This window comes from Bradyrhizobium sp. STM 3843 (genome assembly GCF_000239815.1).
Classification (GTDB): Bacteria; Pseudomonadota; Alphaproteobacteria; order Rhizobiales; family Xanthobacteraceae; genus Bradyrhizobium.
Genome location: NZ_CAFK01000050.1, coordinates 1 through 41,116 on the forward strand (window position 1 = coordinate 1; position 41,116 = coordinate 41,116).

Genomic DNA, 41,116 nt, shown 5'->3' on the forward strand with positions numbered 1-41,116 from the left:
GCGACGAGGGGAGAGGTGGACCGCCTGTGCGGATCGAATGTTGTTCGAGCCCACCATGTTGCTCAGCTCCGGATGTCCATCGCGCTGCGCAGGCCGTCGCTCAAGAGATTGAAGCAAATCGAGACCGCGAAGATCATCACACCGGGCAAAGCCGCAACCCACGGATTGACGTAGATCGCGGTGCGCAGCGTATTCAGCATCAGCCCCCATTCCGGCTCCGGCGGCTTGGTGCCGAGTCCGAGGAAAGAGAGACCGGCGGCGAGGATCATCGAGACCGAGATCAAGCCGGTGGCGTAGACGAAGATTGGTCCCAGCACATTGCCCAGCATGTGTGCGCGCATGATGGTGAAGGCGCCCGCGCCCGAGGCGCGCGCCGCCTCGACGAAATCGCGGTTGCGCACGCCGGTGGTGACGCTCTCGGCGACGCGCGTGATCTGCGGCACGAACACGATGGTCAGCGAGACGATCGAGTTGAGGATACCGGCGCCGAGCGCACCGGAGATCGCGATCGCGAGCAGCACCGAGGGAAAGGCGTAGAATACGTCGATGGTGCGCATGATCGCGGTGTTGACCCAGCCGCCGACATAGCCGGCGACGAGGCCGAGCATAGTGCCGATGCCAAAGGCGAAGATGACGGGCGAGATGCCGATCACCAGCGACAGCCGGCCGCCATAGATCAGTCGCGCCAGCATGTCGCGGCCCAGCTCGTCGGTGCCGAGCAGATAGCCCGGCGTGCCGATATGACGGAGCCGCCGGATCATCGAGCCCTGATAGGGGTCGGCGAGCCCGAGCCATGGCGCAAGCAGCGCCGAGACGAAGATCGCAAGCAGGATCGCGACGCAGACCATGCTGACCTTGTCTCGGGCGATGCGGCGGCCGACGGTCGCCCAATAACCGCGCGCCTTGGCGGCGGGGGCGGCCTGCAACGCGGCATCCTGCACAGCGCCGGAAGAGCTGATGCCCATCGCTAGCCCCGCTTGATGCGCGGATCGATCGCGGCCTGCGCGATGTCGACCAGGAGGTTGAGGATCACGAAGAACATCGCCAGCACCAGGATCGTGCCCTGCAGCAGCGGCAGGTCGCGCTGGAAGATCGCGGAGTTGAGCAATAGCCCCGAGCCGGGCCAGGAGAACACGGTCTCGATCAGGATCGAGCCGCCGAGCATGTAGCCGAGTTGCAGGCCCATGACTGCCAGCGCAGTCGGCGCGGCGTTCTTCAGCACGTGACGAAATACCTGGCGCTCACGCAGGCCCTTGGCGCGCAGTGCCTCGACGAAATCCTGGCTGAGAATATCGCCAGTGAGCGCGCGCACCGTGCGCGTGATGATGCCCATCGGGATCACCGAGGTCGTGATCGCCGGCAGCACCAGGAAGCGCAGATGCGCCCAGTCCCACGACCACGCCCCGGAGCCCGACGGTCCGGCGCCGACGGCGGGCAGCCAGTTCAGCTCGACCGAGAAGATGATGACCAGCACCATGCCGAGCCAGTAATGCGGCAGCGACACGCCCGCGATCGCGATTCCGGTCGCGACCTTGTCGACCCAGGTATCGCGGAAATAGCCGGCGATCAGGCCGAAGAACAGGCCGAGGGCGAAGCCGATGATTGCGGCTGCAATCGCAAGCGTCACGGTGTTGCTGACCGCGCGCATCACCTCGGCGAGCACCGGGCGACCGGTGGCGATGGAATTGCCGAGATCGCCATTGACCGCGCGCCACAGCCAGAGCCCGAACTGCACCGGCAGCGGACGGTCAAAGCCGTAGGCCGCGCGCAATTGCTGCGCGAGCTCCTGCGACGCATCGGCCGGCAGCACGGCCACCAGCGGATCGCCGGGCGTGATGTGGACGAGCATGAAACAGACCAGCGCGACCCCGAGAATAATCGGGATCGCATAGACGGTCCGCCTGGCAACGTAAGAGAGCACGTATCACCTGGTTTCTTCTCTTCTCCCTTTCGTCGGAGAAGGTGCTGATCTCCCCTCCCCCGCAAGGGGGGAGGGAGCGCAGCGGAGCAAGCAGCTAATCTCGGAGCCTTACGGCTCCACCGAGATCGGCGAGAAGTCGATGAACCAGCTCTTGGGCTGGATCACGCCCTTCACCTTCGGACTCATCGCGCGCGGGCCGACGTCGTGCGCCACGTAGAGGAAGGCGGCGTCATCGACCGAGGCCGCGTGCAGCTCGGCCAGCGCCTTGTCGCGCTCGGCCGGATCGAAGGTCTGCCGCGCCTTCTTCACCAGCTCATCGAACTTGGGATTGTTGATGTAGCCCCAATTGTTCGAGACCGGCGGCGCCATCGACGACTGCAGGAAGCGCACCAGCGCAAAGAACGGATCCATCGCCGCGTAGGTCACGTTGGTGGCGTTGGCGCCGTTGGCCGAGGGATCCTTGGCACCGCGCCGCCAATTGGTGAACAGCGTATTCCACTCGATGACGTCGAGCTTGACGTCGAAATAGCACTCGGCCAGCGCCTGCTGCAGATACTCGTTCATCGGCAGCGGCTGCATCTGGCCGGAGCCCGATGCCGAGGTCTGCACCTTCACCTCGAGATGCTTGTTCGGGCCGTAGCCGGCCTCCTGCATCAGCTTTTGCGCCGCTGCCTTGTCGTATTTGATCTCGAAGGTCACATTGCCGCGCCAAGGATGGCCGGGCTCGAAGGTGCCGGTCGCCGGCACCATCAGGCCGGCGAGCAGTCCGTCTTTCAGGCCTTCGCGGTCGACGCAGAGATTAGCGGCCTTGCGCACGCGAATGTCGTTCCAGGGCGAACCTTCGACGCGCGAGAACTGCCAGGGCCAGACGTGCGGCTGCTCATTGGCGTAGAGCTTGAAGCCGCGCTGCTTGATCTCAGGCAGCGCATCCGGCGCTGGGGCTTCGACCCAATCGACCTGCCCTGACAGCAGCGCCGCGGTGCGCGCGTTCGCCTCCGGCATCGGCAGCAGCACGAGCTTGTCAGTTTTCGGCACGCGCGCCTTGTCCCAGTAGTTGTCGTTCTTCGCGAGCTCCAGCCGTTCGCGTGGCGTGAACTTGACCATCTTCCACGGGCCGGTGCCCGAGGCGTCCTTCGAAAACGCATCCCAAGCAGCCTGCGACTTCGCCTTGGCGTCGGCGCCGCTTGCAGCGTCATAGAACTTCTGCCACTTGGCGGGGCTTGCCATGAACAGGTTGGTGAGATTGATCGGCAGGAAGCTGTCCGGCTCCTTGGTGATCAGCTCCACGGTCATGTCATCGATCTTGCGCGCCGACATCAAGGTCGGCATGCGCGAGGCGGTGACGCCGACCTGGCTCGGATCAAACTGCGGCGCGTCCTGCTTCAGCACCTTCTCGACGTTCCAGACCACCGCATCGGCATTGAACGGCGAACCGTCATGGAAGGTGACGCCGGGGCGCAGCTTGAAGATCCATTTGGTCTTGTCGTCGTCATTGACCTTCCATTCGGTGGCAAGGCCCGGAATCACCGCGCTCGGCTTCTCCGCCGACGACAGGTCCCACATCGTCAGACCGTCATACATGGTGACGCCGGTGAAGCGATTGCCTTCGAATCCCTGGTCCGGCTGGCCGAGCGTGCGCGGAATGTCGGCCGCGGTCATGCCGATGCGCAGCACGGATTCCGCACCCGCACGCGCCGGCAACATGACGACGGAGACCGTCGCCAACATCGCGGCCGCAAAGGCCGCTTGCCCATTCCAGGAATTCGCACAACGCAACAGCACGATCGCAGTCTCCAACTTGGCTGGCTAATTGTTGAGCAGCGGTATGCAACGGCTATGCCAAGGAGGACATTTTCGGGGCAGCTGCGGCGATTGATCACAACTGTTTGTATTCAAACGATCTTCACTCGGCCTTGGCATCCCGCTTGCAGCTTTGGACACGTCAAATTCGAGCGAATTTTCCGCGTCGCCTTCATCCGGATCGGAGCTTCCCGCATGCATCACCGTCTCTCGCTGCTTGCCGCCGCAGTGGCGGTCAGCCTGTCCGCGCTGTCAGCGCACGCCGAAACCGTGGTGCGCTACGGCATGTCGATGGCCGATATTCCCCTGACCACGGGCCAGCCCGACCGCGGCGCCGGCGCCTATCAGTTCACCGGCTATACGATCTACGATCCGCTGGTGGCCTGGGACATGAGCACGGCCGACAAGCCCGGCAAGCTGATCCCGGGGCTTGCGACCGAGTGGAAGGTCAATGATGCTGACAAGACCAAATGGCGCTTCACTTTGCGCAAGGGCGTCAAGTTCCACGACGGCAGCGACTTCAATGCCGACGCCGTAATCTGGAATCTGGACAAGGTGCTCAATGATAAGGCACCGCAGTTCGATAAGCGGCAGAGCGCCCAGGTGAAGACCCGCCTGCCTTCGGTCGCCAGTTACGCCAAGATCGACGACAATACGATCGAGATCACGACCAAGACCGTTGACTCCTTCTTCCCCTACCAGATGCTCTGGTTCCTGATTTCGAGCCCGGCCCAATATGAGAAGCTCGGCAAGGACTGGGACAAGTTCGCCAGCCAGCCGTCCGGTACCGGGCCCTTCAAGCTGACCAAGCTGGTGCCGCGCGAGCTCGCCGAACTCAGCAGGAACACCGACTACTGGAACAAGGATCGCATTCCGAAGGTCGACAAGCTGATACTGGTGCCGATGCCGGAGGCGCTGACCCGCACCAACGCGCTGCTGGCGGGCCAGGTCGATTTGATCGAGACGCCGGCGCCCGATGCCGTGCCGCAGCTCAAAGCCGCCGGCATGAAAATCGTCGACAACATCACGCCGCATGTCTGGAACTATCATCTGAGCGTGCTGCCCGGCTCGCCCTGGACCGACATCCGCTTGCGCAAGGCGCTCAATCTCGCGATCGATCGCGACGCGGTGGTCGGGCTGATGAACGGCCTCGCCAAGCCTGCGAAGGGCCAGGTCGATCCGTCGAGCCCGTGGTTCGGCAAGCCGACGTTCGACCTGAAATATGATCTGGCGGCCGCGAAGAAGCTGGTCGAGGAAGCCGGCTATTCGAAGGACAAGCCGCTGAAGACCACCTTCATCATCGCGCAAGGCGGCACCGGCCAGATGCTGTCGCTGCCGATGAACGAATTCCTGCAGCAGAGCTTCAAGGAGATCGGCATCGACATCGACTTCAAGGTCGTCGAGCTGGAAACGCTCTATACGCATTGGCGCAAGGGCGCAGCCGACGAAATGAACGCCGGCATCACCGCCAACAACATCGCCTATGTCACCTCCGATCCGCTCTATGCGATCGTGCGCTTCTTCGCTTCCGACCAGATCGCGCCTGTCGGCGTCAACTGGGGCGGCTACAAGAACCCCAAGGTCGACGCGCTGATCAACGAGGCCAAGCAGACCTTCGACCCCGCCAAGCAGGACGAGCTCATCGCACAGGCGCATGCGCTGGTCGTCGATGATGCCGCGTTGGTGTGGGTGGTGCATGACACCAACCCGCATGCGCTGTCGCCGAAGATCAAAAAGTTCGTGCAGGCGCAGCACTGGTTCCAGGACCTGACCACGATCGGGGTTGAGTGAGGCGACACCGTACCAAGGCTTCCCAAGGGCGCACCTTGTGCTACTGTCAAGCTGTCATCACCCGCGCAGGCGGGTGATCCAGTATCCGACGAAGCCGGGGAGCGAGGCTCTGCCAACAACATAAAGCAGCGATTACTGGATCCCCCGCCTTCGCGGGGTATGACGACGAGTGATGCAAGTGGGCCGCCCTTGCGCATCGGTAGATGCTGCAATCTCGTCGGGCCAACGAGACAAGCTATTTCGTCAGCAGCGCATAGGCGCCGTTCCAATCCTCGGGCGGCGGATTGGTCTGGTAGTTGCGGATGCGTGCTTCGTAGAGGTCGTAAAGCTTGGCGAGCTCCTGCCCCTGATCCGTCTTGCGCCCGCGCGCGATCGCGGCGAGCGCCTCCTCCCAGTCGCGACCGCGATAGGCCGCCAGCATCTCGATGGTGAGATTGCGCAGCCGCTGGAAGCGCTCGGAATACATCACGTCCTCGCGGCCGGCGATGGCATAGATCACCTCCGGCTCCTTCTTGCCCTTGACCATGATGAAGTCGAGCTCGAGGATCGCGAGCTGGTCCTTGACCGCGAGCGCGGTTGCTGAGCCGACGATGATTGGAAAGCCGTATTCCTTCGATTGCCCCTCGAGGCGCGACGCCAGATTGACGCTGTCGCCGAGCACCGAATAGTCGAAGCGCAGGTCCGAGCCGAGATTGCCGACCACGCAGATGCCGGTATTCAGGCCGACGCCGACCTTAAGCGGGATGTAGACGTGGCCGCCATGCTCCGCCTCGCTTTCGCGCTCCTTGTTCAGCGCATCGACTCGCTCCAGCATGTCGAGTGCGGCTTCGCAGGCGTTCAGCTGATGCGCGGCATCGTCGAGCGGGGCGTTCCAGAACGCCATGATGGCGTCGCCCATATATTTGTCGATGGTGCCCTTGCGTGCGATGATCGCGTTGGTGAGCGGCGTCAGAAAGCGGTTCATCAGCCGCGTCAATCCCTGCGGGTCCTGCTTGTAGCTCTCCGAGATCGTGGTGAAGCCGCGCACGTCGGAGAACATGATGGTCATTTCGCGCTCCTCGCCGCCGAGCACCAGCTTCTCCGGCGAATGCGCAAGCTGCTCCACCAGGGTCGGCGAGAGATACTGCCTGAACGCGGAGCGGATCTGGCGGCGCTGGCTCTGCTCGCGCACGAAGCTTGCGAAGATCAGGGTCAGATAGATCGCCGTGGTCGACAGCATTGGATAGGTGAAATCGACCAGCAGCCGGTACTGCATATAGCAATACCAGGAGATGCCGATCAGCACGGTTGCGAACACGCCGCCGACCACGACCAGCGTGACGGCCCCGAGCTGCGGCGCGAACGCGATCACGACCAGTCCCAACAGCATTGCGGCGGCCAGCTCCGTCGCCAGCCCCCAGTTCGGCTGCGACAGCACGGCGCCGGTCAGCGCCGTCTCGAGCACCTGGGCATGCACCTCGACGCCCGGCATCGCGGGCGAAACCGGCGTCGTCTTGATATCGTTGAGGCCGACGGCCGACGTTCCGACCAGCACCAGCTTGCCGGACACCTTGTCGAGCGGCACCTTGCCATCGAGCACGTCGGAAGCGGAGATGTAGATCGAGGGATCCTGCGCGGCGAAATGAACCCACAACTGACTGTTGGCGTCGGTCGGGATTTCCAGCCCCCGCAGGCGGATACTCTTGATGCCGGCCTCGTCCGCCTTCATCAGGATGGTGGGCGTTCCGGACACCACTCGCAGCATTTCGAGGCTGAGCGAGGGCATCATGACGCCCTGGGCGCGCAACACCATCGGCACGCGCCGAACGATGCCGTCACGCTCGGTCCGAATCGTAAACAGGCCGCGCCCGGCAGCCGTGGCTTCCAGGACCGGGACATTGCGAAGCAGGCCGGGAAACTCGAACAGGAACGGCTCCGCCTCGCCGCCGAGCGTCGCAAATCCGGTCACAGGCAGCGTCTTGTCCAGCTCCGTGGTGACGGTCGCCAATCCCGTCTCCCCCAGCACCACGTGCGCGCGGCGGATCGCATCCGCCAGGATCTGATCATTGCTCGGCAGCTCGCTCAATTTGCTGCGCGTCACCTCGTCCAGATAGCGCATCGTCTTGGCGACGAGCGCCGGATTGAGCCGGTCCGGCTCCGCAAACACGGCATCGAAGGCAATCACGGCCGCGCCGAGATTGGTCAAATTGATGATCATGTCGGCGATCTGGGTTCGCGACCACGGCCATTGACCGAGCTTCGCCAGGCTCTTCTCGTCGATGTCGACGATCACGACCGGCCGGATCGTCTTCACCCGCGGCTGAAGCAGCTGGAAATGGTCGAACGTCCGCAGGCGCAGCTCCTGCATCGGACCTGGATCCGCCAGACGCAAGGCGGCAAAGCCGATCAGCAGCACCAAGCAGAGCAGCCGCGCATAGCCGAACCTGCGCGCGAACCAGCGGGGCACTGCTTTCAATCGCCTCATGGGACCCCGCCGTCACGCCGCAAGGCGGCCGTCTGCTGATCAGCCTGACCTGTTATCCCCGAGCGCATCGCAGTTCGCAACGCCGGGCCGGCAATCCCGACGGGCCTGCCAGCCAGCACATTGTAGCGGATGTCAGACACACCACACTAGACGATGTGAAAATCGTTCTGATGCGCCTGCAGCTGCGCCAGGGTGACGCCCTTCAGCGTGATCGTCTCATTGGCTGCATCGGTGATGACCGTATCATGGCCCAGATTGGCGGCCTGGGCGCTGTTCAGGACAGCCTGGACGGAGTTGAACAGCGCGTGGTCGATCTGGATCGTATCCTTCTGGACATCGAAGTCGGCGATGGTCGCACTGTTGAAATGCGAATTGAACACGAAAGTATCGTTGCCGCCGTTGCCGAAGACCGTCACGCCGCCACCGACATTGTCGAAGCTGTCGTTCTGGGCCGTTCCGGCAACGACAGACGACCCGTTTCCGGTCACCGTCACGGTCAACGGCTGCTCGTCGAACGAGCCATGTCCGTCGCTGATCCTCGCCAGATAGGTTATCGTCAGCGTATCGCCGGGCTCGAGAAAATCGAGATCGGCGTTCGCCGGATGATAGCTCCAGTGCAGCACGTCGGCGCCGCCATCCGAGACGACACTGTCGAACGTCACGGCATCCGCCTTGACCAGGGAGTCGATGTTGGCCGTGGCCGGAAGATCGAACGACCCGTTATATTCGACGAAGCCCTTCCCGACCACCGAGGCTGACAACGTATCGCCGACATCACGGTCCAGCACCGTCAGGGTACCGGTCATGTTGCTCGCGAGCTTGACATGGGAGTCGTCGACCCAGCCGGCCGAGACGTTGTCGAGTTCGAACGCGTCGTGGGTGCTCGTCAGCACGACTTTGTTGAACGGCGCCAGATCCGAGAATTCGACATAGCCATTCGACGCGAATGAGCCTTGACCGCCATTGGCGAGCAGCGGCGCGACGGCGTCGCCGGAATACGACGCGACCAGCTTGGTGCCGTCGTAGAACGAGACGCTGTTGTAGCTATCGACCGAGCCCCAATACAGCCCGAAGCTGTTCATCGCGCTGTCGAAGCTGATCGTCTCCTGGGCGTGGCCGCCGATGCTGAGATAGTTCGTGTGGTCCTGGCCGTCACCCACAAAGGGCGCCGCCGAATCCGACGAGGAACCATGCACCACGCCGGCGTCGCCGGAGGCCGAGAACGAGGCATGCAACGCGTCGCTGTAGAAATTGCCGTGACCATGACCATTGTTCGAGGCCGATCCGGCAGAGACCTCGTCGAAGGTCTCGGTCGCCATGCCCTGGGCGCTCGTCACTCCGGCAGCGAGCACGGTCGGCGCTTTCGCGAGGATCACGGTCTGCACAGGCGGATTCGTTTCACCGACGATGACCGGCGTGTCCTCAGCCCCGGAGATGGTGACCGTCACCGGCACGTCGACCACGCCGCCATGCCGGTCGTCGATTTCGACCGTATAGGTGAGCTGCACCGAATGATCGATGCCGAGATAGTCGAAGATCTTGTCACTGGCCGTAAATGACCAGCCCTGCGAGCCCGTCGCGCCGTTCTGCGAATCTGTGAGGGGCCGGAGGAACAGCCAGCTTTTTACAACGTCAATGTCCGGCAGCCCGCTGCCGTCGCCGGAAACGGAGACGCCGGTCACTTTCACGAGATGCGTGTCGGTGACATCAGCATCGGTAAAGGTGATGGTGCCTCCGGCGGTATCCAACTGATTTGAGCCGGAGGTACCGGCGCGCTCGGGGATGGCACCGAGCTGGGCCTCGCTTGTGACAACAGGCGTGTCGTTGCTGCCGTTGATCGTGACGGTGACGGTCGTGGCAGCTTGACCGCCCTTGCCGTCGTCGACCGTGACTTTCGATGTCACGGTGAGGGTCTGGCCGGCGCCGAGGAAATCCAGCGCGCCGTCGGCGATCGAATAGGTCCAGTCGACGGCACCGTTGTTCGTGTTGCCGGGCTCGGCCGCGAGCGCCAGCGCATGCTTCAATGCGTCGATTTCGCCTGATGTCAGCGATGCGGAGATGTCGCAGCCATCTGCGGCAGTCCAGGTAACGGTTTGCTCGGCAATGCTCGCACTCGGCCGGTCGGTCAGGTCGATATCGGTGAAGTGAATCGTGCCACTCGCACTGTCGGCCACGGACGATCCGGTGGTGGAATGCTGTTCCGTCAGTTCGCCGTTCTGCGCGGCATCGGCAATAACAGGCGCATCGTCGGTCGCCTTCAGCGTGATCAACGTGCCACCGCTGCCGTCATTGGAGGCCGCGAATGCGGCGTTGCTGTAGTCAGCCCCGCTCAGCGTCAGGCTCACCGAGTGGCCGTCGCTGTCGCTGACCGTCAAGACGCCTGTGGCGGCATCATAGGACGCTGTGGGGTTATCGTTGAACTTGATGGCCGACAGGTCGAGCTTGTCTGAGACGTCGAGGCCCTCGATCTTGCCGTTGAAGCTTGCGGCGTCGAGCACGAACTCGCCGCCCTGACCGGCGAAATCGATCGTCTGCGCATATGAGCTGTTCAGCTCCAACCGGGCCCCGGCATCAACGATGATCGTGCCGCTGCCGGACATCGATCCGGTCAAGTCGAGCGTACCGCTCGTGATCTCAATGATCCCATCGTTGATAATGCTGCTGCTGACGATGCTGAAGCCGCTCGCTTCGATCGTGCCCCACACATGGAACGTTCCGTCGCCGGTCACATCGGTGCCGACGAGGTCCAGTATGGCTCCGTGGTCGACCGTGAAGACGCCGGAATTTTCAACGTGAACACCCGACAGGATTGCGCCAAGCCCTGCGACTTCGAGCGTCCCCACGACACCGATGGTCAGCAGACCGCCCGTGATGGTGGTCTGGCCATCGAGGGTCAGATGCGACGGCACCGGGGCCTCGCCCTCATCATCGACGACGATGACACCGGTGGCGCCATTATCCACGTTGACGTTGTCGAATGCCGTTTCGGCATTGGTTTCGACGTGGATCGTGCCCGCGTTGGCGAGAGCTCCGCCGGAAATGGTGCTGTTCTCCAACACCAATAGCGCGCCCTGACCGACTGTGACGGCTCCCCCATTGTCAACGGAGACACCGGACAAGGTTGCGCCATCAGCGGTTGCGATCGCGATCGAGTCGGTTTGGCCGATGGTGAGATGCGCGTCCGCAATGGATGCGCCGTCCTGGATGGTCAAAACAACCGGCAAAGAGCTTTCGCCGCCGCCATCTTGAGGCGCGGTCAGTTCGCCAACGCTCAAGTAACCGCCAGCCACCGCGCTGCCGTCGATGGTGCTGTTACCGACGACGTCGATGACGCCGGCATTGTGCACGGCGCCGCCGGCAATGCTGGTCTCCGACAGCGCCAGAACACCGGCAAGCGCGATGGTGAGGGTTGCCCCCACGGTATTGGTGATGATCTCGTTTTCGAGCGTGTTGCCAGCGCCCGAGACCGTAACAGTGCCGGAGTTAACCAGCGAACCACCGATCAGGGCGGCGTAGCCCGTGAGCGCGACCGTTCCATCATTCGTCAGCGTGCCGCCGGCGATCCCGGCATGATCCAGCGTGAGATCAGCCGATCCCGCGACGGCGATCGTCCCGTCGTAGTTCTCCCACGCCGTGCCCTGGTCGAGCGTCAGCTTGCCACCGGTCAGGATGTCTAGCGTGCCGCTGCTCATGACGGCTTCGCGATGCAAGGCATTGCCGTTGCCGGAGACAATGATCGCGCCGGAGCTGTCCAGGGTGCCGTCCGACAGCGCCGCACCGCCCTGCAGCGCGAGCACCCCGTCAGCTGGCTGATTCGAGGACGTGACCTCGAGGTTGCGAACGGGCTCGCCCCCTTCGACGATGACGGTGCCGCCGGCAATGCTGCCGCCATCGAGCGCAAGCGTCGCGCCGAGATCGACCTGGATCGCTCCCGCGGCATCATCATTCGCGTTCACGAGATCGCCGAGAATATTCAGCGTGCCGGAGACCAGCTCAATCGTGCCGGTGTTGGTGACGCTCGCGTATGCACCGAATTCGCCGCCCGCGTGGAGCAGCAGAGTGCCGGAATTGTCCAGTTCGCTGTGGTCGAGGAATTCGGCCTGGCCGCCGACGCTGATCGTGGCTCCCAGCGAATTGTACACGCGCGCATCGGCCTTGACGGTCAGCGCCCCGCCGATCGTGAGCGTGCTCAGATTGTCGAGCTCCGGAGTCTTGCCCCCGCCGAAATCGTTCATGGTCACCGACTTGGCGAACGCCGCCTTGTCGATGGTCACCGGGAAAGCCGGATTGAGGCCGCGCAACTGATCGGTGACGATCCAAACGTCGTCGTTCGCGGTGGGTGCGTTGCCGGTCTCCCAATTCGCACCATCGCGCCAGAGCAGAGGCGGAGCGTCCGTACTCTCCCCATCGGTCCCGCTCGTCGTTGCGATCCAGACCACGGCGGGCGCATCGGTGCCGGTGATCGTCACCGTCACGGTCTGTTGCGTGGCCGCGCCCTGCGAGTCCGTGACCGTGACCGTGTAGGTCAGCGTCACCGCCTGCCCGGCTGGAATGAAATCGGCGGCATAGGCTGGCAGATCGGCCAGCGTCCATTTGACCGTACCAGTTCCGGTCCCGGTGCTATCCGTCGCAATCGACGCGGTGAGCGCCTTGTTGAACAGCTCCCACAATGTCTGCGGAATATTGCTCTGTTGCGGCGACGTAAGGGCGACGGAAACGGTGTGGGTGTCGGTGAGATCGACGTCCGCAAAGCTGAGCGTCCCCGAGGTGTGGTCGGTCGATGTCAGCGCTCCGCCGACCACGCTGGTGCCGCCGGAAAAGGTGATGGTCTGCGCACTGGTGGTAATAACGGGTTTGTCGTTGGTACCGATCACCGTGATGGTGATGGGGATCTCGGTAAATTCGTTGCTGGGCGCGAAGTTATTGTCGACGCGAACGATGTAGGTGAGCGTCAGCGTCTCGCCGGCGGCGAGAAAATCGAACGCATTGTCAGCAATGCTGTAGGTCCAGGTCGCGGTCCCGAAGTTCTTGTGGTTGGGATCCTGCACGACCGTGATGCCGATCTCGCTGGCCGTGATGTCCTGAAGCTGCAGCGCATTCAGTGAAAGATTGGCATGCTGTGCGTTCTGGTAGCTGAAGGACTTGAAGCTGACCGATGCGGAGGGCTGGTCGCCGGGGTTGGCATCGGCGTAGTTGACCGCGCCCTTGACGGTGTCGAGATCGGCGGTGTCGGCCGTCTTCCCAACGCGCTCGGTCAGCGCAAAGGCCGTGGACGGCTTGCCCGTATCGTCGAGCACCACAGCATTCGGCTTGCCGGGCATGTGGCCCGACGGATTGAAAGAGATATCCGTGGTCGACGTGCTGGTGGAATTGGTGACAACAAAGGTCGGGATCGCCGTTGTCCCGTCCGCCAGCTTGATCGGGTTAAACGTATCCGGGACGCCGATATCGGTGAAGTGCGTGCTCGACTTCGGATTCGAGTTGTCGGTGAATTTCAGCGAGAAGACGTCGGTGATGAGCTTCTGGATATCCGGTGGCAACGCGGAATCGGTCTGCGTGACGATGCCGTTGCTGATGTTGATCTGGTGTCCGGCCTGATTGACGACGGCGATGGGCTGCAGCGTGACCTTGTCGAACAGCACGTAGGATCCGGTGGTGCCATCCGGCTCGACCAGCACCTGGAACTTGGCGTCGGGCGTCGCGCCCTGGCCGGGAACGGTGAAGTCGATCTGGACCAGAACGGCTGTGCCGCGAATGCCCATGGTCGCGACCGGCGTATCGACCTTCATGTCGCCGTGCTTCGCCGTGGCGCCCGCAACGAAGGAGATGGTTCCTGCGACCAGGCTGATCAGCGAGGAATTGTTCGACCCGTTGGGGTCGTAGACCATCTCGTTGAGCACCATCCGCGCGTTCGAGGCGAGGCCGAACACGGTGCCGTCGATGAAGGTGATGCCGAGCGTGGAATCGGAACCTGACTGGACGATGTCGCCTTTTTCGACGTTGTCGCCCTGATGCAGGATGATGGAGACGCCGTTGCGGATGGCTGTCGCTGTGCCCTGCAATTTGGTGACGTGGCCGATCACTTGGCCTGCAGCGGGCGCCCCGCCGGCCTGGCTCACCTGAACTGCCCCCGTCAGGGTGCTGACGAGATCACCGCTGAGATGCGCGCCGTCCGGCGACGCCAAGGCAGCCCGCTTTTCGCCCCTGAAATAATCGTGCAGGACGAGTTCCCGTCCATCGCCGGACAGGATCAGGTCGGCCCCGGAGCGCTTGAACTCTGCATTGAACAGGAAATGAGCGTCAGGAACGACGATGGCGTCGGACGGGGCATGCGCCGGCGGTGCTGAGAAGCGCGCGATCCCTCGGGCATGCGCACCCGAGCCATCGGGAAAAAGCGTGGCGTCAAAACTGCCAGCGGTCACGGGCTCACCAAAAAATGGTTAACAATTACGTTACAATTAGGGATCAAAGCTGCATATCATCCGCCTCTACGCGGCGGAACCACCTTCAGCTTGTGTCGCGCCGGCCCGACAACGCGATCCTTTGCAGTCTTTGCTTCTAGCGATGTAACTTTGCCCACTATTCCCGCCCCCGCTGCAGCTCGCGCCTAGTATTTATAAGTAGAGATCGACGAATATTCTTATATCGCCAGCATTGGCGAGACTCAGAATACTTGCGGCGATGCGCACCTGCCCAAATCGGCGTTCCTATGCACTATTTTCTGCAGAAAGACTGTGAGGTGGCTAACAGAATTAACAAATTGTATCGAATTAGCCATATCGGAAGAAGGCAGCGTCGGCGCAACCTCCAGGAGAATTGTGCACAGCGCGCGCCGGATGAGGCGCCGATCGGACTTCTCCTCCGTCAACTTGTCTGCCTGGTCGCAACGGTAAATTTAGCCTGATCGCAGCTTCCGTCCTGCAACGGCAGGCCTTTAAGCAGACCCAAAGTCGTCGCCATCATCATCGCCCCCTGAAATGGGTCGGTCGGGTCGCGCGCAGCCGAGTGCGCGCCAAGGCCGAACAGGGGTGTCGGATGACTATTCTAGGTCGCGCCCGCGCGCCGGTGGCAGCGTTCGTAACCATGTTGGTATGGGCCTTTGGGACGGCGAACCTGTTTGCCGGCCCGATTGGACAACCGGTCGGACTCGCGGAAGCTGCCGATTTCGGTTTCGAGCCTTTCGGCCTCGGAAAGGCGGACATCTCCGCCGGCCCGCTGCAGGACAAATGGCTGAAGCTCGTGCACCAGCTTGCGGACGACCAGGTGCAACTCGCGCTGTGCGATGGCGACCGCGAGCACTGCGTCTCACCTGCCGCGCTACGCTTCCTTGCGATTGTCGATCAGGGCCGGACCCGCGATGGACGCGCCCGCCTCGGCGAGATCAACCGGGCCATCAATCTCGCCATCAAGCCGGTGAGCGACCTGGCTGAATATGGCGAAGAGGACGTCTGGAATTCCCCGATCGAGACGTTCGCTCGGGGTGCAGGCGATTGCGAGGACTATGCGATCGCCAAATATGTCGCCTTACGCCTGGCAGGGATCGATTCGGATGACCTGCGGATCGTGATCATGCGGGACACGCTCAGGGGCGAAGATCATGCGGTCGCCGCCGCACGACTGGATGGCCATTGGCTGATGCTCGACAACCAGCGCATGGCGATGGTCGAGGACACGGATGCCAGGAATGTCCGCCCGCTGTTCGTGATCGACGAGGGCGGCATCGCGAAATACACTGACGTGCCGATGCTCGCGCAGGCCCAATTGCCCGATACCGCCGCGCCGGCATTGCTGCCCGATACTCTGGCCGCATGGGACTAGCCGGCATGTTCCCGCGCGAGCTGGAATGCCGGCCTTCTCGCCGCCTGAGTTCGACGCGAGAATGCAACTGAACGGGATCGCCTTGCCATCATGATACCGGAAGCTGCTGCCCTCGCCGTGCGAGGATTGACCAAACGTTTTGACCGCCCGGCGGTGGACGGGCTCGATCTCGTGATACGAGCCGGCGAGTTCTATGCGCTCGTTGGTCCCAACGGGGCCGGCAAGACCACCACGTTGCGCATGGTCGCCGGCCTGTTGCGTCCCGATGCCGGCGCGGTCGAGATCTTCGGCATCGACGCGCTTCGTGATCCCATCGCGGCCAAGCAGATCATGGCGTGGGTCTCGGACGAGCCGATGATCTACGACAAGCTCACGCCGCTCGAATATCTCGAATTCGTCGCCGGACTCTGGGGCATCGATCCCGCGAGCTCGGGGCGGACGGCGCACGAGCTGTTAGTCTCGCTCGGCCTGGAGCGCCACCTGCACGAACGCTGCGAAGGCTTCTCCAAGGGCATGCGCCAGAAGGTGGCGTTGGCCGGGGCGCTGGTCCATGATCCGCGCCTGATCATCCTCGACGAGCCGCTCACCGGACTTGACGCGGTATCCGCGCGCCATGTGAAGGGGCTGTTGGCCGAGCGTGTCCGCCAGGGCGGCACCGTGATCATGACCACGCATATTCTCGAAGTCGCCGAACGGATGGCCGACCGAATCGGCGTGATCGCGGCCGGGCGCCTGGTTGCCGAAGGCACGCTCACCGAGTTGCGCCAGCAGAACGGCCATACAGATACCAGTCTCGAGGAGCTGTTCATCGCGCTGGTCGATGTCGAGGCCGCCGCATGACGCGGGCGGCGACGCTCGCCTGGTTCGCCCGCCATGAGCTGCGGCTGGCCTGGCGCGAATGGCTCGCCATGATCACGGCCGGTCGCAGCCGGCGCACGCGCGCGGCCATCATCGCGCTCCTGATCTTCGGTGTCATCCTGCACGTACCGGCCTGGGCCGTGATCGGCCGCTACGCCGATCTGCGGCCACCGCTGGACAAGACCGCGCTGATCGTGATCACGGCCACGCTCCTGCTCTCCTGGGCCTTGATGCTGTCGCAGGCGATCGAGTCCGTCACCCGCGTGTTCTATGCGCGCGCGGATCTCGATCTCATCATGTCCTCGCCAATTCGCCTGCCCGAGATCTTTTCGGTGCGGATCGCTGCGATCGCGCTGTCCGTGACCGGGATGGCGCTGCTGCTGGCGACCCCATTCGTCGATGTGCTGCTGATCGAGGGCGGCGTGCGCTGGCTTTCGGCCTTCGTCGTCGTGGCGGCCGTCGGCCTCTCGGCCGCTGCCCTTGCGATTGCGATCACGATCCTGCTGTTCCGATTGATCGGGCCGGCGCGCACCCGGCTGGTGGCGCAGATCCTGGCCGCCGTGATAGGCGCGGGCTTCGTGATCCTGCTGCAGATCGCCGCAATCATCTCTTACGGCACCCTGTCCCGCTTTGCGATCCTCACCTCCAATACTGCAGCCGCGATCGCGCCGGATCCCGCCAGCATCGTCTGGCTGCCGGCCCGCGCCGTCGTCGGCGATGGCGAGGCGCTGCTCGCGCTGCTCGCCGCGAGCCTGCTGCTGCTCGGCATCGTGATGGCGATCTTCTCGCCGCGTTTTGCCGACACCGCCATCAGTGCCGCCGCCCAGGGCGTCTCCAGCCGGGCCGGCGCACGGGTCAAGGCGTTTCGTGGCGGCTCGCGCCAGCAGGCGCTGCGCCGCAAGGAGTTCATGCTGCTCAAGCGCGATCCCTGGCTGGTCTCGCAGACGCTGATGCAGCTGCTCTATCTGGTGCCGCCGGCGTTGTTGCTATGGCGCAGCTATTCCGATAGCTCGACCGCGATCGTTCTGATCACGCCTGTCATCGTGATGGCTGCCGGCCAACTTGCTGGCGGCCTCGCCTGGCTGACCATCTCGGGCGAGGACGCGCCGGAACTGGTGGCGACCGCGCCGTTGTCCGGGACGCGCGTCGTCCGGGCCAAGATCGAGGTGGTGCTGATTTCGATCGGCGTCATCTTTGCGCCGCTGCTTGCAGCGCTCGCCTGGATCGCGCCCTGGCAGGCCAGCGTCACGGCGTGCGGCGTCTTCATCGGGACCATCTCTTCGACCGCGATCCAGTTCTGGTTCCGAGTCCAGGCGCGCCGCAGCCAGTTCCGGCGCCGTCAGACCTCGTCGCGCCTGGCCACCTTCGCCGAGGCGTTCTCCTCAATCGGCTGGGCCGCGACTGCTGCGCTGACGCTCATCGTTCCTACAGCCGCGCTGATCTGCGGCGCGCTCACCGCAGGGTTGCTGGCGGCAACATGGAAGCTCAGCCCGAAGCGGGAGTGAGCTATGATCCTCTGACCAGTTCAAGCACGGCCGCGGCGAACACTTCAGGCTCTTCCTGCGGCAGGTTGTGGCCGGCGCGCGGAATCACGCGATGGGCGCGGCGATCTGCAAAGCGCGCGGCCTGCGCAGTCCCGTCAGTTGCCGGAAACACGCCGTCGGCATCACCATCCAGCGTGATCGCCGGCACGGTGATGACGGGTTGTGCCGCTAATCTGTTCTCGATTTCGGCATAGCGCGGATCGCCTTCAGCCAAGCCGTAACGATGGCGATAGCTATGGATCACGACATCCACATAATCGGGGTTGTCGAAGGCCGCCGCCGTACGCGCGAAGGTTTCGTCGTCGAACCGCCAGTTCGGCGACCACTGCGCCCACAAGGTGCGCGCGATTTCGCGCCGGCTAGCGGCGAGCCCGGCGCGGCCGCGTTCGATCTGGAAGTACCATTGATACCAATAGCCGACCTCGCGCGCGACCGGCGCGGGCCGCATCGCCTTGGCGATGTCCTGGATCAGATAGCCGTTGACCGAGACCAGGCCGGTGCAGCGCTCCGGCCACAGCGCGGCACCCACGCAGGCCGCGCGGCCGCCCCAATCGTAGCCTGCGAACACCGCGCGCGGGACCGACAACGCATCCATCAGCGCGATCAGGTCGGCGCCGATGGCGGCCTGCTCGCCTGAGCGCGGCGTGGCTGCGTCCCGGAAGCGGGTCGGGCCATAGCCGCGCAGATAGGGCACGATCACGCGGCAGCCCTGGGCGGCCAGCATCGGCGCCACATCCACATAGGAATGGATGTCGTAGGGAAAACCATGCAACAGCACCACGGCGGGGCCATAGGCGGGACCGGCCTCGTGATAGGCCACGCTGAGCACCCCGGCGTCGATCTGGCGTGTCGGTTCGAGCCGGGTTGACGATGAAGCCCTGCCGGTGACTGGCCGATCATTCATCTTGCGCTCCACACCTTGTTCCCGCGCACATCCTGACGCGCTCTTGATGTCGTCAGCATAGTGCGGCGTTCCGAGGGGCGCTACAGTGCATCCTACGCCCGAGGGGATCGCCATGCTGCGCGCATTATCCGCCCTGCTTGCAACGCTGGTCACGATGGCAGCGCCGGCGTTCGCACAGCAAGCCCAGCGCAGCAGCGAGTGCCTGGCGATGGCCGGCGGACCGCGCGCGATGCCGGTGAACCTGCGTCGCGCAGCAGCCGACACCAACGAGGTCGCCATCACCTATGCCGGCCACTCCACCTATTTCATCGACACGCCAGGCGGCGTCCGCATCGCGACCGATTATAGCGGGGCCTACCAGGTCGGGCGGCTACCCGACGTCATCACGATGAACCGCGCACATTCGACCCATTACACGCTGGCGCCCGATCCGCGCATCCCGCATGTGCTGCGCGGCTGGGGTGACGACGGCAAGAAGGCGGAGATCAGCGAGCATATCGGCGACGTCTACATCCGCAACGTCACCACCGACATCCGCCGCTATTTCGGCGACTCCATCGGCATCGACATGATCAAGGACGGCAATTCGATCTTCATCTTCGAAGTCGCCGGCCTCTGCATCGGCCACCTCGGGCATCTGCACGTCAAGCTCGACGACAGCCATTTCGCCGCGATCGGGCGCCTCGACATTGTGATGGTGCCGATCGACGGCACCTATACGATGTCGCTCGACGGCATCTCTGAAATCACCAAGCGGCTGCGCGCCTCGGTCGTGCTGCCGATGCATCGCTTTGCGACGCCACTCGACGAATTCATGCGCAGAATCGGCCAACAGTTCGAGATCGACCGCCGCAGCGAGCGAACGCTTCAAATCTCGCGCGAAACGCTGCCGGCCACGCCGACCGTGATCATCCTCGACGGCGTGTGAGCCTGCGCCGGACGCGAAGCCTTATGCTTCGGCGAGGCTCGGAGCGCGACGGCCGTCGGGCGTGATGAACATCCGCTTCAGCTTGTTGATCACGCGCGCCGCAAGGCCGAGAATATAGGGCTGGGTCTTCAGGCAATAGGCCAGCTTCTTGACATGGCCTTCGACATGCCATTTGGCATGCGCGCCGTCCCTGAAGAAGATCACGTCGCCCGCGCCATAGCGCTTCGGGGGCATTCCCTCGCTCTCCAGCACGATCGAGCCTTCCAGGATCAGGATGGTCTCGTCGAAATCATAGTACCAGTTGAACTTGCCCTCGGTGCAGTGCCAGACGATGGTGCAGCCGAGACCATCGGAACTGCGCGACACCGTGCATGAGGTCGCCTGCGGATCGCCCTCGATGATCCAGGACGGCTCGATCGGCGCCGGCGCCAATTCGACGTTCAGATTGGCGGTTTCAATCAAGGCGCGCGACATCGATGACCTCAAAGGGCAACGGGCTGAAATGACCTGCCGGCGCGAGCCGCCAGCGCTGTAACAACTAGACACACGCACTTAACCCGGACTTTCCCCGCTCATTAAAATCCGAAGCATTGGGCGCGACTGTCCGCCGCATCACGGAATCTCAAATTCGACAAAGTCATCCGGCCGCCGCAATTTGTCCGCGGCTTCGCCGCCGAGCTGTCCTACTCGATGTTGCGGCGCGGCGATGGTCCGGAAGGATCATGGCGGCGTCACGGATCTCGCCTAGAAATGCTTTCCATTTGCCAACGAAGGACTCGCGCAATGCGACGAACGACACTCGCGCTCGCCATGATGCTGTCGACGGCCACGCTCGCCGTTGCCGGTGAGACGCCCGCGCCCGAGGGTGCCAAGGCATACTTCATCAATCTGAAGGACGGCGACACGGTGACTTCGCCGGTCCTGATCCGGTTCGGCCTGTCGGGCATGGGCATTGCGCCCGCCGGCACTGAGGCGCCGAACACCGGCCACCATCATCTGCTGATCGACGCGCCGGCGCTCGAGGGTGATGCGCTCAATGAGGCCATTCCGGTCGACGAGCACCATGTTCATTTCGGCAAGGGCCAGACCGAGGCCTCGGTCAAGCTGTCGCCGGGCAAGCACACCCTACAGCTCGTGCTCGGCGACTGGAGCCACATCGCGCACAAGACGCCTGTGATGTCCGATCGGATCACGGTCACCGTCGAAGGCAGCGAAGCTGCCGGCGAGAAGCCAAGCGAAGCCGCGAGCGCCAAGCAGTAATCTTAGCCTGCGCGATCCCGTCGATGCGGGACCGCTGGATCTGAAGTACGGCCGGCCGGATCGAGCTTCAATCCGGCCCTTATCTCATCAGGCCCACTCGCCCTTGCGGAACACCGGCACGCGGCTGCCGTCAGCGCAGATACCGTCGATGTCGGTGTCTGCGGCGCCGATCATCCAGTCGATATGGATCAGGCTCCGGTTGCCGCCTTGCGCGGCGATCTGCTCCTGGCTGAGCTTGGTGCCGTCGACGAAGCATTTCGCGTAGCACTGGCCGAGCGCGATATGCGAGGCCGCATTCTCGTCGAACAGGGTGTTGTAGAACAGGAGCCCGCTCTTGGAGATCGGCGAGGAATGCGGCACCAGCGCAACCTCGCCGAGCCGGCGCGCGCCCTCGTCGGTGTCGAGCACCTTGTTCAGCACCTCTTCGCCGCGCGAGGCCTTGGCCTCGACGATGCGCCCGTCTTCGAACTTGACCGCGATATTGTCGATCAGCGTGCCCTGATAGGACAGCGGCTTGGAACTGACGACATAGCCCGAGACGCGGCGGCAGTGCGGCGTGGTAAACACCTCTTCGGTCGGGATGTTGGCGTTGCAGGTGATGCCGTTCTTGGCCGTCGAGGCGCCGCCTTCCCACTCATGGCCGTCGGCCAGCCCGATCGTCAGATCCATGCCGGGGCCGGTATAATGCAGCGCGCTGAAGCGTTGACCGTTGAGCCAGTCGGTCCGCTTGCGCAGCACGGCATTGTGCCGCTCCCAGGCGTCGACCGCATCCTCCTGATCGACGCGCGAGGCAGAGAAGATCGCATCCGCAAGCTTCGCCACCGCGACCTCCTCGGGCACATCCGGGAAGACGAGCTTGGCCCAGGACGGACTTGGAAACGCAATGATGTTCCAGTTGGTGTCGAAATTGGTGATCTTCTCCAGCGCCGGCTGATAGGCCTTGGAGTTGGCCTTGCTGGCGCGCGCGACCTTGGCCGGATCCTGGCCGGACAGCAGCATCGGATTGTCGCCGACGATCGCAAGCCGTGCGGTATTTTCCGAGAATGCCTTGGCCATGCCTTGATAGAGCCAATCGGCGGCACGGTCGAAGCCCGCGTCGTGACCGAAGCGATAGCGCGCCAAGGTCAGCTCCTCGTCGGAGAAGAACGAGGTGACGAGGCCGGCGCCGGCCTTGTAGGCATGTTCAGCGATCCTCCGCACCAGCGGCAGCGCGACGGAGGGCGCCGTCAGCAACAGATCCTGCCCCGGCTGCAGCCGCAGACCCACCTTCACCGCCACCTCGGCCAGACGGTCGAGTTTGACGGGATCGATGGCGGCTTCGAGGTTGCGCTGATGTGCGGTCATTGAGGGTCCAATCGGTCTCGTTCAGGATGGCAAAGAGATAGGCCAATCGCCGGTGGGGTCAATGGGCGGCGCTCGCCCGCCCGAACGGCGTTGGGATGTCGGCTTTCCGCCTTCCCGAGATGATGAAGCAGATTGAACCTGGCCAGCCGGCCCACTGTCAGAACCATCGGCCTGCACAAGCAGGCCGCAACCGAGACGGAGAGCAAAGTGATCGTAGTGACCACCGAAAATGTAACGGGGCACCGCACCGTGCGGATGCTCGGACAATGCTTCGGCGTCGTGGTGCGCAGCCGCGGGCTGGGCGGCAATCTCGTGGCGAGCCTGCGCTCCATCGTCGGCGGCGAAATCCATGAATATACCCAGATGCTGGAAGAAGCGCGGCGCCATGCGCTCGATCGGCTCGTGCACAACGCGACCGCAATGGGCGCCAACGCGATCCTGATGATGCGCTTCGACAGCGCTGAGATCGGCCAGACCATGAGCGAGATCGTGGCCTATGGCACGGCTGCGGTGATCGAGCCGGTGTGATGATGACCGGGCTTGCGATCTGGCTCACGGTGATCCTTGTGGTCGTGCTGGTCTGGGCGCTGTTCCGGCAGGGCGGCTACAAGCGCGAGCCGCTCGACAGGCCGCCCGGACCCGGCTGGGTCAAGACCGACGAGCGCTTCGTCGATCCGAATTCCGGCGAGACGCTCCAGGTCTGGTTTCATCCGGCACGCGGCGAGCGCGCCTATGTTCGGGCGCGGGATTGATAGATGCCGGCGATGCCGCTGGCGCGGCGTTACGCCCGTAACGCGTGAGCGTCTTGGCGAAATCGTCAGGTATCACGCTCCCTATACCCCTCCCCATTCGCCGCGACGGTGTCGCGGGTCACGAAACGGGGGAGTTCCTAATGTCCGAAATTTACGAAGCCGCGATCCCGCTTCTGGCGGCGCTGCTGCTGGTGTGGATCACCTGGCGTGCGTGGCGGAAGAAACATCCGCTGCTGAAATGGGCCGGCACCGTCGCAGCCGCCGTGCTGACGGCAGCGGCAACGGCAGCGAGCGCGCTCGCTCTGCTCGGATTTGCCAAGCTGGGCGCGCGGAGCGCGCCGCAGGTCTCCGTGCAGGTGGCCGGCACCACGGATCAGATCGAGCGCGGTCGCGAAATTTCGGACGGCTTCTGCAGCGGCTGCCATTCGCAGACCGGCACGCTGACGGGCGGCCGCGATCTCGGCCACGACATCCCGCTGCCGATCGGCTCGTTCGTCGCCACAAATCTCACGCCCGCGGGCGCGCTCGCGCGGTGGTCGGACGGCGACATCTTCCGCGCCATCCGCAACGGCGTCGGTGCCGACGGACGCTGGCTGATCATCATGTCCTACACCAATGCCGGCAAGCTCAGCGACTGGGACACGCTCGCGGTCATTGCCTATCTGCGCAGCCTGCCGCCGGCGGGATCGGACACCGGGAGATCGCCCGACCGCCTCAGCCTGCTCGGATTGCTGATGCTCGGCGCAGGGCAATTGCCTGCAGGCAAGCCGATCATCCGCGGCGCCGTCAGCTCGCCGCCGCGCGGACCGACCCGGGAGTTCGGGGAATACATCCTGTCCTATCAGGACTGCCGCGAATGCCACGGCCCGCGTCTCACCGGCGGCACGCCCGGCCAGCTACCTCCGCTCGGCCCCGATCTCGGCATCGTCAAGGGATGGAGCTTCGACCAATTCCAGGCCACCATGCGGTCAGGCATCGATCCCAACGGCCATCAGCTTGCCGAAACCATGCCGTGGCAGCCGATCGGACGGATGGCGGACGACGAACTCCGCGCGATCTACGCTTATCTGATCAACCTTCCCAGCGAATGACCGGCTGACAGAACCGGCCGGTCAATCCTTTCCAGACCCTTCCGGGACGCGGAGCGTGCAATCTCTCTCTGACATCGCTACATGAAGAAGCCGTGACGACCGCGGCGCGTCTCGCGAACCTCCAACCATCAGCAGCGGCTGTCGCAACGAGAACTCAGAACATTTCGAACCGCAATCAACCTCTTACACCTGCGACCGCGCAGGCGCGGCACCGATTCCGCTGCGCATGATCGTAAGCTACGGCTTTGGCGAATGCGCCTTGCGCGCGATCATGAGCTACGCCACGCGTTTTCGATCCGACCACAGTGCATCGTGAACCGGCTTGTGCGCGATAGTTCCTATCGCTGGTTTCCCACGGCACCGCCGAATTGCCGCTGGGTCGTGTCCAGCACCGAGGAGACCAAGGTCTCCGAGAAGCCGGCGATGAAGGACCACATGATGAGCAGCGAGAGCCCGCCTGACGGCAACAGCACCTGACTCGGCCATCCGTCCTTTAACGGCTTGAGATTCAGGCCGAGTTCTTCGAAATTCGGGAATACGCTTCCCTTCACCAGACCGCTCTGCAGGAAGAAGTAGATGACCAGTGCGCCAAGCGTTCCGGTGGTCGCGCGAAGAAAGATGTAGCTTCGCGTTCGCGCGTTGAACAGTTCGTCAAGCGTCATCACGTCCCACTGACGCTGCAGCGTGAGAAGCCGGCTGAAGATGGCTCCCATGAAGCCGAACATTAGCGCCGTGTAGAGCGCAAATTGCTTCTCGCCACTGTCTTGGGTGAAGAAGCCTGCCGAAAGCACATTGTCTGGGGCGAGCGAAGCGAGTTGCGCCGCTTTGGTCGGGACAGCCACGTTTGCCGAAGCAACGAACCAAGAGATCAAGACAACCAGCAGCGCCGCCAGTCCGAAGGACAGCGTCCGACGAGTTGCCTGTGACCGCAACTTTCGTGCAATATGCTTGTGTCGGCTGTGCCAGTGAATGGCTTCGAGAACATCGAGTTGAAAATCCCGCAATACGTCGTCCCACGGATCCAAGCTGTCGGCGGATGGCTTTGGCGGGTCCGGGACCGTCTTAATCAGTTCAACGTATCGGGCCTGCAGGTCATTGGCCCCTGGAACGCCGTCCAGGACGGCCCAGCGCAGTCGGGAAACGATCTCCTGCTTCAACCGCGAGCCCGAAAGCAGCGACGCGATTTCGCTTTCGATGCGGTAGGCATCGTCCCATGTTAGATCCCGCCGCGAACCGTTCGGTGGGTCGGCTCCTTCGAACAGGGTCACAAGCCGACCGTAGACCTTCTGGAGACTCTCACTCGCGGTAGCCGGCGGATTGCCAATGGTCCGGAACCGCATTGCAAGATTGTCGATCTGAAGCTGAAGCATCTGCTGAGAGGCAAGATCGGCAGGCTCTTTCCACCAGTTCCAGGAAAAAAGCGGCATGAGATTCCCCCTTACGACCGCTCGCAACGGTGCTTGCGCTGCAGAAAGGGACCGAATGAGCCAACCGATGAACCCCGTCACCACATGCTCACTCCGGGGCAGCAGAAACACAATCAATGGTAGCATGCTCGCCGCAAGCTACGTGTGATCCATTTCACACCGACGAGGCGTTCGCCGTCCTCGTGCCCACACCACGAATGCGATCAGCAGCGCCATGGCAAGCGAGAACCAGGTGATCGCATATTGCATGTGCTCGTCGCGCAGGTGCGGCGTCAGCGGGCCGGGCTTCGGGATGCCGTTGTCCGGCACCGGAGCTTCGAGGTCGACATAGAACGGCGCGACCTCGCCCCAGCCGAGTGCCTTCGCCATCGCCAGATGATCGCGGGTGAACCATAGCCGTTTGTCGCGGTTCTCCGCCGGCGTCAGCAGGCCCGCGCTCTCCGGGAAACGCAAGTAACCGGTGAGCATGACAGGTTCGCCCGTGATCAGCTTGCCGGCCGCACGATCCTCAACGCCGCGCTCCTGCATGGTGTTGGCGACGAAGCCGGCGTCGATCACCACCAGCTCGCCTGAAGGCAGGCGCGCCGGCAGGAAGGCCCAGGTGCCGGGACCGGAGACATCCTCGCGCACCGCGGAGCCCGCACTGTAGACCATCGCATCCGGCAGCTTGGCGTAAGTCGCAGAGAAGGTGACGCGGCGGAATTCATCGGTGCCGGCACCGAGCGCGCGCCACCCCGAAGGCGGCGGCAGCGCGACCGGCGTGGCGCTCACCCGATCTGTCAATGCCGCGATCAGCGCATGCTTCTCGGCCCTGCGCTGCAGCTGCCAGACGCCGAGGCCAATAAACAGCGCGACCATCACGACGGTGAAGGCCGCGAAGGTGCCGAGGCGCGGCCGGCGAGGAGCGGTCGTCATGGCCACGTCGGCACGTTGCGGCACGCCCGTCCTGACCTGTCGCCGCCTGCGGCGAGAGGAAGCCCACTGCGTCCCCGGCGATCGTTCGCAACCCACATCTCGACTTTTGCGCCCGCCTCAGCTCGCAGGCTGGCACATCGCGCAGGCCTCAACTTCATCGCGGCGCGCGGTCGACCAGCCGCCCGGGCGCGGCCTTGTGGTGGAATTGCAGCGCGATCAGCAGCGATTTCATGGCGCGCAGCGGCAGCAGCGTGGTCACCAGGATCAGCGGTAGCCACAGCGCCGCGTGCACCCAGAACGGCGGCTGATACTTCACCTCGACAATCAGCGCAGCGAAGACGACGACCGCCCCGGCGATCATCATGATGAAGATCGCGGGACCATCGCCGGTGTCGATGAAGGCATAATCGAGATCGCAAGCCTCGCAGCGCTTGCGAAGCGTGAGGAAGCCGGAGAACAGCTTGCCCTGGCCGCAGCGCGGGCAGCGGCAGGTGAGCCCGCGCAGGATGGTTTGGGAGAGAGAGACGGGTTGAATCATCGATCTAACCTCCTTGCCCCGTGCGGGGAGGGAGCGCAGGGCAGGCGCGGCCGCATTTGTACTAGCAAGGACCGGTCAAACGATAAAGGGCGGCCTAGCGCCGCCCTTTATTAACACGCCCTGGCGCAACCTGCGCGCGCCGATATTGGCACCGACCTCAGTGCGCGCCGTGGGCCATCGCCTCGGCGCCATGGCCCCAGACGTAGATGCACACGAACAGGAACAGCCAGACCACGTCGACGAAATGCCAGTACCAGGCGGCAAATTCGAAGCCCAGGTGCTGCTTGGGCGTGAAGTGGCCGGCGTAGGCACGGGCGAGGCAGACGATCAGGAACACGGTGCCGACCAGCACGTGGAAGCCATGGAAGCCGGTCGCCATGAAGAACGTCGAACCATAGACGTGGCCGCCGAAGGAGAAGGCAGCGTGGCTGTATTCAAAAGCCTGCACGCAGGTGAAGGTCGCGCCCAGCAGGACGGTGAGGATCAGGCCATACTTCAAGCCCTGCCGGTTGCCTTCGAGCAGCGCGTGATGCGCCCAGGTCACCGTGGTGCCGGAGGTGAGCAGGATCAGCGTGTTCAGAAGCGGCAGGTGCCAGGGATCGAAGGTTTCGATGCCCTTGGGCGGCCAGACGCCGGGGACGGCGCAGGCCCCCATCTGGGTGCCGGGGCCGCAGCCGAACACGGCATCACGGGTGGCCTGCACCGCATCAGCCGGGAACAGCGCCGCGTTGAAATAGGCCCAGAACCAGGCGACGAAGAACATCACCTCGGAGGCGATGAACAGGATCATGCCGTAGCGGTGGCTGATCTGCACCACGCGAGTGTGGTCACCTCTGAACTGGGCTTCGCGGATGACGTCGCCCCACCAGCTCGCCATGGTGTAGAGCACGCCAATCGCGCCGATGCCGAAAATGATCGGCGCCGCCGCAAACAAATGATGCATCCAGGTGACCGCGCCGACCGCCATGATGAAGGCCGACAGCGAGCCGACGACCGGCCACGGGCTCGGGTCAACGAGGTGATAGTCGTGATGCTTTGCGTGGGCGGTTGCCATATCAAGTCTCTCCCCAGCTCTAGTGCCGATCAGATCGGCACATGTTCGTTCAAAAGATCATTTCCCCGTATTGCCGGACGTCCGCCAATTAGAGATTGCCCCGCGGTTTGTCCGGCTCGCCCGCAGCGACCGGCTTGGGGGCCGGGTCGCGCACGGGATAGAAGGTGTAGGACAAGGTGATGGTGTTGAGGCCGTCGTTCTCGGGATCGGCGGCAAGCGCCGGATCGACATAGAACACGACTGGCATCTGGCGCTTCTCACCCGGCTCCATGGTCTGCTCGGTGAAGCAGAAGCAGTTGATCTTCTCGAAATAGGCGCCGACCGTCAGCGGCGCGACATTGTAGGCAGCCTGGCCCGTGGTGGTGCGTGCGGACTGGTTGGTCACGGTGTAATACACGGTGACGACCTGGCCGATCGCAACCTCGATCTCGGTCTGCTCGGGCTCGAACTTCCAGGGCAGCCCGCCGGCGACGTTGGAATCGAAGCGCACCGCAATCTTGCGCGCGATCGGCCCCGAGCGAGGCGCCGATGTCGCAACCTGCGTGGTGCCGTTGAAGCCGGTGGCGCGGCAGAACCAGTTGTAGAATGGCACGGCGGCATAGGATGCGCCGACCATCAACACGACCACGGCGCCGCAGATCGCTCCTACCAGCGCGTCGCGGTTGAGACCGCGCGGCTTGACGGGCGCGGCAGTCGGTTGGTGCGAAGCGCTATGGTCTTCGCCTTGGTCTTGGCTTTCCATCAGATCGGCCGCCTCAACACTGCGGGCCCCTTGACCAGGGTCACCGCGAAGAACAACACCACCAGCACCCCGAGGGCGAGCGCAATTGCGATCGAGCGCCGACGCCGCGCGCGCAGCTGCGCCTCGGTGAGCACGATCCCCTCTTCTGGCTCGTTCGGCTCGGCCATTTCAGCGCTATGCGTCCCTGCTATGTCCACGCCCCGATCATGCGCACGACCGCCTCGAACCCCAAGGTCAGAAACAGCGCGAACAGATACAGGATCGAGAACGCGAACATCTTCCGGGTGGCGCGCAAGGACGCAGATCGCTCGCGCTTGCGGTAAATCTCGAGCGCCAGCCACAGCATGCCGGCGCCGAGCACCAGCGAGATGATCCCATAGACCGCGTCGAAATAGCCGAGCAGCCAGGGCGCGGTAGCGATGGCAACCAGCACGATGGTGTAGAGCAGGATCTGCAGCCGCGTCGCATCAGGGCCGGCGACGACCGGCAGCATTGGAATGCCGGCGCGGGCGTAATCGTCGCTGCGGAAAAGCGCCAGGGCCCAGAAATGCGGCGGGGTCCAGAAGAAGATGATCAGGAACAGCCACAGCGGCTCCGGGGCGAGTCCGCCGGTCGCCGCGACCCAAGCCACCACCGGCGGCAATGCGCCGGCGGCGCCGCCAATCACGATATTCTGCGCGGTCCAGCGCTTCAGCCACAGCGTGTAGATCACGACGTAGAAGAAGATGGTGAAGGCGAGCAACGCTCCGGCATACCAGTTGACGAGGATGCCGAGCGTCAGCACCGCGAAAAAGGCGAGCGTCGATCCGAAGGCGAGCGCCTCGGCGCGGGTGACGCGGCCGCGCGGGATCGGACGGTTGGCGGTGCGCGACATCTTGGCGTCGATGTCGCCTTCCAGCGCCATGTTGAGCGCGCCGGACGCGCCCGCGCCGACCGCGATGCAGAGCAATGCGGTGATCGCGAGCACCGGATGGAAATGCCCCGGCGCGATCAAGAGCCCGACCAGCGCGGTGAAGATCACGAGCGACATCACCCGCGGCTTCAACAGCGCGATATAATCGGCGACATCGGCCTCCGAGATCCGAGGGCCGACGGCGAGGGCGTTCTGATCGATAACCGACACGACTGATCCAGACTTTCCGCTTCATGTGCCCGGAACGCCCACCGCGAGGCGGGCAATACGGGCGACCTGAGCGCGGCGCCTGTGCGGCGCCGCGCATTCATTGGCGAGAGTTACTGCACCCGCGGCAGCACTTCGAACTGATGGAAGGGCGGCGGCGAGGACAAGGTCCATTCCAAGGTCGTCGCGCCCGGTCCCCATGGATTGTTCGCCGCCTGCTGCTTGCGCACGAAGGCATCGACCACGCCGTAGATGAAGATCAGGACGCCGAAGCCGGAGATGTAAGACCCGATCGAGGACACCAAGTTCCAACCAGCGAACGCATCCGGATAGTCGATGTAGCGCCGCGGCATGCCTGACAGCCCGAGGAAATGCTGCGGGAAGAACACCAGGTTCACGCCGATGAAGGTGACCCAGAAGTGCGCCTTGGCGATGCTCTCCGAATACATGTAGCCGAACATCTTCGGGAACCAGTAGTACCAGCCGGCGAAGATCGCGAACACGGCGCCGAGCGACAGCACGTAGTGGAAATGCGCCACCACGTAGTAGGTGTCCTGCAGCACGCGGTCGACGCCGGCATTGGCCAGCACCACGCCGGTGACGCCGCCGACCGTGAACAGGAAGATGAAGCCCACGGCCCACAGCATCGGGGCGCGGAATTCGATCGAGCCGCCCCACATCGTGGCGATCCAGGAGAAGATCTTCACGCCGGTGGGCACCGCGATCACCATGGTCGCGGCGACGAAATAGGCCTGCGTCGCCGAGGACATGCCGACCGTGTACATGTGGTGTGCCCATACCACGAAGCCGATGCCGCCGATCGCGACCATCGCGTAGGCCATGCCGAGATAACCGAACACCGGCTTGCGCGAGAAGGTCGAGACGATCTGGCTGATCATGCCGAAGCCCGGCAGGATCAGGATGTACACTTCGGGATGGCCGAAGAACCAGAACAGGTGCTGGAACAGGACCGGGTCACCGCCGCCCTCGGCCGCAAAGAAGGTGGTGCCGAAGTTGCGGTCGGTGAGCAGCATCGTGATCGCACCGGCGAGCACCGGGAGCGACAGCAGCAGCAGGAACACCGTCACCAGGATCGACCACACGAACAGCGGCATCTTGTGCAGGGTCATGCCGGGCGCACGCATGTTGAAGATCGTGGTGATGAAGTTGATCGCGCCCAGGATCGACGACGCACCGGCAAGATGCAGCGACAGGATGGCGAAATCGACCGCGGGGCCGGGATGGCCCGAGGTCGAGAGCGGCGCATACATGGTCCAGCCGGCACCAACACCGTTGGAGCCCGGCTCGCCCTCGACGAAGGTCGACATCAAGAGCAGCGCGAAGGACGCCGGCAGCAGCCAGAACGAGATGTTGTTCATGCGCGGGAACGCCATGTCGGGCGCACCGATCATGAGCGGCACCATCCAGTTGCCGAAGCCGCCGATCATCGCCGGCATGACCATGAAGAAGATCATGATCAGGCCGTGAGAGGTTACGAACACGTTGTAGGTGTGGTTCTCGTGGAACAACTGGATGCCCGGATACATCAGCTCGATCCGGATCGCGATCGACATGGCCGCGCCGATGATGCCGGCGCAGACCGCGAAGATCAGATACATCGTGCCGATGTCTTTATGGTTGGTCGAATACAGCCAACGCCGCCATCCGGTCGGATGGTCGTGGGCGTGATCGTCATGGCCGGTCTGGGCCGTCGCGCTCGTCGCCATTGTCAGTCCTCGTATGCCCTTAGTGTCCCCTGGATGTCCCCTCAAGGCCCGCAAGCGGGCCTTGCAAAAGTCGCCGCGGCTTGCGCCCTACTGCGACACGCCGGCCGCGGAAGCGTAGGTGCTGCCCGGCGCGCTGGCGAACTTCTTCTTGGCGTCCTCGACCCAGGCAGCGAATTCCTGGTCACTCACGACGCGCACCGCGATCGGCATGAAGGCGTGATCCTTGCCGCAGAGCTCGGAGCACTGGCCGTAATACATGCCGACCTTGGTCGCCTTGAACCAGGTCTCGTTGAGACGGCCGGGGATGGCGTCGATCTTGATGCCGAAGGCCGGCACCGCGAAGGAGTGGATCACGTCAGCGCCGGTGGTCTGGACCCGGACCACCTTGTTGACCGGCACCACCATCTCGTTGTCGACGCCGAGCAGCCGCGGCTGCTTGTCCTGCGCGAGCAGCGAATCGAACTCGAACTTGCCGTTATCGGGATAGGCATAGCTCCAGTACCACTGCTTGCCGGTCGCCTTCACCGTGAGGTCGGCCTTCGGCACGTCGAGCTCCAGGAACAAGAGCCGGAACGATGGCACCGCGATGGTGACCAGGATCAGCACCGGGATCAGCGTCCAGGCCACTTCCAGCAGCGTGTTGTGGGTAGTGCGCGAGGGCACCGGATTGGCGCGCGCGTTGAACTTGATCACCACGGTCACCAGCAGCGCCAGCACGAACAGCGTGATGACGGTGATGATCGTCAGCAGCAGGCCGTGAAACCAGGTGATGTTCTCCATCACCGGCGTAGCGGCTTCCTGCAGCCTGAATTCCCACGGTGCGGGCTGGCCGAGCTCCGCAAACGCCGATCCACCCGACACCAACGCCACCGCCGTCCCCAGCAGGCAGGCGCCCAATTGGCCCTTCGACATCTTCATGTCGTTCGCGCTCCCTTCAGAACTTTCCCCCTTCAGCAAACCGCCACTTCAAGCGGTGCGCTGTTATGACCCGCTCCCCCGGACAAACGGCTTTGGCGGACTCATAGGAAAGCACCTGGGCCAGTTCACTGGAATGACGAAATCTTTCTTCTCAAATCATAATTCTTGATCTATCGCAATGCAGCTCTTCAGCCGGATATGGTTGGCGTCGCAAGCTCTGTGCCTGCGGGATTTTTCAGCGAAAATTGCCGCATGACGAGGATTCGCGGGTAACGGGTGCTTGACAGGCGTTCCGTGCGATGTACGCAACGGACGGGGGCCATTTTTGAAGCTGATTCGACGGCGCAGCTGCGCAGCCGTTTTGCCGAACGACGCGCCGTCAAGACGCCATGATTCCCGGCTGATGCCGTGGTGCAGACAGACCACCCACAGGAAAGTGTCATGGGATCGACCCGGATGGGGCCTTCAATGGACCACACAGCGCGCAAGTCGCACCGAGATGCGAATGACTCGCGACGAGGATCCCGCCGTCTGCGCGGCAGCATTGCCGCGCTGGCGCTCGCGGCTGCGGCGGCGATCAGCCTGCCGGGTGCAGCGGTCCGTGCCCAGGGCGCAGTCCGCTCGGTGCATGGCGACTGGCAGATCCGTTGCGACACGCCGCCGGGCGCGCAGAGCGAGCAATGCGCCCTGATTCAGAGCGTGGTGGCGGAGGACCGTTCCAATGCCGGCTTGACCGTCATCATGCTCAAGACCGCCGACCAGAAGAGCCGGCTGATGCGCGTGGTGGCGCCACTCGGCGTGCTGCTGCCCTCCGGGCTCGGGCTGAAGCTGGACAACCAGGATGTCGGCCGCGCCGGCTTCGTGCGCTGCCTGCCCAATGGCTGCGTGGCGGAAGTCGTCATGGACGACAAGCTGCTCAACCAGCTCAAGACCGCCAAGACCGCCACCTTCATCATCTTCGAGACGCCGGAGGAAGGCATCGGCTTCCCGTTGAGCCTGAACGGGCTCGCCGACGGCTTTGACAAGCTGCCCTGACCCTCCGGCGCCGAGACACATTGCCGTGATCGGTCAGCGCGGCGGAGCGTGACCGGGCCGTTCCAGGGCCAGCGCCATGACCAGGCGCGTCTTGTCGATCTCCTCGGGACAGGTCTCCGGCGGCTCGACCGCCTTGATCACGAAACCTGCCTTTTCGTACAGCCGGATGGCGTTTGCGTTGCTGCGGTAAACCGTCAGTTCCACACGGGCAAAACCGTAGGCGCGCGCGGCCTCCAGCACCCGGCCGATCAGCCGGGTTCCGATGCCTTGGTGCCGGAACTGCGGCAAAAGGCCCATGCCCAGCACGCCGATTCGGGCATCAATGGGCCCCGATTTCGGCGTCACGTCGCACCAGCCGACCACCTCGCCCGCCGAAAGGACCACAAACTGCGGATAGCCCTCGGCAATGCTGTTCAGAATGAAGGCACGCGTGGATTCAAGCGGCGGCGCTGCCACGAAGGACAGATAGCGCCGCTCCCGCGCCACCAGATCCAGTGTGCGGTGAAAGCTTTCGATGTGACCTGCGCCGATGGGTACGATCTCAACCATGTCAGTTCGGTAATCATCCAGCCCCTCGCGCCCCGACCCGGAAACAACTATCTTGGATCGTATCTTCCGACAACGGACCAGCTGATGACAAATCCCGCCACACTTTCACTGCTTGACCGCGCCCAGCTCGATCGCGACGCCGTCCGTCACGAGATCACGCGCGGCCTTGCCGGCGCCGACGATGGCGAATTGTATCTCGAATATAGCCAAAGCGAGGCGCTGACCTTCGACAATGGCCGGCTCAAGCAGGCGACCTATGACACGAGCCAGGGTTTCGGCCTGCGCGCGGTGAAGGACGACGCAGTCGGCTACGCCCATTCCTCCGATGTCTCGCTGCCGGCGCTGATGCGCGCTGCCGACACCGTGAGCGCCGTGCGCGGCGGCTATTCCGGCACGTTCGCGGCTGCCCCGCCGCACACCAATGTGCGCCTCTACGGCGACGACAATCCGCTCGACGCACCGGGTTTCGAGAGCAAGGTGAAGCTGCTCGGCGAGATCGACGCGTATTTGCGCGACAAGGATCCGCGCGTTCGTCAGGTCACGGTGAGCCTGGGGGCGACCTGGCAGGTGGTGGAAATCCTGCGTCACGACGGCGAGAGCTATCGCGACGTCCGTCCGCTGGTGCGCGTCAACATCTCGGTGGTCGCCGGCGACGGCGACCGGCAGGAGAGCGGCAGCAAGGGCTATGGCGGACGCGAGGCCTACGCGCGCTTCATCGAGACCAAGGCTTGGCGCGACGCCGCCGACGGCGCGTTGCGCGAAGCGCTGGTCAATCTGGAATCGGTGCCGGCGCCGGCCGGCGAGATGGATGTCGTGCTCGGCGCAGGCTGGCCCGGCGTGATGCTCCACGAAGCGGTCGGTCACGGGCTCGAAGGCGATTTCAACCGCAAGAAGACCTCGGCTTTCGCCGGCCTGATGGGCAAGCCCGTGGCGGCCAAAGGCGTCACCGTGGTTGACGACGGCACCATGTCGTCGCGCCGCGGCTCGCTGTCGATCGACGATGAAGGCACGCCGACCAGCCGCACAGTGCTGATCGAGGACGGCATCCTGGTCGGCTACATGCAGGATCGCCAGAACGCGCGGCTGATGAACATGAAGCCGACCGGCAATGGTCGCCGGCAGAGCTATTCGCACGTGCCGATGCCGCGCATGACCAACACCTACATGCTGGCAGGCACGCGCGATCCGGCCGAGATCATCGCCTCGGTGAAAAACGGCATCTATGCCGTGAATTTCGGCGGCGGCCAGGTCGACATCACGTCGGGCAAATATGTGTTCCAGTGCACCGAGGCCTATAAGATCGAGAACGGCAAGGTCGGCGCGCCGGTCAAGGGCGCGATGCTGATCGGCAACGGTCCGACCGATCTCAACCGGATCAGCATGATCGGCAATGATCTGTCGCTCGACACCGGCATCGGCACTTGCGGCAAGAACGGCCAGGGTGTGCCGGTCGGCGTCGGCCAGCCAACCCTGCGCATGGACCGCATCACGGTCGGAGGAACGGGTCGATGAGCGTCGAGAAAATGTCGACAGACAAGAGCACCAAGGCGAGCGCAAACGGCACCACCTGGGGCGGCCAGATCGCGCAGCTGGCCGCTGTCGTGCTGGTCGTCTTCGTCGCCAAGGGCGCGATCGCCGAGCCGTTCTACGTGCCATCGGGCTCGATGGAGCCGACCCTGATGATCGGCGACGCGCTGCTCGCCTCCAAATTCCCCTATGGCTACGGCACCTCGTCGCTGCCGATGCAGATCACTTTGCCGGAAACCGGCCGGCTGTTCGGCGAAACGCCGAAGCGCGGCGACGTCGTGGTGTTCCGCTGGCCGGGCGACAACTCGCAGGCCTGGGTCAAGCGCGTGGTCGGGCTTCCGGGCGACCGCATTCAGATGCGCCAGGGCCAGCTCTTCATCAACGATCAGGCGGCAACGTTGAAGCCCGACGGCGTCGGCCAGGCTGAGGACGACAGCGGCCGCACCGAATCCGCCTATCGCTATGTCGAGACGCTCCCGAATGGCGTCTCGCACCTGATCTTCAAACTGCGCGACAACGGCCGGCTCGACAACACGCAGGAAATCACGGTGCCGCCCGGAAAGCTGTTCGTGCTCGGCGACAACCGGGACAACTCCGCCGACAGCCGCGTGCCGGTGCGCGACGGCGGCGTCGGCCTGTTGCCGATCGACAATCTGGTCGGCCGTGCCGACGCCGTGGTCGGCTCGTGGGATCTCGGCGTCCGCCATCAGCCGGTCTGGGCCTGGCTCTCCGGCTTCCGGCTCGACCGCTTCTTCACCGCGGTGCGCTAGACAAGCTCTGGCACGAAACGACAAGAAGCCGACGGTGTACTGTCATTCCGGGGCGGTCCGAAGGACCGAGCCCGGACTCTCGGGATTCCGGGTTTACGCTGCGCGTGCCCCCGCATGACGGTGGCAAAGGATGGACCGGACAGACTTCGTCGCCGCGACGCTCCGCAATCCCGTCAACGCCACCATTGCTCAGGCTTTGCACGCCATGGCATTGCCCGACGCCTGGATCGTCGCCGGCTGTTTGACACAGACGGTTTGGAACGGGCTGACCGGGCGGCCGATTTGTTATGGCATCAACGACTACGACATCTTCTATTTTGACCCCGATACATCATGGGAAGCCGAAGATGCCGTGATCCGCAAGCTGCGGGCGCGGTTGTCCGGCTGTGAGGCCACGATCGAGATCCGCAACCAGGCGCGTGTGCATCTGTGGTATCCCGTCAAGCACGGCCTGCCCTATCCGCCATTGACCTGTTCGAGCGACGGCATCGACCGCTTTCTCACCGTCAATACGCAGGTCGGCATTCGTCCGAGCGCGGAGGGGCACGACGTCTATGCGCCCAAAGGTTTCGACGACATCGCCGGCATGATCGTGCGCCCCAACCGCACTGCGAATTTCTCGGCCGCGAACTACGCGGCCAAGGCCGCGCGCTGGAAGGCGCTGTGGCCGGAGATCCGGGTGATCGCGCCTGACGATTAGTCCATCAGCCGTCGTAACGACGATGCGGCCGCACGTCGCGGAGTGGTTAACGCACGACGCCCGATGTAAACCCGGCACGGCGGCGCGGCGGCTTGATCTCCTTCTTCAGGAAGCAGTGCGCCTCCTTCCCTGCATAGCCCGGGCGGGCGAAGGTCCAGGCGCGGCATTTATTGTCGCCGGTGCAGGCGGCCTTGCAGATGTCCTCGGCGTCGGCGGCCTTCTCTGCCTGCTTGTCCTTGTCTTTCTCTTTGTCGGCGCCCTTCTCGGCCCCTTTCGGCTCCGTGGTCTTGATCTCGAAGCCGCGGTAATCGCCGCCGGGCCGATCGATCGAGGTCTCGACGGCATCGTTGCGGATCTCGACCACGCCGGCGCCACGCACCCCGGAGACGCAGCAATTGTCAGGCACGCGCGCCGGCACGCTGTTCTTCAGCCAGCATACGGCGCCCGTCTCCACCACCGTCGGATAGGTGAAGCTCCAGGCGCGGCAGCGCCGGTCATGTTCGCACAACAGCGCGCAATCGGCCGGATCGCCGGAGGAGATCGGCGCGCTCATATAGTCGCCGCCGGGGCGATCGGAATAGGTCTGCGCCAACCCCGGAGAGCCGGGCGCAACGACGATCAGGCACGCCAGGAGTGCCTGGCATGCCGCGATGATGCGCCCCGCGCCGATCCGCTGATGTATCCGACCCATTGGTTACGCTTGCGTTTTCTTGAGCGGCCATTTGATCGCCACGAACCTGTATGGCCGATGAACGAGCCAGACACGTTTGGACTTGTGCGGCGGGCGACCTTACTGCCTCACAGGCAGACGGCGCACGTTACGATATCGTAGGCAAGGGAGCCCTCCTCAACCCTCCCTTGCAGGCAATCGAAGCCGGCTCGACGCCTCAAATTCAGGATGCGGACAGAACCGTCGATCCGATCTGATTAGAACGCATACTCATTATAGGCCGGTTCGACCGAGCCGTGCCACGGGCCGTGATACTTCTCCAGCATCTCCTCCGCCGGGGTGCGGCCGCATTCGATGATGCGGTCGAGCGGCTCGAGGTGGCGCGTCTCGTCGCGGCCGAATTGATCGACGCGGTTGCGCCGCCGCAGCCCCAGGTGTGCCAGCGTCAGACATTCCTTGGCGATCTCGAACGCGTAGCGGTTACGGATACGGGCCTTGAAGCCGAGCCGCGGCACGTCATCGCGCAAATGCTGGCGCTCGAAGGCGCTCCAATCCTTGACGATATCCCAGGCGGCATCGAGGCTGATATCGTCATAGAGCAGGCCAACCCAGAAGGCCGGCAGCGCCGGCAGCCGTCCCCATGGCACGCCATCCGCACCGCGCATTTCGAGATACCGCTTGAGCCGCACCTCGGGAAAGATCGTCGACAGGTGATTGGCCCAGTCCGACAGGGTCGGCCGCTCGCCCGGCAGCGCCGGATTCCTGCCCTCGAAGAAATCCCGGAACGAGGTGCCGGACACGTCGATGTAGGTCTCCTCGCGCTTGACGAAATACATCGGCACGTCGAGCGCATAATCGACCCACCGCTCGAAGCCCATGCCATCCTCGAACGCCCACGGGATCATGCCGGCACGCGCATTGTCGGTGTCGCGCCAGATCTCGGAGCGGAAGGACAGAAAGCCGTTCGGCTTACCTTCGGTGAACGGGGAATTGGCAAACAAGGCGGTGGCGATCGGCTGCAGCGCCACCGAGACCCGCAGCTTCTTCACCATGTCGGCTTCCGAGGAGAAGTCGAGATTGGTCTGCACCGTGCAGGTCCGGTACATCATGTCGATGCCGTAGCGGCCGACCTTCGGCATGTAGTTGGTCATGATCTTGTAGCGGCCCTTCGGCATCACCGGAATCTGGGCGCGCGACCAGGACGGCGTCATGCCAAGGCCGAGGAAGCCGATGCCGAGCGGGGTCGCCACCTCGCGCACCTGTGCGAGATGCGCCATCAGTTCGGCCTGGGTCTGATGCACGTTCTCCACCGGAGCCCCGGAGAGCTCGAATTGGCCGCCGGGCTCGAGCGAGATCGCGCCGCCACCAGTCACGTCATAGAGACCGATGATGTTGCCGCGCTCCATGATCGGCTCCCAGCCGAGCAGAAGCTTCATGCCCTCGAGCAGCGCCCCGATGCCGCGCGCGCCGGCGTAAGGGACCGGATGATGGCCATCCAGCGTGAACGGCGTCTTCTCATGCTCGGTGCCGATCCGGAATGCGGATTGGGGTTTCACGCCCGCCTCCAGCCACGCGACGAGTTCGTCGCGAGACTGGAGCGGGGTCATATCGATCTGGTCACGCGCCATGCGAGTCCCGGTTCAGAAGCGCATCGATGATCGCGCGCGGTGACAGGAAAGTCCGCGGGCCCGACGGGACCACGGACGGGGAAAATGACAGAGAGATCATCGGGCCGACGCACCTTCTCCGGCAGACAGTTGCTGGGCCTGGCTGCAGGAGCAGCCGAGACGGTCGAGCAGCGCACAGAGCTTGGCGGCGTCCACATCCGACAATTTCGAGCCGATATGCTTTTCGATCGCCGCAGAATAGGCGGCCCACATCCGCTTCTGCAGGTCGCGCCCGGCCTCCGTGATCTCGATGAACTGGCCGCGCTTGTCGATCTTGCATTCGCGGCGCACCGCAAGGCCTTCGTCGACCAGCCGATCGATCAGCCGCGAGGTCGAATATTGCGGGATCAGCATCTGCCGCTCGAGCTCCACCGGGCGCAGCTCCCCCGACGGCGCCCGCGACAGTTCCAGAAGCGCGTCATACCAGGCGAGCGGCGGAAAGCCAGCCTTCTTCAGGTCCTGCTCGACCGCAGCCAGCACCCGGCTCTGGACCCGCATCAGGCGGATCCAGGCGCCGGTGGCCTCGGTCGATGGTTTGCGTTTCATGGTCGGGCTCATATCCTCGTCGACAGCACTTTACTCTACTGAATGCAGCTGCATCAATCTTGACTATTCCATGCATCTGCATTTAATTCCGTCACCTCGTTTATCAAGCAAAATCCTAAACGACGGTTCTGACGGAGGAATTGCGATGAAACTGTACTACTCCCCAGGCGCTTGCTCGCTCTCGCCCCACATCGCCCTGCTCGAGGCCGGCCTTCCTTACGAGCTGGTCAAGGTCGATCTCCGGGCCAAGAAACTGGAAAATGGCGACGATTATTGGAAGGTCAATCCGAAAGGCCAGGTGCCGGCACTGGCGCTCGATGGCGGCGAGCTGGTCACCGAGGGGCCGGTGATCGTGCAGACCATCGCGGACCGCGCCGCGGACAAGGCGCTCGCCCCCGCACCGGGCAGCGCCGAGCGCTACAAGCTGTTGGAATGGCTGAACTTCATCACCTCCGAGCTGCACAAGAATTTCAGCCCGCTGTTCCAGCCGGCTTTTTCCGACGAGGTCAAGGGGTTCTTCAAGGACCGGCTGATGGGCAAGTTCAAGTACGTCGACAGCCAGCTGGCCGGCCACGACTATCTCATGGGCAAGGACTTCACCGTCGCCGACGGCTATCTGTTCACGATGCTGGCCTGGGCGGAGCGGATGCAGTTCGACCTGTCCGGCCTGCCCAATCTGACCGCCTACAAGGCCCGCGTCGCCGCCCGGCCCAAGGTGCAGGAAGCGCTGGCGAAG

General features: G+C 63.8%; 35 protein-coding genes. 14 read left to right on the forward strand and 21 right to left on the reverse strand.

Going from position 1 to position 41,116, the window contains the following annotated elements; all coding sequences use genetic code 11:
* Positions 1-62 precede the first annotated feature (62 nt).
* From BRAS3843_RS07330 to BRAS3843_RS07340, 3 genes are all read right to left on the reverse strand, one after another.
* The gene (locus BRAS3843_RS07330) at positions 63-965 is read right to left on the reverse strand and encodes an ABC transporter permease (protein ID WP_008968158.1); all 903 of its coding nucleotides are present in this window, start codon (positions 963-965) and stop codon (positions 63-65) included.
* Between the two features lie 2 nt (positions 966-967).
* Positions 968-1,921 (reverse strand): ABC transporter permease, encoded by a 954-nt coding sequence (locus tag BRAS3843_RS07335; protein WP_008968159.1) that lies wholly within the window; start codon positions 1,919-1,921, stop codon positions 968-970.
* Positions 1,922-2,029: 108 nt separating this feature from the next.
* Entirely contained in the window at positions 2,030-3,649 is a 1,620-nt protein-coding gene (locus BRAS3843_RS07340; protein WP_244425154.1) for an ABC transporter substrate-binding protein, read from the reverse strand.
* Between the two features lie 267 nt (positions 3,650-3,916).
* On the opposite strand from BRAS3843_RS07340, the gene BRAS3843_RS07345 reads away from it, so the two are divergent.
* Positions 3,917-5,512: an ABC transporter substrate-binding protein gene (locus tag BRAS3843_RS07345; protein ID WP_008968161.1), complete on the forward strand. Its 1,596-nt coding sequence runs from the start codon at positions 3,917-3,919 to the stop codon at positions 5,510-5,512.
* 235 nt (positions 5,513-5,747) lie between these two features.
* Here BRAS3843_RS07345 and BRAS3843_RS07350 read toward each other — a convergent pair whose 3' ends face one another.
* Together BRAS3843_RS07350 and BRAS3843_RS07355 are read right to left on the reverse strand one after the other, a co-directional pair.
* Positions 5,748-7,976 (reverse strand): adenylate/guanylate cyclase domain-containing protein, encoded by a 2,229-nt coding sequence (locus tag BRAS3843_RS07350; protein ID WP_008968162.1) that lies wholly within the window; start codon positions 7,974-7,976, stop codon positions 5,748-5,750.
* 146 nt (positions 7,977-8,122) lie between these two features.
* Positions 8,123-14,398, reverse strand: a complete 6,276-nt coding sequence (locus BRAS3843_RS07355) for a VCBS domain-containing protein (RefSeq protein ID WP_008968163.1) — start codon at positions 14,396-14,398, stop codon at positions 8,123-8,125.
* A gap of 613 nt (positions 14,399-15,011) precedes the next feature.
* On the opposite strand from BRAS3843_RS07355, the gene BRAS3843_RS07360 reads away from it, so the two are divergent.
* The 3 genes from BRAS3843_RS07360 (at position 15,012) to BRAS3843_RS07370 (ending at position 18,157) form a co-directional block, all read left to right on the forward strand.
* The gene (locus BRAS3843_RS07360; protein WP_008968165.1) at positions 15,012-15,794 is read left to right on the forward strand and encodes a transglutaminase-like cysteine peptidase; all 783 of its coding nucleotides are present in this window, start codon (positions 15,012-15,014) and stop codon (positions 15,792-15,794) included.
* Positions 15,795-15,884: 90 nt separating this feature from the next.
* Entirely contained in the window at positions 15,885-16,634 is a 750-nt protein-coding gene (locus BRAS3843_RS07365) for an ABC transporter ATP-binding protein (RefSeq protein WP_008968166.1), read from the forward strand.
* Positions 16,631-18,157 (forward strand): hypothetical protein, encoded by a 1,527-nt coding sequence (locus tag BRAS3843_RS07370; RefSeq protein WP_008968167.1) that lies wholly within the window; start codon positions 16,631-16,633, stop codon positions 18,155-18,157. Before BRAS3843_RS07365 ends, BRAS3843_RS07370 begins: the two co-directional genes overlap by 4 nt.
* A 1-nt stretch (position 18,158) precedes the next feature.
* Here BRAS3843_RS07370 and BRAS3843_RS07375 read toward each other — a convergent pair whose 3' ends face one another.
* A complete protein-coding gene (locus BRAS3843_RS07375) occupies positions 18,159-19,100 on the reverse strand; it encodes an alpha/beta hydrolase (protein ID WP_008968168.1) in 942 nt (313 codons plus the stop codon).
* Positions 19,101-19,212: 112 nt separating this feature from the next.
* Between BRAS3843_RS07375 and BRAS3843_RS07380 the strand changes: the two genes are divergently transcribed.
* The gene (locus BRAS3843_RS07380) at positions 19,213-20,028 is read left to right on the forward strand and encodes an MBL fold metallo-hydrolase (RefSeq protein WP_008968169.1); all 816 of its coding nucleotides are present in this window, start codon (positions 19,213-19,215) and stop codon (positions 20,026-20,028) included.
* Positions 20,029-20,049: 21 nt separating this feature from the next.
* Here the strand turns inward: BRAS3843_RS07380 and BRAS3843_RS07385 are convergent, their stop codons facing one another.
* The gene (locus BRAS3843_RS07385) at positions 20,050-20,502 is read right to left on the reverse strand and encodes a cupin domain-containing protein (RefSeq protein ID WP_008968170.1); all 453 of its coding nucleotides are present in this window, start codon (positions 20,500-20,502) and stop codon (positions 20,050-20,052) included.
* Between the two features lie 309 nt (positions 20,503-20,811).
* Between BRAS3843_RS07385 and BRAS3843_RS07390 the strand changes: the two genes are divergently transcribed.
* Positions 20,812-21,288: a DUF4399 domain-containing protein gene (locus tag BRAS3843_RS07390; RefSeq protein ID WP_008968171.1), complete on the forward strand. Its 477-nt coding sequence runs from the start codon at positions 20,812-20,814 to the stop codon at positions 21,286-21,288.
* 87 nt (positions 21,289-21,375) lie between these two features.
* On the opposite strand, the gene BRAS3843_RS07395 is transcribed toward BRAS3843_RS07390, so the two are convergent.
* The gene (locus BRAS3843_RS07395) at positions 21,376-22,632 is read right to left on the reverse strand and encodes an aminopeptidase (RefSeq protein WP_008968172.1); all 1,257 of its coding nucleotides are present in this window, start codon (positions 22,630-22,632) and stop codon (positions 21,376-21,378) included.
* A 207-nt stretch (positions 22,633-22,839) separates the two neighbouring features.
* On the opposite strand from BRAS3843_RS07395, the gene BRAS3843_RS07400 reads away from it, so the two are divergent.
* From BRAS3843_RS07400 to BRAS3843_RS07410, 3 genes are all read left to right on the forward strand, one after another.
* A complete protein-coding gene (locus BRAS3843_RS07400) occupies positions 22,840-23,160 on the forward strand; it encodes a heavy metal-binding domain-containing protein (RefSeq protein ID WP_035981059.1) in 321 nt (106 codons plus the stop codon).
* Entirely contained in the window at positions 23,160-23,384 is a 225-nt protein-coding gene (locus BRAS3843_RS07405; RefSeq protein WP_244425152.1) for a hypothetical protein, read from the forward strand. Before BRAS3843_RS07400 ends, BRAS3843_RS07405 begins: the two co-directional genes overlap by 1 nt.
* Positions 23,385-23,524: 140 nt before the next feature.
* Complete coding sequence (locus BRAS3843_RS07410; RefSeq protein WP_008968175.1) at positions 23,525-24,475, forward strand: c-type cytochrome; 951 nt, start codon at positions 23,525-23,527, stop codon at positions 24,473-24,475.
* Between the two features lie 338 nt (positions 24,476-24,813).
* Here BRAS3843_RS07410 and BRAS3843_RS07415 read toward each other — a convergent pair whose 3' ends face one another.
* From BRAS3843_RS07415 to coxB, 9 genes are all read right to left on the reverse strand, one after another.
* On the reverse strand, positions 24,814-25,902 hold the full coding sequence (locus tag BRAS3843_RS07415; RefSeq protein ID WP_008968176.1) for a hypothetical protein: 1,089 nt from the start codon (positions 25,900-25,902) through the stop codon (positions 24,814-24,816).
* Between the two features lie 138 nt (positions 25,903-26,040).
* Positions 26,041-26,817: an SURF1 family protein gene (locus BRAS3843_RS07420; RefSeq protein ID WP_008968177.1), complete on the reverse strand. Its 777-nt coding sequence runs from the start codon at positions 26,815-26,817 to the stop codon at positions 26,041-26,043.
* Between the two features lie 154 nt (positions 26,818-26,971).
* Positions 26,972-27,355 (reverse strand): DUF983 domain-containing protein, encoded by a 384-nt coding sequence (locus BRAS3843_RS07425; protein WP_008968178.1) that lies wholly within the window; start codon positions 27,353-27,355, stop codon positions 26,972-26,974.
* Between the two features lie 157 nt (positions 27,356-27,512).
* Positions 27,513-28,409, reverse strand: a complete 897-nt coding sequence (locus tag BRAS3843_RS07430; protein WP_008968179.1) for a cytochrome c oxidase subunit 3 — start codon at positions 28,407-28,409, stop codon at positions 27,513-27,515.
* 88 nt (positions 28,410-28,497) lie between these two features.
* Positions 28,498-29,151 (reverse strand): cytochrome c oxidase assembly protein, encoded by a 654-nt coding sequence (locus tag BRAS3843_RS07435; RefSeq protein WP_008968180.1) that lies wholly within the window; start codon positions 29,149-29,151, stop codon positions 28,498-28,500.
* A complete protein-coding gene (locus BRAS3843_RS07440; protein WP_008968181.1) occupies positions 29,151-29,318 on the reverse strand; it encodes a hypothetical protein in 168 nt (55 codons plus the stop codon). Before BRAS3843_RS07440 ends, BRAS3843_RS07435 begins: the two co-directional genes overlap by 1 nt.
* A gap of 20 nt (positions 29,319-29,338) precedes the next feature.
* Complete coding sequence (locus BRAS3843_RS07445; RefSeq protein ID WP_008968182.1) at positions 29,339-30,274, reverse strand: heme o synthase; 936 nt, start codon at positions 30,272-30,274, stop codon at positions 29,339-29,341.
* A gap of 110 nt (positions 30,275-30,384) precedes the next feature.
* Positions 30,385-31,998: a cytochrome c oxidase subunit I gene (ctaD, locus tag BRAS3843_RS07450; protein WP_008968183.1), complete on the reverse strand. Its 1,614-nt coding sequence runs from the start codon at positions 31,996-31,998 to the stop codon at positions 30,385-30,387.
* Between the two features lie 87 nt (positions 31,999-32,085).
* Positions 32,086-32,916, reverse strand: a complete 831-nt coding sequence (gene coxB, locus BRAS3843_RS07455) for a cytochrome c oxidase subunit II (protein ID WP_008968184.1) — start codon at positions 32,914-32,916, stop codon at positions 32,086-32,088.
* A gap of 468 nt (positions 32,917-33,384) precedes the next feature.
* On the opposite strand from coxB, the gene BRAS3843_RS07460 reads away from it, so the two are divergent.
* Positions 33,385-33,951 (forward strand): invasion associated locus B family protein, encoded by a 567-nt coding sequence (locus BRAS3843_RS07460; protein ID WP_050886381.1) that lies wholly within the window; start codon positions 33,385-33,387, stop codon positions 33,949-33,951.
* Positions 33,952-33,984: 33 nt separating this feature from the next.
* On the opposite strand, the gene BRAS3843_RS07465 is transcribed toward BRAS3843_RS07460, so the two are convergent.
* The gene (locus tag BRAS3843_RS07465; protein WP_008968186.1) at positions 33,985-34,500 is read right to left on the reverse strand and encodes a GNAT family N-acetyltransferase; all 516 of its coding nucleotides are present in this window, start codon (positions 34,498-34,500) and stop codon (positions 33,985-33,987) included.
* Positions 34,501-34,584: 84 nt separating this feature from the next.
* Between BRAS3843_RS07465 and tldD the strand changes: the two genes are divergently transcribed.
* The 3 genes from tldD to BRAS3843_RS07480 all read left to right on the forward strand — a co-directional run bounded on the left by tldD (position 34,585) and on the right by BRAS3843_RS07480 (position 37,497).
* The gene (tldD, locus tag BRAS3843_RS07470; RefSeq protein WP_008968187.1) at positions 34,585-36,012 is read left to right on the forward strand and encodes a metalloprotease TldD; all 1,428 of its coding nucleotides are present in this window, start codon (positions 34,585-34,587) and stop codon (positions 36,010-36,012) included.
* Positions 36,009-36,797 (forward strand): signal peptidase I, encoded by a 789-nt coding sequence (gene lepB, locus BRAS3843_RS07475; protein ID WP_008968188.1) that lies wholly within the window; start codon positions 36,009-36,011, stop codon positions 36,795-36,797. The genes tldD and lepB overlap by 4 nt, the downstream gene beginning before the upstream one ends.
* Positions 36,798-36,927: 130 nt before the next feature.
* Positions 36,928-37,497: a nucleotidyltransferase family protein gene (locus tag BRAS3843_RS07480; protein ID WP_008968189.1), complete on the forward strand. Its 570-nt coding sequence runs from the start codon at positions 36,928-36,930 to the stop codon at positions 37,495-37,497.
* 46 nt (positions 37,498-37,543) lie between these two features.
* Here BRAS3843_RS07480 and BRAS3843_RS07485 read toward each other — a convergent pair whose 3' ends face one another.
* From BRAS3843_RS07485 to BRAS3843_RS07500, 3 genes are all read right to left on the reverse strand, one after another.
* Positions 37,544-38,188 carry a PAN domain-containing protein gene (locus BRAS3843_RS07485; RefSeq protein WP_008968190.1) on the reverse strand — a complete coding sequence of 215 codons (645 nt, stop codon included), beginning with the start codon at positions 38,186-38,188 and terminating at the stop codon, positions 37,544-37,546.
* 236 nt (positions 38,189-38,424) lie between these two features.
* Entirely contained in the window at positions 38,425-39,795 is a 1,371-nt protein-coding gene (locus BRAS3843_RS07495) for a glutamate--cysteine ligase (RefSeq protein ID WP_008968192.1), read from the reverse strand.
* 96 nt (positions 39,796-39,891) lie between these two features.
* On the reverse strand, positions 39,892-40,380 hold the full coding sequence (locus BRAS3843_RS07500) for a MarR family winged helix-turn-helix transcriptional regulator (RefSeq protein WP_008968193.1): 489 nt from the start codon (positions 40,378-40,380) through the stop codon (positions 39,892-39,894).
* A 145-nt stretch (positions 40,381-40,525) separates the two neighbouring features.
* On the opposite strand from BRAS3843_RS07500, the gene gstA reads away from it, so the two are divergent.
* A partial coding sequence (gstA, locus tag BRAS3843_RS07505) for a glutathione transferase GstA (protein ID WP_035981056.1) occupies positions 40,526-41,116 on the forward strand: 591 nt, incomplete at its 3' end.

Excerpts from the sequence above, each read along its gene's own strand:
- BRAS3843_RS07330 (WP_008968158.1), bottom strand. The coding sequence starts at position 965 with ATGGGCATCAGCTCTTCCGGCGCTGTGCAGGATGCCGCGTTGCAGGCC.
- BRAS3843_RS07340 (WP_244425154.1), bottom strand. The coding sequence starts at position 3,649 with ATGTTGGCGACGGTCTCCGTCGTCATGTTGCCGGCGCGTGCGGGTGCG.
- BRAS3843_RS07345 (WP_008968161.1), top strand. The coding sequence starts at position 3,917 with ATGCATCACCGTCTCTCGCTGCTTGCCGCCGCAGTGGCGGTCAGCCTG.
- BRAS3843_RS07350 (WP_008968162.1), bottom strand. The coding sequence starts at position 7,976 with ATGAGGCGATTGAAAGCAGTGCCCCGCTGGTTCGCGCGCAGGTTCGGC.
- BRAS3843_RS07360 (WP_008968165.1), top strand. The coding sequence starts at position 15,012 with ATGACTATTCTAGGTCGCGCCCGCGCGCCGGTGGCAGCGTTCGTAACC.
- BRAS3843_RS07365 (WP_008968166.1), top strand. The coding sequence starts at position 15,885 with ATGATACCGGAAGCTGCTGCCCTCGCCGTGCGAGGATTGACCAAACGT.
- BRAS3843_RS07370 (WP_008968167.1), top strand. The coding sequence starts at position 16,631 with ATGACGCGGGCGGCGACGCTCGCCTGGTTCGCCCGCCATGAGCTGCGG.
- BRAS3843_RS07375 (WP_008968168.1), bottom strand. The coding sequence starts at position 19,100 with ATGAATGATCGGCCAGTCACCGGCAGGGCTTCATCGTCAACCCGGCTC.
- BRAS3843_RS07380 (WP_008968169.1), top strand. The coding sequence starts at position 19,213 with ATGCTGCGCGCATTATCCGCCCTGCTTGCAACGCTGGTCACGATGGCA.
- BRAS3843_RS07385 (WP_008968170.1), bottom strand. The coding sequence starts at position 20,502 with ATGTCGCGCGCCTTGATTGAAACCGCCAATCTGAACGTCGAATTGGCG.
- BRAS3843_RS07390 (WP_008968171.1), top strand. The coding sequence starts at position 20,812 with ATGCGACGAACGACACTCGCGCTCGCCATGATGCTGTCGACGGCCACG.
- BRAS3843_RS07395 (WP_008968172.1), bottom strand. The coding sequence starts at position 22,632 with ATGACCGCACATCAGCGCAACCTCGAAGCCGCCATCGATCCCGTCAAA.
- BRAS3843_RS07405 (WP_244425152.1), top strand. The coding sequence starts at position 23,160 with ATGATGACCGGGCTTGCGATCTGGCTCACGGTGATCCTTGTGGTCGTG.
- BRAS3843_RS07410 (WP_008968175.1), top strand. The coding sequence starts at position 23,525 with ATGTCCGAAATTTACGAAGCCGCGATCCCGCTTCTGGCGGCGCTGCTG.
- BRAS3843_RS07415 (WP_008968176.1), bottom strand. The coding sequence starts at position 25,902 with ATGCCGCTTTTTTCCTGGAACTGGTGGAAAGAGCCTGCCGATCTTGCC.
- BRAS3843_RS07420 (WP_008968177.1), bottom strand. The coding sequence starts at position 26,817 with ATGACGACCGCTCCTCGCCGGCCGCGCCTCGGCACCTTCGCGGCCTTC.
- BRAS3843_RS07425 (WP_008968178.1), bottom strand. The coding sequence starts at position 27,355 with ATGATTCAACCCGTCTCTCTCTCCCAAACCATCCTGCGCGGGCTCACC.
- BRAS3843_RS07430 (WP_008968179.1), bottom strand. The coding sequence starts at position 28,409 with ATGGCAACCGCCCACGCAAAGCATCACGACTATCACCTCGTTGACCCG.
- BRAS3843_RS07435 (WP_008968180.1), bottom strand. The coding sequence starts at position 29,151 with ATGGAAAGCCAAGACCAAGGCGAAGACCATAGCGCTTCGCACCAACCG.
- BRAS3843_RS07440 (WP_008968181.1), bottom strand. The coding sequence starts at position 29,318 with ATGGCCGAGCCGAACGAGCCAGAAGAGGGGATCGTGCTCACCGAGGCG.
- ctaD (WP_008968183.1), bottom strand. The coding sequence starts at position 31,998 with ATGGCGACGAGCGCGACGGCCCAGACCGGCCATGACGATCACGCCCAC.
- coxB (WP_008968184.1), bottom strand. The coding sequence starts at position 32,916 with ATGAAGATGTCGAAGGGCCAATTGGGCGCCTGCCTGCTGGGGACGGCG.
- BRAS3843_RS07460 (WP_050886381.1), top strand. The coding sequence starts at position 33,385 with ATGGACCACACAGCGCGCAAGTCGCACCGAGATGCGAATGACTCGCGA.
- BRAS3843_RS07465 (WP_008968186.1), bottom strand. The coding sequence starts at position 34,500 with ATGGTTGAGATCGTACCCATCGGCGCAGGTCACATCGAAAGCTTTCAC.
- tldD (WP_008968187.1), top strand. The coding sequence starts at position 34,585 with ATGACAAATCCCGCCACACTTTCACTGCTTGACCGCGCCCAGCTCGAT.
- lepB (WP_008968188.1), top strand. The coding sequence starts at position 36,009 with ATGAGCGTCGAGAAAATGTCGACAGACAAGAGCACCAAGGCGAGCGCA.
- BRAS3843_RS07480 (WP_008968189.1), top strand. The coding sequence starts at position 36,928 with ATGGACCGGACAGACTTCGTCGCCGCGACGCTCCGCAATCCCGTCAAC.
- BRAS3843_RS07485 (WP_008968190.1), bottom strand. The coding sequence starts at position 38,188 with ATGGGTCGGATACATCAGCGGATCGGCGCGGGGCGCATCATCGCGGCA.
- BRAS3843_RS07495 (WP_008968192.1), bottom strand. The coding sequence starts at position 39,795 with ATGGCGCGTGACCAGATCGATATGACCCCGCTCCAGTCTCGCGACGAA.
- BRAS3843_RS07500 (WP_008968193.1), bottom strand. The coding sequence starts at position 40,380 with ATGAAACGCAAACCATCGACCGAGGCCACCGGCGCCTGGATCCGCCTG.